We start from the raw sequence: 57,671 nt of genomic DNA on the forward strand, positions 1-57,671 counted from the left end.
GTTGCGAAACGGCTATTGTAAAGTCGTTATTCCTAAGCGAAAAAGCGTTGAGAACCACATCGGCACCGTACACGCGATTGCTGTATGTAATGGTATGGAGTTGGCCATGGGGGCGGTTTGTGAAGCCAGTATTCCGTCACATCTGCGCTGGATACCTAAGTCTATGACCGTTGATTACACGGCAAAAGCCGGCAGTGATGTCACTTGTATTGCAGACTTGGCTGGCAAAGAGTGGCAACCGGGTGATTTTGGTGTGCCCGTTGAAGCCTTCGACGAAAATGGCGTGACGGTGGCTAAAGGGGTGATCACTGTGTGGGTAAGTAACAAGAAAAAATAGTGGCTAGCAAGTAGTCACTTTGTCGTTAAAGATAAAAAGCCTGCGATTGCAGGCTTTTTATTGTTAATGCGATTAGCGCGTTTTGTGTTTCATGATTCGACCTTGGTCGACCTTCCATTCGCGGTCTTTGATATCGGCGCGCTTATCATGAGATTTTTTACCTTTACCTAAGCAAAACTCAAGTTTTACCCAATTGCGTTTCCAATACATAGCGGTGGCAATAAGCGAGTAACCCTGGCGATCAACTGCGCCTATCAAGCGGTCGATTTCTCGGCGGTTGAGTAGGAGTTTTCTATCTCGTCTAGGATCACAAACCACATGACTTGACGCACTAATTAACGGCTGTATTTCAGCACCGAGTAAATAGGCTTGACGGTCTTTGATAAACACATAGCAGTCGGAAATGTTTACTTTACCTTGGCGGATTGCTTTGATTTCCCAGCCCTGTAACTCCATACCCGCTTCAAATTTATCGGATAAGGTGTATTCGTGCCTCGCCTTTTTGTTTAAAGCGATGGTATTACTTGATTGTTTATTTGATTTTTTCTTAGCCATAACAGCGCCTATTATACGTATAACCACAAACAATGGTACTGATTAAAATAAATTTTAGTAAATTTTACAGATGTGATTTTAGATTTCCTTTGATATGATGTGGCGGCGAAAACAGGAGGGCAAATGCCAGCGATTAACCGTAGTGCACTGGTCATGCGAAGTGCTGCTGATATGTATCAATTAATTAACGATGTCGTTAAATACCCTGAATTTTTACCCGGTTGCAGTGATGCTAAAATTATCAGTCATAACAGCGACTCTATGGTTGCCTCATTGAAGATAGCCAAAGGCGGTGTGCAAAAGTGGTTTACCACTAAAAATACGCTTGTCGATGGACAAAAAGTGATTATGCAATTACACGATGGGCCGTTTAAAAAGTTGCAAGGTTACTGGCAGCTAACGCCATTAAGCAGTGATGCATGTAAAATTGAATTAACCTTAGACTATGAGTTTTCCAGTAAAATTATAGAGCTAGCATTTGGAAGAGTGTTTGATAGCGTGGCAAACTCGATGGTTAGTGCGTTCACCCAACGAGCAAAACAGGTGTAAATGTTATGCAACAAGTATCAATAGAAGTCGTCTACGCATTGCCGAATGAACAAACTTTAATGTCGTTGCTAGTCGATGAAGGCGCTACCGTTGAACAGGCAATTGCTGAGTCGGGAATTTGCCATCAATACCCTGAAATAGACTTGCAAGTAAATAAAGTTGGCATATGGAATAAAGCGGTAAAACTACAGCAAGTAGTGCAAGACGGCGATCGAATTGAAATATATCGTCCTCTGATTGCCGATCCAAAAGAAGTTCGCAAACGTCGAGCTGAAAAGGCTAAGCTTGAAGGTCGCGCCGATAAGGTCACTGGTGGCCGTGTAAATCCATTGCGAGGTAGCAATGATTCCGGCGAATAGTCATCTCGTTAAAAAATAAAGCGACTTAATTGTGACGTTGCACAGCCTTGTTCGCTAAAGTCGCTTTGATAACCTTGGTTATTGGGTTCAAATAACTGTTCTAGCTTGGTTAAGTAAAATTGTAGGCTATCTTGAATCTGCATTGCTAATGAAAACAAACTCAACGTTGATTTACCTGTTCGGTTGATACCTTGCGGGTCGATAACCGTTGATTGCGTTACGCCAACGTGATCTGGATTACTTACAACTAACGATACTGACGCCTCTATCGCCGGATATTCTGAGGAGGTGTACATTTCGAGCTTTTGAATTTGAACTTTTGTTGTTCCATCCCAAGCTTCTTCAGCTACGTCGGCCTTGGCTTGATGCGAAACGCTTAAAACAAGTGCACACATCAACACAGAACAAACAAACGCGATACGCAGTTTGAAATTTGATAACAACGCGGTCAATAAGTCTGTGTCCATAACAAGCTCCTTAATAAAGTTGGATCGTTGACGGTGCGAAAAACGCACGCTGTTAAGTGGTTCTGAGTTTGTGTCGCATTTTTCGTTCCCGTTCATATCTTTATAGCAACGGTCACTCATACTCACGTCTTACTCTATAGCTCGGCAAATAATTCGGTAAGATTTTTAACACCGTAAATATTACGTTAACTCTTTGTTAAGAGCGAGTTGTTATCGACAAATCGCCTTGTTTTCGGGATAAGTGGTGCTAAACCAGTCTTTTTTATATGTAAAAGCTCGCCTTCGATATCAATACGTGATTAGGAGCAACAAATAAACCCAACCAGTTACACCTGCAAACGAACCAATCGATACCTGATCTAAGCCGGTTATATTGTTAACTCATAGCGCCGGCGATTTTGATTTTTTAAATGTAACCGGTTTCTTTTTTGCCCTGTGTAATTAGTTGAAAAATCGCATTATTAATCTTCGTTAGCTTGTGTGTGTACCCACTATTGAGCGTCAGTTTTCTTTACAAAGTTTGTTCGCCTGTATACCGCATTTTCTTTGCAAACTTTTAACTAATTGTATAACTGCACCTTTTTCGAAAAGGCTTGAAATATGCATCATCTTTCTAGGCAACGTCAATACAATAAATCTTGTGAGGTGAACATGAAAAAATATTTAACAGCAATTTTAGCCAGTATTGGTTTAATGATGTCAGCGTCGGCATATTCAGAAGCTGTGGACTTTGTCGCGTTAGAAGAAACCGAAGGTGAAGGTGGCACAGATGTATTAGTCGTAACTACATCAGAATGGACGGTAACGATAACAGCCAGTGGCGGTTTTGCCTATTTAGACGGTCCTTCAGGAGGGGAAGTTGGTGGTCTTGGCGCTTGTCAAAACCTCGATGCTAACGATCAATGTGATCCGCGCAGTGATGATAACGTCACGCTTGGTGAGTCGTTAACATTTACCTTTAGTGGTATTGCAGATCGCTCAGCAGCCATACTTGCTCAACTTTGGTTTAACAACAACCACGATGGTGGTTTCGGTGAAGGCAACAATAATGTTGAAATTTCTTTTGATTCAGTTGTTGCTGATTACGAGACGCTTATTGTCGACATGAACTCAGGTGATCAAGAAGGTATTCCAGAAGCATACGGTGATACATTTGCGGTTAGTTTTCAAGGTATTGCATTAGTGAATGGCGATTCGTTTACCGTGTCACATATTAACGGTAATAGCGATTTCTATATGGCTGCGATGGCTACCTTTCAAGGACCTGATCCACGCATCGGCATTTTGGTTCCAGAGCCAACCAACATTATGCTATTAGCTCTTGGGTTAATGGGCATCGTTGTAAGTCGCCGCAAGCGCACGCTATAGGATATCTTCACTCTATGATACGATGCGGTCGAAAACGCATTGGTTAACTCACAAAACACGTGAGCAACTCGAACAAGCCTAGATAGTTATCTGGGTTTGTTTTTGTCTGTTATTATGTGATGCCAAATTTATTGTTCTGTTTACACCTTACTTATCAAGGTGATTTGTCATCTCGCGATGACAAGTCACCCACTAACAGCGTCGTAATAGATGTCATGTAGGGCCGCTTTAACGGTAGGTGGATTGGCCAACCAGTGTTTACCACTGTTCTATGGCAATCCCAATATTCTTACCGATTCATTCGCAGTAAAACCTGTATTAAACTAACGGTGATGCATAAGCGAATGTATAGAGGTAATTTATAGAAGTGGTGCGACGCATCCTTTGCGTTATCGTCTATGACGCTGAATCTAGGGGGCAGGTAATGCAGAGTTGTCCCCGATTAACCTCGCTGTTTTATCTACTTTTCGTATTTAAGTTTGTACAAGTACGTTCAACGACGCTGTTATTCGTCACATACCAGTTTGTAATAAATACGCCTAAAAACAAAGGCAATTTAGGCAACGTCTACATTGACTATACTGTCGTCTACAACACGAATCTATAACACGCAGCGACAATAAACAGTTGCAATTAGTTTGTGTGGTCATGGGAACGAATGACGTAATGACTGGAAATTTTCATTTTGTTGTATAAATTTACACAAATTTAACCATTAAGGGTATAAGCCAAAGTGAGCAGACGCCTTTTTCTATCGGGCTCTCAGTCTAAAAACACTCTGTATTTCAACGGTTAACAGTTCCATATTGGATGTCGGTATTTTTTACAATAAGGTAATCGCCGTTTAACTTAACCAAATTCATGTCGCTAAGCTTCTGTTTATATGTATTTTTTTTATTGTGGCTGATTATTTGCATGGTTTCGCTTGGTAAAAACAACAATTTGTTAATTAAAACGAGGAAACTTATGAAAAAATTACTTTGTTCATTAATTGGTGCGGCAGGGCTGATAATGGCCTCGTCAGCATCGGCCACTGTCATTAACTTTATGGAGCTTGCTAAAGATAACGAGCAAGGTCAGTTAGAGTGGGTTTTTGATATTGGTGGTGCAACGTTGACCATCACGGCAAACGACGGAACCCCTGCCTACGCTTATTTAGATGATGCCAATTCGGCCGGTCTCGAAGGTGGTTTAGGTGTCTGTTCAAACGTGAATGCTAACATGCAATGTGTACCAGGCAATGACGATAACATCACGGTAGGAGAGTCACTGACCTTTACCTTCACCGACATCGCAAACGGTGCCTATGTAAGCCTTGAGCAATTGTGGTTTAACAATAACCACGACGAGGGCTTTTTTGACGGTGACGCAATTGAGGTTAGTTTTTCTACTACTCGCAGTAAATTTGCCTTTGACGTGTTAGGGGATGGTGTTCTGGTTGATGAACCTACACGCACACGCAGTGGTTCAGGTGGTGCTTTTGGTAACTACGCGTGGATAAGTGATGGCGGAGAAGTTACGTTTACAGAAGGTCAGTCATTCACCGTGTCATATCTTAATCAAGAGTTTTATGTTGCAGCGTTAGAGGCGAGAGTGGTTCCAGAGCCTCACAACATTGCATTATTGGCATTGGGCCTAGCTGGTTTAGCGGTAAGTCGTCGCAGACGTCGCTAATACCACACCTACCGAATAAATAGGTTGATTGAAAAGCGTCGTTAAACGGCGCTTTTTTATGCTTGTTGCGTTTTGTGTTTGCTGCTTTTGATGATTGTTGCTTTAAACTGTGTTAATGGTACACAAGTAAGTCGTATTTTAATCGCATAAAACGGTCTTTGCAGTGAGACAGTATTTTTTAGGCTGTTATCCAGCCTGTTTGCGTATCGTTAGCTAGCGGCGAGAAAGGCGCGCTTTTTCGCCGGTTGAAGCTGGTTTAACAGAGCTGCGCAGCGCTTACCACTTGTTGGCGAAACCAAATGTGGCTGGGCTCATGGTGTAACAACGGAGACCAAATCATTTTTAGTTCGATATCGGGAATATCAAACGGCGGCGCTAATACCGCATACGCCGGATCGGCTTTATGCACCTCCGCCGCTTTACTGGGCAAGGTTGCAATTAATTGAGCATCATGGGCAAGCTGCATAGCAACGTGGTAATTACGAGTAAACACTTTTATGTCTCTGTGTTTTCCGATACGCGCTAATGCTTCATCTACCCAACCTAACTTTTGCACATCTTTAGGGTTCATACCCAAGCCAACACCAAATCCCGTTTTTGATACCCACACGTGTTTACTGGCCAAATAACTAGCCAAATTAAAATCGTTGAGTACGGGATTGTCTACACGCGTTAAACAACTAAAGCTATCTCGCCACAACACTTTTTGATGAAACGATTGCGGTAGTTCATTAAACAAGTTAATGGCCATATCTATCTTGCCATCCTCGACATCTCGAAAGGTGACGTCACTTGGGGTCATGATATCAATTGTCGTTTGACTGGCGATGGTGCTAAGTTGTTCCAGTAATTTGGGCAGTAGGGTTGAAGCAGCATAGTCGCTTGCCATGATGCGATAGACGCGTTTTGACTGCTCTGGAATAAAATCGGCGTCAACCTGTTGCAGGGCATCTTTGGTGGATAATAAAATTTGTCGTATTTTCGGGGCGAGAATTAATGCGCGTTCGGTGGGAACCATGCCATCAGATGTACGAACCAATACGGGATCGTTGAGCAAGGTGCGCAAACGCTTTAAGCTATTGCTCATTGCCGGTTGGGTGATACCGAGGTGACCAGCCGCTTTGGTGACGTTTTTCTCTCTTAGCAAAACATCAAAAGCAACCAGTAAATTAAGGTCAATATTGTATATATTCATAGCATTTATTTAACTATAGTTTTTATGAATATAAAAGAGGGGGCAATTGATTTGTTTCAATTTATCGGCAACGGCCTGCCAATATCAACAGGCCGAGTCACGATGCGTTTGTGTGATCTTAAATACTATAGACTAAGGTCAGCGAGGTTTCGGTGCGAGTTTTTTCTATATCGCCATCAACATTGGTATTGTGATCAATGGTAAAGGCGAATTTTAATGCTAGCGATTCAATAAGCTTGGTACTTATCGAACTCACCGATTTAAACTTACTATTTTGCCCTGATTCGGCGGCGAGTTCGGCACTTAGCGTTTGTTTGTAACTGACCTTCTTGTACAGTTGTCGCTCATACGTTGCCGCGGTACGAACAATAAATGCACTCTCGGTGCGATTGTTGTGCTGCTCTGACTGGGCGATTTCATCTATTTTAAAACCCGGACCAATCTCGGCATCGAAGTACGCGTCTTTGGTTTCGTACCAGCGGCGACCCCAACCGGCTGCAACCGAAGCTTGAAAGTCAAAACCGTTAAATCTATCGGCTTCGTATGAGCCGAAGCCAAATAGATAATTTTGCCCGCCTTCTTCTAAGGTGTAGTTACTTTGCAATGAGGTCAGCCATTTTTGGTCGGTTGTTTCAAAGCGTTTCTCACCGGACGTGGCATCGGTTACTTCCGATTTTCGCCCAAAAATATCGAAAATCCAGTTGGTGCGTAACTTGCCAATTTCGTGACTAAAATCCGAACGAGCTTTCGTGATGAAGTAATCATTGTCACTGGTGTTAAAAAATGTGCCCACTTCGACCGAGCCGGTCAGGGTGGGGGGCGTAAGATCGCATTCGGGAAGACCTATGAATTCTTCTGGTGGAATTTCATCGGTAAAGTGATAGCAATCAGGGGTATCTACTGGCGTTAGTGCGTCAACAATGTCTCCGACAGGATTAGTCGCAGAGTGTGATTGATTGGCAAAAATAGCAGTGGAATAAAAGCAAAGTAATACGAAACTAATTCTTTTCATCATCTAACGCTTACATTTTTATTATCGTTATTAGCTACACAGAGCGGGAGCACTGTGGGTATACACAGACTGCGTATACGCGCAGGGATTATATATAAATTAGCGGGTGAATAGAACCGAATCTGGCTAATTAAACCTTATTGAATAGCCGAGATAAAAAACAGGGCTTAACCGAGCCCTGTTTTTTTGTTTTACATTAATGATTTGGAAATTTGCGCGATGTGCTATTTTATCACCGCGTTTAATTCACCGTTGGCGTAACGAGCAAACATAGATTCAAGCGAAATCGGTTTGATCTTGCTTGCATTACCTGCGGTATTGAATGCTTCGTAACGCGCTTTACAAATTTCGTACATTGCTTGGGTACTCGTAGCTAGGTACTTACGCGGGTCGAATTCGCTTGGGTTTTGCGCCATAAAACGACGAATAGCGCCTGTCGATGCTAAACGTAAATCAGTATCAATATTTACCTTGCGAACGCCGTTTTTAATACCTTCGATGATTTGCTCTACCGGCACGCCATAAGTTTCTGGTATTTCGCCGCCATATTCATTAATAATTGCTAACCACTCTTGTGGCACCGATGATGAACCGTGCATAACCAAGTGGGTATTGGGAATGCGCTCGTGGATCGCTTTGATCCGGTCGATAGCCAAAATATCACCTGTTGGTGGACGAGTGAATTTGTATGCACCGTGTGAAGTACCACAGGCAATTGCCAACGCGTCAACGTTGGTTTGTTTAACAAAGTCTGCCGCTTCTTCGGGGTCGGTTAGCAGTTGTTCGCGGCTCAATACGCCTTCTGCGCCAACGCCGTCTTCCTCACCCGCCATACCCGTTTCAAGCGAGCCCAAACAGCCGAGTTCACCTTCTACCGATACACCACACGCGTGTGCCATAGCAACAGCTTGTTTGGTAACCTCTAGGTTGTACTCATAGCTCGATGGGGTTTTGCCGTCTTCCATCAGAGAGCCATCCATCATAACTGATGAAAAGCCCAATTGAATTGAACGTTGGCATACCGCTGGAGAGGTGCCGTGATCTTGGTGCATGGCAACAGGGATATGCGGAAATTCTTCAACTGCGGCTAAGATCAGGTGACGCAAAAATGGTGCGCCAGCGTATTTGCGAGCACCCGCCGATGCTTGCAATATCACCGGACTATCTGTTTCGTCGGCGGCCTGCATAATGGCGCGGACTTGCTCTAGGTTATTAACGTTAAAAGCGGGAATACCGTAGTCATGCTCTGCGGCATGATCAAGCATTTGGCGCATCGAAATTAAAGCCATTTGTAACACTCCTTAAGTGCAATAGCAGCATAACCTATGGTTTAGGCATGCATCATTCAAGTTGTAATAGTTATATTGTGTTTTTTATTGTTGTTATATTTATGTATCGCTAGAGCTTTACAGCCCTAGCGCTTTTGCTTAACCAACGCAGTTGGTTAAGCGTTTGCTGCGCGCGCTTCAAGCATCGCTACAGCGGGTAATTTTTTGCCCTCTAAAAACTCTAAAAACGCGCCACCACCGGTGGAAATATACGAGATTTTATCGGCGATGTTGTATTTGTCGACCGCGGCTAAGGTGTCACCACCACCGGCTATCGAAAATGCATCAGAGTTGGCAATTGCTTTGGCAATCGCTTCTGTACCGGAACCAAATTGATCAAATTCAAATACGCCAACAGGACCATTCCAAACGATGGTTCCCGCGTTTGCTAAAATGTTTGCTAGTGCTTGTGCCGACTGTGGACCAATATCGAAAATCATTTCATCATCAGCGACGTCATTGACGCTCTTTAACGTAGCCGTTGCGTCGGCGGAAAACTCTTTGCCAACGACTACATCACTAGGTACAGGAATATCACCGTTGTTGGCTTGCGCATCTTGGGTTAGGCGAATTGCCTCATCGATTAAGTCAGCTTCATACAGAGACTTACCAACATTGTGGCCTTGTGCGGCGATGAAGGTGTTAGCGATACCACCGCCAACAACGAGTTGATCAACCACTTTTGCCAGTGACTCTAGTACAGTTAATTTGGTCGATACCTTAGAGCCACCAACGATAGCTACCAATGGGCGTTTAGGATTGTCTAACGCCTTGCCTAAGGCATCGAGCTCACCAGCGAGTAACGGGCCCGCACAGGCGATGGGGGCGAATTGACCAACGCCGTGGGTGCTTGCTTGAGCGCGATGAGCCGTGCCAAACGCATCCATGACATAAACATCACACAACGAGGCAAGTTGCTTTGCTAGCTGATCATCGTTTTTCTTCTCACCGACGTTAAAGCGCACATTTTCAAAAACAACAAGCTCACCGTCTTTGACATCAACACCATTTAAATAGTCTTTCTCAAGACGCACAGGTATGTTTAATGCGTTACTTAGGTAATCAGCTACCACTTGCAGTGAAAACTCCTCGTTGTACTCACCTTCCACAGGACGACCTAAGTGTGACATAACCATCACTTTCGCATTTTGTGATAATGCGTGTTGAATGGTGGGTATGGCGGCTCTAAGGCGAGCGTCTGAGGTGATGATGCCATTGTTAACAGGCACATTCAGATCTTCGCGAATAAGAACGCGCTTGCCAGTTAAATCTAAATCAGTCATTTTAATTACTGACATGGTTCGACTCCGTATTTTTGATAATATTTCGTGTTATCTAGCTTGTTGCATGCTAAGGGCGGTATCTAACATGCGATTTGCAAACCCCCACTCATTGTCACACCACACCAACAGCTTAACCAAGCGTTTGTGACTGACTCGAGTTGAGTTGCCATCAACAATCGATGAATGAGGGTCGTGGTTAAAATCACTCGACACCAACGGCTCTGTAGTGAACCCTAAAATGCCTTGTAATGGCCCGTCGAGAGCGTCGATAATTGCTTGATTTACCGTATCAATGTTGACATCGGTGTTTAAGGTAACGCTCAAATCCATGGCTGTAACATTAATTGTAGGTACTCGTACGGCAATTGCCTCAAAGCGACCTGATAATTTTGGTAAAATGCGCTCGATCCCGGCAGCTAACTTAGTGTCTACAGGAATAATGGACTGGCTTGCTGCACGCGATAGACGCAAATCATCGTGGTATGCATCAATGACCTGTTGATCGTGCATCGACGAGTGTATGGTGGTAATGGTACCGCTTTCAACACCAAAAGCTTGGTCGAGAACCTGAATTACCGGCACAATACAATTTGTTGTACACGAGCCGTTAGAAACAATGTTATCCAATGCCGTTAACAGCTGGTGATTGATACCGTAAATAATGGTCTTATCAACATCATTTTGCGCAGGATGAGAGAACAGTACTTTTTTAGCACCGCAGTCAATATGGGCCTGTGCGCTCGCCCTGTCTTTAAATACGCCGGTGCACTCTAAGACAATATCGACGTCGTATTGTTGCCAAGGCAATTTAGTGATGTCTGATTGGTGAAGCAAGGCAATGTCATCACCGGCAACCGATAGTTTTTGGTCGCGATAGCGCACGTCAAAAGCGAAACGGCCGTGATTGGTATCGTACTTGAGCAGATGCGCGATGCCTTCAGGCTTTGCCAGTTCATTAATCGCGACCACCCGAAATTGGTCGGTTCGACCGGTTTCGTAGAGAGAGCGCAAGATACTTCGACCGATGCGGCCAAAGCCATTAATAGCAATATTTATGGTCATTTAGTTTCAGGCCGAGTGTTGGCTCGGCCAGTGTTAGTTAGTCTATTAATCGAGTAATTCACGAGCCACTTTTACCGCATTTTCAACGGTAAAGCCGAACAGTTTAAACAGTTGGTCAGCTGGTGCTGACTCACCAAAGGTGGTCATGCCAATAACGCGCCCTTCGAGGCCTACATATTTATACCAAAAATCAGCGATGCCCGCTTCGATGGCGACTCGAGCGGTCACGTCTTTTGGCAATACACTGTTGCGGTATTCTTCGCTTTGAGCATCAAACGCATCAGTACATGGCATAGAAATAACGCGCACGTTTTTGTCGCTGAGTTGCTCTGCCGCCGCCATAGCCAATTCAACTTCCGAACCGGTGGCGATGAAAATGATATCTGGGTGCTGTTCACAGTCTTTTAATATGTATCCGCCGCGTGCGATATTACGCAACTGCTGAGCGTCGCGAGGCTGCTGGGCTAATCCCTGGCGGGTAAAGGTAAGTGTTGTCGGCCCTTCAGTGCGCTCAATGGCCATTTTCCAAGCAACGGCAGATTCTACTGCATCACACGGACGCCAGTTATACAGATTTGGTGTCGCGCGCAATGATGCCAGTTGTTCGACAGGCTGATGTGTAGGTCCGTCTTCACCCAAACCGATAGAATCATGGGTATAGACAAAAATATTGCGTTGTTTCATTAGCGCTGCCATGCGCACCGCATTGCGAGCATATTCCATAAACATCAGGAAGGTTGCGCCATAAGGTACAAACCCACCGTGTAGGGCAATACCGTTCATAATTGCCGACATGCCAAACTCGCGCACACCGTAATACAAGTAGTTACCTGATGCGTCATCAGCGCTAATGCCTTTGGCACCTGACCACAAGGTTAAATTTGAGCCGGCTAAGTCAGCAGAGCCACCCAAAAATTCTGGCAAGATAGGGCCGTATGCTTCTAAACAGTTTTGACTCGCCTTGCGCGTGGCAATGTTTTCTGGATTCGCTTGCAGCTGTTCAATGTATTGCTGAGTATGCTGTTGCCAGTTTTCGGGCAGTTTACCATTGTTGCGGCGTTCAAACTCTTTTGCCAATTCGGGGTGCTGCTGTGCGTATTCATTGAATAGGGCGAGCCACTGTGATTCCTGTTGTTTGCCTTGTTCGTTTGCATTCCAGCTTTGACGGATATCTTCAGGGATGTCAAATGGGGCATGCGGCCAGTTTAAAAATTGACGCGCGGCGCTAATTTCATCATCGCCTAACGGTGCTCCGTGACAGTCGTGACTACCACTCTTGTTCGGTGAGCCATAACCGATAACTGTTTTGGTGCAAATCAGAGTTGGTTTTGAGGTCTGAGCTTTTGCTTCGTTGATAGCGGCTTCAATTTGTTCAGGGTTGTGACCATCAACGTCACGTACTACGTGCCAGCCATAGGCTTCAAAGCGCGCCGGTGTATCATCAGAAAACCAACCTTCAACATGACCGTCGATGGAAATGCCATTGTCGTCCCAAAATGCGATAAGTTTGCCTAATCCCAACGTACCAGCAAGCGAACACGCTTCGTGTGAAATACCTTCCATTAAGCAACCGTCACCCATAAACACCCAAGTGTAATGGTCAACAATATCAAACTGTTCGCGGTTAAATTGAGCTGCTAAGGTCTTTTCAGCGATGGCAAAGCCAACCGCATTAGCAATCCCTTGACCAAGTGGTCCGGTAGTCGTTTCAACACCATCTGTATAACCGTACTCTGGATGACCAGGCGTTTTTGAGTGAAGCTGACGAAAGTTTTTTAAATCATCGATACTGACGTCGTAGCCAGTTAAGTGCAGCAACGAGTATATAAGCATAGAGCCGTGACCATTCGATAATACGAAGCGGTCGCGGTTGGCCCATTGTGGGTTGCTAGGGTTGTGCTTTAAATGGTCACACCATAACACTTGGGCAATATCGGCCATACCCATTGGCGCGCCTGGGTGTCCTGACTTGGCTTTTTGCACTGCATCCATACTGAGTGCGCGAATGGCGTTTGCTTGTTGCTGACGAGTCGGCATGTTTGGCTCCACTGAAATCATTGTTATTTTTAAAGCGCACATTTTCGCTTACTCAGCGGGTAGGATCAATGATAAATCAGTGGATTTTGTAAATTGTTTTTGTTTACCCCAACAATTACAACGACTCATTTATATAAGCATGGGAAGATGAAACGTCAACTAAGCTCAGGTTTTCAATTGTTTAGTCACCAAAAATCAAGGTGAAAATCTCACTACTGTAGCGTTGTAGCAAATTCACAAAACGGTGTTTCTGCGGCTGAAAGTTTTTAAAATTACTTTTTTAATGACGTTGAGATGTGGCTTTTATGGCGCTATTTCACGTGTGTGAGAGTTTTTTATCTAGGTTTAGTCTATTAAATAGCTCGATTTTAGTAGGTTTTGTTTTTTATTTTGAAAGTTTTTAGCTTGCTTTTACCGGCTGCTTTGAACCGTCAAACAGGCAACGAGTGGCGTCCCTGAGACGATTTGAACGTCCGACCTAGTGCTTAGGAGGCGGATGTCAAGAATTTGCCGTTAAAAAAAAATGGTTATTTATCAGGAACTGAATTTTTTAAATTTAAATTCATAGCATGAATATAGCTTATAATACAAAGAGTTATATAAGCATTGATAAATACTGTGTGATATTTGTGGCGTCCCGAGCAGGATTCGAACCTGCGGCTTTCAGCTTAGGAGGCTGACACTCTATCCACCTGAGTTACCGGGACATATCAATGTGTGAATTAGACTACAAAGTTCTCTTAATTTTTTCAATGAGTAAAGCTTGCTTCTAGCTCAGTCTTGTCTCAACTCAACTTTTTGCAAAAACTTGAGCATATGGTGTTCGGCTAATAACTCGACTAGAGAATTTTGCATATGTTGATAGACATCTTCGATATCTAAACAATGAATCTTATGTAAATAATCTTTACCAGCATAAGCTTCAATTCTATCTCGATGCATTGGCTCCATCGTAAAAACAACGTCAGCCCAATTTAGAAGTTCTATAGTACATAGCTGAGTTCCATGTTTTTCACAGTACTTAGCACTTAAACCAGCAGACTTGAATTTATGTTCAGTCTTTAAACTCTTAAAAAAGTCTTCGGCCGTTTTAGAACGGTGCAAATTTGAAGTACATAAAAAAAGGTGTTAATTTGCATCGAAAATTGATCCACTTCAACCCCTAATTTGCATCCAAAACTGATCCACTTCTTTAATTAACTCTCGCACTCCTTCGCGGGAGAAAATTTGGAGTGATAGATGTGTCATTATTAAGCGTTTTAAGACGTTGGCATTTCAAAGATGGAAAGTCACAACGGCAAATAGCCAGAGAAACGGGTTTATCTCGAAATACCGTTAAGAAATACCTTGAACAAGACTGTGTTGAGCCAAACTACCCGAAACGAGAGACGGTAAGTAAGCTGGATGAATACAAGGATATTCTTAGCAAATGGTTAGACAAAGATTCTAAGCGCCGAAGAAAAGAGCGCCGAACCGCTAAGCGATTACACAAAGAACTTGTTGAACTGGGCTTTACTGGCTCATACGACCGAGTTTGTGCCTTTGTAAGGCAATGGCGTGAAGAGAAAAAGATAGCCGCGCATGGCTTGAATAAGAAGGTCTTTGTGCCTCTCGAATTTGCACCAGGTGAAGCGTTTCAATTTGATTGGGGCGAGAACTATGCTTATGTTGGCCACCGCAAAATCAAACTGCAAGTTGCTCATTTCAAGCTAAGCCATGCCAAGGCTTTCTTCTTGAGAGCTTACCTTACTCAAACCCATGAAATGCTATTTGATGCGCACCAACAAGCCTTTCGGGTGTTTGGTGGTGTTGCTGAGCGTGGTATATACGACAACATGAAAACCGCTGTCGATAAAGTTGGCAAAGGCAAAAAACGAGATGTTAATCGCCGCTTTCAAGCCATGGCAGGCCATTATTTGTTTGAAGCTGAGTTCTGTAACCCAGCCGCAGGCTGGGAGAAAGGACAAGTTGAAAAGAACGTTCGTGATGCCAGAGGCAGTATTTGGCCTGATGCACCAAGGTGCAAAACTCTAGATGAGTTAAACCTATGGCTAGAGCAAAAATGCCAAGCCCAATGGCAAGAAATTATGCACCCTAGTTATGATGATCGGACTGTTGAACAAGTGTGGTTAGAAGAGAAGAAACACTTGATGAAAGTGATTTCTCCATTCGATGGTTTCATCGAACACACGAAAAAGGTTTCTTCAACATGCCTCGTTAACTTCGAACGTAACAGGTACAGCGTACCTGCTAGCTTTGCAAACCGTTTCGTGAGTGTTCGAACCTACCCTGACCGCCTTGAATTCATTGCTGAAGAGCACAAGGTTGCGGCGCATAAGCGCCAGTTTAACCGTGACCACGGCCAACATGGCGTAGTTGTTTATGACTGGCACCACTATCTGTTAGTGGCTCAGCGAAAGCCTGGTGCATTGCGTAACGGTGCACCATTCAAAGAGCAACCTGAATGCTTCAAACACTTACAAAGCATCTTGCTTAAACGTGAAGGCGGAGACCGTGAAATGGTTGATATCTTGTCGCTTGTACTGCATCACGATGAAAAGCTTGTGGAGAAAGCCGTCGAGCTAAGTTTGAACGTGGGGCTTACCTCAAAGCAGCATGTTATCAATTGTTTAAATCGTTTGATGGATAAACCAGAGCCTAAACCATTGCCTGTTAAAACAGCCCTCAAGCTTAGAGAAGAACCAACAACCGATACCAGTGTTTATGAACAACTAAGAGGGCGAAAGCATGCACATTGAAGCTCTGTTAAACACGTTAAAAACCTTAAAGTTGCATGGAATCAAAAGCAGCGTAAATGATTTGGCCGTACAAAACTCTCCTGCGTTTACCCAAGCCATTCCGATACTGGAAACCCTGCTTAAAGCAGAAGTTGCCGACCGTGAAGTACGCTCTATTGCGTATCAAATGAAGGTTGCCAAGTTTCCTGCCTATCGAGACTTATATGGCTTTGACTTCAATGAAAGCAGTGTTGATGAAGATCTAATTAAAGGGCTTCATCGCTGTGAATTCATTGAAGATAGCCAAAACATTGTCTTCGTTGGTGGTCCAGGTACAGGTAAAACACACTTAGCCACAGCCATTGCTGTTCAAGCTATCCAACATCATCACTTAAGAGTTCGTTTCTTTTCAACCGTTGAGTTAATAAACGAACTTGAGAAAGAAAAGCTTGATGGCAAATCCGGTCGACTTGCTAACCGATTAATGAGTGTAGATCTTGTTATCCTTGATGAGCTTGGCTATGTGCCATTCAGCCAAAATGGTGGTGCGTTACTATTTCATTTGCTCAGCAAGCTCTATGAAAAAACAAGCATAGCAATAACAACTAACCTCAATTTCACAGAATGGTCAAAGGTATTTGGTGATGCAAAAATGACAACCGCATTACTAGATAGGCTCACTCACCATTGTCATATCATTGAAACCGGTAATGAAAGCTACCGCTTCAAAGAATCATCTGCGGCAAAAAAACTGAAGGAGAAATAACTGGTAATAAATTGTTAAAAATGGTCATAATAGACCTAATTAGGCGGATCATTTTTCAATGCAAATAGTGGATCAGTTTTAAATGCAAATTAACAAACATAATTGCTATGCAACAGAACTTTGTATAATCTGGCTGCATCCCGCAATAGCCAAATATCGGGTTAGGTGCTTACATATTGTGATAGGGTCAATTTACTAATAAGTAGGAGTTGGAATCAACATGAACAATTCAGTAGTTGGTGGAGTAATCGTTGTAATTATCGTTGTGGTCATTGCTGTCTTAGCTTCAAAGCGCAAAAAATAAAAGACTACAATTAGGTGGAGCAGTTATCATATTCCGCTTGAAATTTAGTCCTATTGTACGTATTTTTTTTTGCCCCTTATTTTTTTATGGGAAATGGTTTCTCTTGGGTGATATGATACTCAATTGATAGACGATAGGTATCCCTTTTTAAAGGCGTATAGATAAGACTTTTAAGTTTTTAATGCTATTGAAATCCCCACTGATAACATAACTAAGCTAGCAATTTTGTTTATCGTAATAACGTGACTAGAGTTATTTAGTTTTGAACCTGCAACGCTAGCAAAATAGGAAAATCCAAGATTTACGGTACCAAAAGCTATCGTCGAACAGAGCATTATTTTTAACATATCTATCAGATTAGTATCTTTTAGCTCCACGAAAGCTGGGAATAATGCAACATAAAACAATATGGCTTTGGGGTTACTAATAGTTAACATAAATCCTGACATGATATCGGACAATTGATTTTTGTCGTTTATTTTGTAAAGTGTTACTTGAAAACCAAAGAGATATGCCGAACCAAATCAAATATATTGAACACAAATATTGTATATAAATAAATGTAGTGCCCATAGTCTCAGCAACGATTGCCAAGCCTGAGATAGCAAATAAAATAAAAATATAATCGGCAATTATTACGCCAATAGTCAGATACAACCCACGTTTAAAACCTCCAGTTAGGGATGCTGAAGTTATAGTTATAACTGCTGGACCCGGTACTAAAGCGACTACTATCATAGCTAGAAATAGTCCTAGAAAGCTTTCAAGAGACAATGTTTAACACCCTTTTACTTTTAGCTGTTACTTAAAGTGCCAGACAAACATCTAATATACGAGATATCTAACATTACTTTCACTCCATAGATCAGCCACAGATACTTACTAATTAACTAATACATTGCAAGAAATTAAATCTACATAGGAAATTTATTGAATTGGTGAATAAATTTGAATCCCAGCGCCCTGGTTATCTAAGACATAGAAAAATAATATATTGACACCGTTTTTGTACAGCGTTAGTATTAAATCTATCGGCTTATAGAGACGCCGTTACCGCTACAAGATGAATTCACTCTATTAGAAACTTCTGTAAGAATGATTGTAACTTTTTAGTTTGGCTTTTGCGGTGCCATTATGCTTTAAGGTTCAATTATGTCTCAAAAACAGCTGCCTAGCGCTAGCAATCTCGAACAACTCAGCAATACACCTCTAAATAAATTAATTATTAAGTTTACAATTCCGTTAGCACTAGGAATGATGCTAAATGGACTTTATAACGTTGTAGACGCTTTTTTCGTTTCGAGATTCATTGGTACAGAAGCATTATCGTCAGTTTCTTTGGCTTTCCCCGTTCAAATGTTCTTGATCGCTACTGCTGCCGCGATTAGCAACGGAACGAGCGTAATCTTTAGCCGTAGTTTGGGAGCAGATAGATTGGCCGAGGCATTAAAGATTGAAAGAGTTGGTTTGCTTTTAGCTATTGCGGTGTCATTGATAATAACTTTGTTAAGCATCTCATTTATTAATCAAATCACCTCCGCACTTAACGTTCCAACCAATCTCATTAATTCAACCTGGGAATATTTACTTCCCATCATATGCTGTTGCTTGTTTACTTTTTTACTCTCTTTCTACTCGGATTTACTCAGGGCTGAGGGGGCCATGGGTCAATTGTTTATAGTTATTCTTTGGGGAGCGCTTCTAAATATTGTATTAGATGTAATTTTTATAGTCATATTTGATGGCGGACTAAAAGGAGCAGCAGCAGCAACATTACTAAGTCAGTTTAGCGCAATTATCATTGCAATAAAGCTTAGGAAGCAATCCAAAGTAAAATCGAAACTAAACTTAAGCCTAAATGACCTGTTTTTTATGACAGCAAAAATTATCTCAACTGGAACTCCGATATTTTTTCAATTCTTTGGTTCCGTAATGGTTATTGGCTTTATTAACTCTATTTTGGGTTTATGTGGTGATCCCCCTTTGCTTGCTGCGTATGGAATTGTAAATAGAATAAACATCTTTCTGATATTCCCTCTAATTGCATTAGCTCATGCAACTCAAACGATCGTAAGCTTTAATTACGGAGCAGGCTCGGCACAGAGAGTTAAAAGTGCTTTTTTATGGGCTTCAAAAGCTAGCTTTGTTTATTTACTTCTGCTTCAGGTGATTCTCATAGGATTTACTCGTAATGTAGTAGAAATATTTACCAATCACGAAGCGGTCATTCTTCATGCAATATCTATCATAGAAGTTATGTATATAACTTTACCGTTAGCCGGAGTTACAGTTATCACTGTCGCATATTTACAAGGCGTTGGGCGACCACTAAAAGCTTTAATTCTATCCTTGAGTAAAGTTTATTTGCTTTTAATGCCTTTACTAATGCTCACTTGGTGGTTACTAGACTTTAAGTTCATTTGGTATTCATTCCCAATTGCAGAGATGATGAGTTTACTATTATGCATAACGTTATTTTTTAAAACTAATAAAAGCTTAAGAAGATATGATGAACAAAGCGCTGTCAGAGCTTAAAATTAAAGCTAAACGTCTACTCAAAATGATCAAGGCTGGTGATGAGCATGCTAATCAGAGAGTTAAAAAAACAAATCCCAATCTAAGTAAAGACACTACTGAAATAAAGCTAAATCATTGTCAACATACAATTGCTAGAGAGCTGGGATTTCCAGATTGGTATAGCTTACAAAGTTTGTTGACAGGCCGCTCAGATAAAGTTGGTTATGGAAGCTTATTTTATACAAGAAATCAGACGGCCAGTTTAAATAAGTGGTTCACAAACTATGACGAGGCAAAAGAGTTTCTAGATTCAAATCAATTACTTTATCCGTACAAAAACCAATTTGTTGTTGTTGAAAAAAGTACTTTTGAATCCGTATTAGGACTACCCAAGGGATTGATATCCAAGGTTGAAGGGAACTTGGTAGCTTCCTATCCCAGTAAAGAGTGGGACGAGATAGCTTACTTTTGTGTCTTCGGCCACTTCCCTATATAGAGCTCTAATGCATAGTTTATTAACTAAGTTTTTTATCTCTTAATATTTGATCTAAATATGAGAGAGTTACAAATACACCAAACAACAAAAGAGAGTAAAATGTCGTCAAATCAGGTTTTCAAACATAAATCCATCTTTAAAAAAGAACTTTTTATTATTTGCCTGTTGGCCTTTTTTTCCAAAAATTTATTAAGTTCCGAATTAGGCTCTACTACAAAGGAAAACGACGAAAGTTGTTATGAGGATACTTCTATATCTGCATTTGAAGGGCAAAGGTCAGTTCTGGACAACTTGATACCTAAAGTTGTTTTCCTAAATTCACCAGACGAAGGGCGTTCAATAACGCAACGAATGCAAGAATTGAAAGTAAGTGGAATTTCTATTGCCTTAATCAAAAATCATAAAATTGATTGGAGTTCAGCTCTTGGAAAGATAAGCTACGACTCGGAAGACAAAGTAACCTGCACTACATTATTTCAAGCCGCTTCATTGTCAAAGCCTATTACAATGATGGGTGTCCTAAACATGAAAGAGAAAGGCGTAGTATCCCTAGATCAGAATATTAGTGAATACTTAAAAAGTTATAGCTTGCCTGAAGGAAAGCAATCGGCAGAGAAGCCTGTTACATTTCGGAATTTGTTAAATCATACCTCAGGAATCACTTCTGGGGGATATGTAGGTTATTCACAAGGTGAGCCTGTTCCTTCGGATATTGAAATATTAAAAGGTGTGAGCCCGTCTAACACTCCAAAAATAAGCGTAGAATCGACTCCTGGAAGCAAACTTTCTTATTCGGGAGGTGCCTACACTCTTGTGGAGGTCGCTCTTCAAGACATTTTTGGTAAATCTTTTAATAGCGTTATGTCAGATTGGAGCCTTTCACCTTTAAAAATGAACTTATCTAGTTTTTCTCAACCGCTTTTAAAATCAGAATATAAGCATGTTGCACTAGGTCATGATGTTGATGGGAATGTACTCAAGGGTGGTTGGAATAATTACCCAACACAAGCTGCGGCAGGGTTATGGTCAACAGCTTCAGATTTAGCAAAATTCCTTATAGAAATAAGTAGAGGTTATAATGGAGTTGGCGGAGTTTATTCTAAAGGCGTAATTAAAGAGCTACTAAAAGACAAGATCGATGGTCATTATTTTGGTTTTGTTGCTTTGGGTGATAATGAGGAATTGGCTCTTGCACACTACGGAGGAAACGCTGGCTATAGAACGGCTATGGTCATTCATTTAGCAACGGGAAATGGGGCCGTTATATTAACGAATTCAGATAATGGTTCGGTAATACTTGGAGAGACGCTTAGGGCGATTTCTAAACATTACAATTGGCCATATTATAAATCCAAAACATTCACTAAGGCGGAAACAAATATTGCAGAGCTTAAGTTGCTTGCCGGTACGTATGCATTTTCAGAACAAGGTTGGCAGGTCGATGTTGAATATGACAAGAGTAAAAGCGATATTGCCATTGTTTTTCCCAATAATGAGCGCTACCGTTTAATCCCCACAAAAAAGGCCCCTGGGCACTATGTTCACAGGGAAACTGGTGTAGAAGCACATTTTAGTTATGGTGATAGTGGCACTACAAAAATAACCCTTTACGGTGAAGAGGGTTCAAAAATCTAATGGTAATTAGGGGTGATGTCATAAGAATTAGAGCGGACTACTCCAAACAAGTTAGCACGATGAAATGTATGGCAGAAAAACTGTATATAGCTGCTGTGACAGTTTGAGATATGAAGAGAAGCGATGTGAGACACATTATTTTTATAGCCCTTTTTATTCCACTTTTGGTTTACTCTAGTAGCGAACGTACTGAAGAACTTAAAATAATTAAATTAAGAGATAACACCTATCAACATATTTCATTTAAGACTGTTGAACCTTGGGGGTTAATTGGGGCTTCAGGTCTAGTTGTTATTAATGGCAATGATGCGCATATAATTGATACTCCATGGACGACCTCTGGGACTCGGCAATTGTTACAATGGATTACATCGAAGGGTATGGTTGTAAGAAGTGCAGTAGTTACGCATTTTCATGATGACGCAAGCGGAGGGATAGCACTTCTAAATGATTTGAACATACCAACTTACGCGACATCATTAACTAATGAGTTGCTTCAATTGAACGGCAACGAAATGTCCACTGATGTAATATTAGGTAACCCTTATGAACTTATAAATGGGGGCGCTAGTATTTTTTATCCTGGGCCAGGCCATACTGAGGACAATATTGTTGTCTGGTTATCCAATGAAAAAATACTATTTGGAGGTTGTTTTGTGAAAAGTCTAAATAATAAAAGCATAGGCTTCACGGGAGATGCAAATATTAATGCATGGCCTGAGTCGCTGCAAAATGTAATTAATCGTTATCCTGATGTTCAAATAGTTGTTCCAGGTCACGGGAAAATTGGAGATATTACTTTGTTAACACATACACAATCATTAGCCGTGTTGGCAAAGACTGGCAACAGTATAAATAATAATAGCAATACACATTAGAGTGTGACTCCTGATATTGGTTAGTTCATTGTTTTAGTTAGATATTTATTCGTTATGAACTAATTTGGTATATAGAATTAGAGTTTTGGTAATGTATGTGTTTTTACTCATCTCGCAAAGGTTTTGTTGACGGTTAGCGAGTCTCTAAAATGGAAGTATTAGTAATTAATGAAAAACGAATGTGCAACAAATTCTTTTTTTCTTTATATCTTGAACACAATAACAAGGATATTATGCGTATATTAATTGTTTTTATGTCGTTACTGTGTCTTTCAGGGTGTGTTGGCTTAGCAATTGGTACATTTGGAACTTATGAATTGCAAAAGGATTCTTTTGGTTTTATCGAAGGGCGACTCAATCTAAGTCAAGGTGAACAAATACCCTACTCAAAAGAGGAGGTGGTATCTCTTTGGGGGCAACCTGACAAAACTGATACTATCGGAAACTGTGAGGTTTTCACATATCATGACGGGTATTCTTGGTCTGGTGTAGGAGCTTTTGTTATAATTGTCCCCATCCCTTTGCTTGTACCAAGTGGTAATAGCGAGACTAAGGTTTACTTTAAAAATAACCAAAGTGTTAAACTGATTTCAGAATATGGCGAAGTTACCGGACTTTTGGGGTATATGTGTGGTAGCAATGAATGTCAGTTCAACGCAGGCCCCGTAAATTTGGAGGTTCCTCGAACGATACCTATAACTTGGTGTGAATAGAAATATGGCGTGTCTTGTAAGTTGAATGGCCGTTTTCTGCTGCGAGTTCAACCGATTGACGCAACACACTGGTTAAATCGTTCTGCAGGTGTTTCATACTCAAGCGTTTTTCGTGGTCTTTCGTTTAGTTGTCTAGCAACTTGATTTAATCTTAGTTGAGAGTGTACTCCCAAGTCAGTACCTTTCGGGAAATATTGTCGCAATAATCTGTTTGTATTTTCATTCGAGCCTCTTTGCCAGGGTGATTTAGGATCACAGAAATACACTTTAATGTCGGTCGCTAACGTGAATTCCTTATGATTTGAAAGCTCTGAACCCAGGTCCCAGGTTAGTGATTTATACAGCTCCATTGGAAGCTTTTGAGCTTGCTTTATTAAGGCTTTTATTACCGTACTGGTTTTGTTATTGGGTATTTTAGCTAGCATGACATAACGAGAGTGACGTTCGACTAGAGTCACTATATAGCTGTTATGGGAGCCTTGAATTAGGTCACCTTCCCAATGGCCTGGAACGGCTCTGTCTTCTACTGACGCAGGTCTTTCACTAATCGGTATAGCATCTTTAATTTTGCCTAGCCCTTTACCTTTAAGCGTGGCGGATTTAGATCTCCTGACAGCGCGTTGGGTACGTAAATGCTTTTGTAACTCTTTCTTCAAAGCCCCTCGGGTTTGAATATATAGCGTTTTATAAATCGTCTCATGCGACACATGAAACTCCTCATTATCGGGGTACTTTCTTTTAAGCCAGCCAGATATTTGCTGCGGTGACCATGCCGCTTTCATCTTTCTAGCAATTATTGAACATAATGCTTTGTTACCTGATAGCTTGCAAGGTTTAGGACGCTTTGCGTTTTCCCAAGCTGCTGCATCTGCTTTATTTGCTCGATATTGTTTAAGCCCACCATGCCGTCTAACTTCACGAGAAATAGTTGAAGGTGCTCGACCTAGCTTTCTAGCTATGGCTCTAAACGATAAATTAGAAGCTAAACCACGGGATATTTCTTCACGTTCAGCTAATGATAATATGCTTGATGAACGAGTTCGTTCTGGGGGCCGATACCCACCGGTTTTATGGATAATGCCCAGTATTGATGAATGGAATCGGTCAAAAAGCCTAGCGATATCGTGAACCGAATCATCTTGCTTGTAGCGATCCCAAATTAATGCTCTTTGCTGAGCATTGTAGTAGATGCGTTTTCTCTGTTTCATGTCAACGTTCCTTAAGCTAGTATAAGGATAGCGTTGCATTCACCAGTTGAACTCACAGCTAGTTTGAGACATAACATGCAATTAAATGGGGCTCACCTATGCAACTTCGTGGGGCTAAGGTATGCAATTCTCCACGACTCGCTTTAGTTTATAACTTGTGAACCCGAATGGATCAAACTAGCAACTGTATGCAATTGTCAGGTTTGATTAAGTTCTTATAATCTGACAGTTTAAGTTCAATCTTATTGTCCTAACATAAAAAAGAGTACATGCATGTACTCTTTTATATAACGCCCCTAAATAATTTGCATCATCATCCAAAGTTTTGACTCTTCATTTTCAAGTGGTTTAGGTATTTTCTGCAAGTTGCCAATAAATTTAGTAAAGCAACTTGATCGTATTTTTCCTTCCTTTACCCGCCCTGTTTTAAACATATTGAAGTACTTTCTGATTTCATGCGGCATCAATTCTTCATGGGTTTCAACCCAATTATCATCCTCAGTTAATTCAAAAGAGTTAACCTTCTCTTTTGGGGCTCCTTAATACCGCGGTTATGAATATTCCTGATTGCATCACGAGCTAATTCACTATCTTTACGGAAGTAATACTTTGCCACTGTACTAGGATCGTCTCCTAAATAATATGCAACGGTAGCTACATCATGCCCAAGTTTTCTCAAGTTATTTGCAAATGTATGTCTAAAGTCATATAAACGCTTTTTTTGTGGTATGCCAAAAATACTTTTGAATTTCGGCCAATGGTCATTTGTACAATTAGGAGTTGCATGTCCATCTGCACTATTAGCGTTTGGCAACATAAAACCTTCTTTAGTTTTATAAAAAAATTGCCCTCCCATTGATAAATAATCATTCATCATTTTCCAGTAACCTTCATGCTCGATTGGGATCTCTCTCGTATCATTAGTTTTCAATATGATTTGACCCGGAACAGTGAAAGTTTTCTTTGTAAAGTTCCAACTACTTTCGAAGTTACGATAAACTTCACAATTTCGACACCCAGTTAGCATCATGGTTGTTAAAACGATCTTTCCATGCATTAATTTGGGTGTAGATTGCTCGAAATGCTCAATTACATAATCGACCGCATCTTTAACTGAAATCTCATCAATTACGTTTATTAACCGCTTCTCACTTTTTTTTGAATCGTCAACAAAGCTTGTAATTAAATCACCAATTACATTTTTACGGATATAGCCAGCTTTTTCCCAAACATTAAACATTGCATTGATCATCGTATAGTAACGCCTCTGTGTATCTAGAGATTTAACAGTGGTTGTTCCATTGCCCTTGTGATGGTAATTTGTTCTCCAATCGTTACGTAATGTATCAAGCCACTCAGCATTAAGATCTTTTATCTTTTGATCTAGGATACTTCTAGCACCATGAGCAATTGCTTTAATCGTCCGATGATGTACTTTTTTGACCTTATTACTTTTTAATTTTACTTTTTCTCGATCTTTTTCATACTGACCGCTTTCTAAATATTCACGTATTGTCATTCTTGCAATACCAGAGCTATCAAGGGACTTAGCACGATCGAGATCGATTAGCTCCGAAACCATTTCTCTCACTTTGGGAAGGCTGATGGTACCTTTGGGATAATAACGACTATTCGTTCTCTTTTTCCAAGTGCCAAGTTTTTGCATACCTGAATTTGGGCTTCTAAAATAGAATGTCTTTTGTGTTTTTGTCAGTCTCAGAATTAAGCTGTATCCACGGTCTGCAACATGAGCATCTTGCAGATCAATGACGCCACCTTCTATTAGTGGAAGTTTATCAATTCGATCTTCCTTAAACATAAACTTACGAGACCCTGCGATATAAGTTTTAGTCACATAATTACTAAGTTCAAAATGTGACTTTTTGATTATTTTTTCTACCATTTGTTCTACCTCAATCATTAATTGTGGCGAACCCTAATAGTAAAAATTGATAAGATCTAATATGAAACTGCTTATATTTCGGTAACTTATTGATTTAGAAATTAATTAAACCTTAAAAAAATAAACCTAACCTATTGATCTTTATAAAAATATTTAAAATTACTAATATTCTTATAATTTACCACCCAAAATGAACATTTATACTCGCCATAGTAGACTCTATAGCAACTCTAAAGATGTATTTGCTGGTTAGGGTGTTTTTTTAGCTAATAGCTACTGCTAATAACTGGCTAATTAGCAAGCAGTTTTGAGATGGAGATCACTGTTTATACTAGGTTCAGCCTCATTCTACCTCTATCGACAAAAATCGATATTTACAACTATTTATATAGTTAGAAGAAGAATAGGCCCTTAGGAGGCACTTGCTCTATCCAGCTGAGCTACAGGGACATACTCATGAGCATAGTTATGAGTTCATTGAGGTTCTCTGTGTTACGCGTTAGGGCAGGTAGACGACAGACTTGAACCTGATAATAAACACCAATAAACATTACTTAGGTAATCTATTGTACAGAATAGCGATTAATGACAGCCGTGGTCAATAGCTAATCTTGGTCACATCAGTCGCTTTAGATTAACTGTGTCGTACCTTAACTTTGCCGTTCTATGGCTACCAATTGGTTAGCTGTTGATTTGTTAGGTGTTGGTTGCAACGTAGCGAGTTGCGTTAAAATACGGCTCTTTAACCGCAAATATCGGAAAAATGTATTTTCTTTGTTCAATTGGGATGGGTATTTATTGAACAGTTTGATAGGGTTAAGGGTGGCAGAGCTCAGTTGTAAAAGAGTTGATGAAGCCTCATTATATCTAGATATAATCACAACGCGGCTGAAGTGCTTTAGTCCAACAAAGGCGCACTAACGGGCAACCGACTAACGGCATGCTTTGAATACGGTAAACATTAACGCATGGCTATTATCACAAACAAAGAATAGACGAATAGTATGAGCAGTAATTTGGTTTTGATAGTCAGCGATAATAACATTGATCGCCATACTGGCGTTTTCGCGAATGTTGAGTGTGAGCTATCGTCGCGAGTCCAGTTTGAATACAGTCAGTCAATCGAAACCGCATTAGTGAAAATTAAACGGCAGTCGGTGGTTATGGTGGTTAGTCAATTTACCCACCGGCAAGCTCATCTTGACTATATCAGCCAAGTGCGCTTGGTAAATCCAACTATCCCAGTGTTTGCCTTGGCTGAAAATGCAAATGTTGATGACGCGGTATCGTTAATTAAAGCGGGCGCAACCGACTACCTTACATCGCCTGTTTCATCGTCGCGAATGGCCGCAATTATCAAGCAACACATCGTGCAAGAAAATTCTCAGCCAGCCTGGCCTATTGCCTGTGATGCCAATAGCAAGCACTTATTGGCACTTGCTCGCAAAGTGGCACTTAGCGATGTGTCGGTTATGATTCTGGGGCCAAGTGGCTCGGGAAAAGAAGTGTTGGCGCGTTACATTCATCAGCATTCAGCACGCAGTGATAAACCGTTTATCGCCATTAATTGTGCGGCGATCCCTGAAAGCATGTTAGAGGCAACCTTATTTGGTTATCAAAAAGGCGCCTTCACCGGGGCGGTAACAGCCTCTGCGGGTAAGTTTGAACAAGCTCAAGGCGGAACGATTCTACTGGACGAAATAACCGAAATGGACTTGAGTTTGCAAGCAAAAATGTTGCGCGTTATTCAAGAGCGGGAAGTTGAGCGACTGGGTTCGAGCAAAACTATCCAACTTAACGTACGTATTTTAGCGACGTCGAATCGACAATTAAAACAAGCGGTAGTAGCGGGGGAATTTCGAGAAGATCTCTATTACCGACTGAATGTCTTCCCGTTAACCTGGCTACCGTTAAAACAACGCAAAGGCGACATTATTCCCATGGCCGAGGCGTTTTTACACAAACACGCTGGCAACCACTCACTTTACTTAAGTGAGCAAAGTCAGCAAAAGCTATTGTTTCACGACTGGCCAGGTAATGTTCGCGAGCTCGATAACGTGATGCAACGGGCATTGATATTGAAGCAGTCGAACCGCATTGAAGCATCTCAAATCATTATTGACGACAACGAGTTTTGTCAGCTTAGCGATGATACCCAAACAGTGGATACCGACAATTTACAGCGCGAGTTGCGACAGCAAGAGTTTCAAATGATCCAGCAGGCGCTAAAATCAGAGCAAGGTTCGCGCAAAGAAGTTGCCAAGCGGCTGGGCATTAGCGAACGCACATTGCGCTATAAATTAGCAAAAATGCGTGAAAGTGGGGTCGAGTTATTGTTATAGTTAACCTTTTTCAGCAAAGCCTGCGTACAAGCAAGCGCTAAAACCTTGTCTGGCTGGCAAATTACATTGACGATGTATCGTGATAACAATATCTATGTGCTGTAGGTATATAGGATAATATTTAATGAAATCAAACAGTAGTATAGTGTTCTTGGTGTTTCTAGGGTTGTTGTTAACAGCCTGTGCATCACCGACAACCGAGCGTGTCGAGCCGCTGCAAACGGATGCCGAAAATAAAGACTCTCGCGATCCGTTAGAGCCGATTAACCGTGCTTTTTGGGTATTCAATTGGGATTATGCCGATAAATATGTGGTTAAGCCTGTAGCTCAAGCCTATAGCAATTATGTTCCAAGCCCAATACGAAGTGGCTTGCTCAATACGGCATATAATTTAAATGAGCCATATACTGCTTTGAATAACGCATTACAATTTAAATTTCAGCGCGCAGGGGTCGCCACGGGGCGTTTTGTCCTTAATTCAACCGTTGGCTTGTTTGGTTGGTTCGATGTGGCAAAGCACGCCGGCTTGTATCGCGACAAAGAAGAGTTTGGTGAAGTGCTCGGTTACTACGGAGTGCCCGACGGTCCATTTTTAATGCTGCCAGGCCTTGGCCCGAGCTCGGTACGAGATGAAGTAGGCGATGCGGTTGACCGATACTACTGGCCTTTAGCGATCATCGATTTCTGGCCAAATATGGCGCGTTGGATAGTGATTTCCCTCGAAGCGCGCAGTCAACTTGCCGATCAAGAGGCATTGCTGAACGAATCCTTGGATCCTTATGAATTTGTCAAGGAAGCGTATTTTCAGAATATGCAGTACAAGCTTTACGACGGCAATCCGCCCGTGGTTATCGATGAAGAAAAAGAAGATGAGTTAGACGACTTACTCGAAGAGCTATAAGCTGACTGTTAACGCAGCTACACTGGCTTAAACGTCTCATTCGTTACTCAATAGCTACCTGACATGCATCTGCGTTAGCGGATTGACCGCTAACGCAGTCAGGCACTAGTACCCATTTCGCTTCTCTTCCCGCTGTCAATCCAGTCAATAGCACATCGCGTCAATTTTTAGCGCTATTAACCCAATACACAACAGCGTTGTGATAACGATTTAAACATCTGTGTTCTTGCCACTTAGAATTTGAGCCAGAATGAGAATGTTGCGCGATGTTGATTTTAGTCGTTGTCAGTTGTTGAACGACGGCGTTTAAATTGCGCGACGGCTTCGTCAATGTGCTGACTTAGGAACATCAAAGACAGCGGTCGTAAAATCACAAAGTAACACACTAACAACAGAATTAACGGCAGCACAAAAAGCCAAGAGTCAACGCGTGCTAACAACATAAATGGCGGGATCAAAATTAACAACTTTAAAATATTTAACAATAACTTTGTCGGCGCGGTCATTTTGTGATTGGCAAGCTCGATTATTTGTTGCTTTTCGGCGAAATTAAAGTCTTTTAATTGTTCAAACTGATTACTGGAAAAATAGAATTTCATAATGTTTCGACTAAACTAACGTAGGCAGTATTGTAGCAAAGGGCGATGCTAAGGCAAAGTCATCAAACGCCGATTAATATGTTGTAAGGATGCGCAATTTAATCATTTTTTACCAATTTTTGAGTACCTAAATCGGTTGCGTTTTGCTACAATTGCGACAATTTTTTTCATAGGTTAATAAAAATGAACGTAATTGAAGGAACTTTTGTCGCTGAAGGTAAAAAATTTGCCATCGTTGTTTCTCGCTTTAATAGCTTTGTTGTTGAAAGTTTACTTGACGGCGCTGTCGATGCTTTGAAGCGTCACGGTAGCGTAAATGACCAAGACATCACCGTTGTGCGTGTACCTGGTGCCTATGAGCTACCAGTGGCGGCAAAAAAATTGGCTAAAAAAGGCGAGTATGATGCCGTTATTGCCATCGGTGCTGTAATTCGTGGCGGTACGCCACATTTTGACTTTGTTGCGGGCGAATGCAACAAAGGATTAGCGCAAGTTGCCATGGAATTTGATATTCCAGTTGCTTTTGGTGTTATTACCGTTGACTCAATCGAGCAAGCAATCGAGCGTTCAGGTACCAAAGCAGGAAACAAAGGTGCGGAAGCCGCTCTTAGTGCTCTTGAAATGGTAAATGTTTTAGAACAAATATAGGTGACCACGTTGGCTAAACCATCTCCTAGACGAAAGGCGCGTGAAATTGCCGTTCAAGCAATTTATTCGTGGCAATTAACAGGCAACGATATCAGTGATATTGAAGCAAATTTCATTGCCGATAATGCAAAACGTCGCTTTGAAATTGATTTTTTCTCAAAATTGGTTCGCGGTGTTGCCGCAAATGTTGGTGAGCTTGACGATGCAATTAGACCGCACGTTGCTCGCCCGTTAGAAGAAGTCGATCAAGTTGAGAAAGCCATTCTGCGCGTCGGTATTTATGAACTGCGCGATTGCAAAGACATTCCTTACCGCGTTGTTATTAATGAGGCTATTGAGTTGGCCAAAGCGTTTGCCGCCGATGACAGTCACAAATTTGTCAACGGTGTGTTAGACAAAGTGGTCGCATCGCTTCGTCCAAACGAATAAGGTTTTGGCAGTCGTATGAAAGAGTTTGAGCTGATAAGGCGTTATTTCACTGATCAGCCTGTGACTCGCAAAGACGTTGTCATGGGGATTGGTGACGATTGCGCACTTATTGATAACGGTGGTGATAGCTATGTTGCTATTACTACCGATACACTTGTTGCCGGCGTTCACTTTCCCAAAGAAACGTCGCCGAGGGCAATTGGCCACAAGGCTGTTGCGGTGAATCTGAGTGATTTAGCTGCCATGGGTGCTGTTCCCAGTTGGATCTCAATCGCCATTACGTTACCTGCCATCAACGAACATTGGCTACAAGAGTTTACGCAAGGTATTTTTGAATTGACTGAATATTACAACGTTCAGTTAATTGGCGGAGATACAACGCAAGGACCTCTTAGTATCACCATTACCGCCCAGGGGATGGTTGCCAAAGACAAAGTACTTTATCGCAGTGGTGCCAAAAATGGCGATTATGTGTTTGTTACCAATACAATAGGTGATGCCGGCTTGGCTTTGGCAGCCATCAATGGTGATATTCACTTGTCAGAGAAGGATTTTGAGTCGGTAAAACGCAAATTGGATTTCCCTAAGCCTCAGGTACTGGTTGCGCAAATGGTACGCGAGTTTGCCACAGCAGCAATCGACGTATCAGACGGTCTATTGGCTGACTTACATCACTTGTGTGAAGCATCGGCATTGGGTATCAACCTTGATTTAGACAATGTGCCGTTGTCTGACGTATTAGTCAATAACGTCAGTAAAGAGCAAGCATTGCGCCTAGCACTTACCAGCGGCGATGACTATCAACTCATCTTTACCGTGTCGGCCACCAATAAAGTTGCCGTTGAAACAGCAATGACCCATGCTGCTGTTGACTATACCTGCCTGGGACAACTCAACCCGTCAAAACAGATTAATTTGTTTTTTGAAGGTGAAGCGTTTGAAGTCGCGAGCAATGGTTTTCAACATTTTTCTTAACCAAGTAGGTGCTCATGAGTCAAAATAACCCGCGTCAGCTATTCAACCTTCGTCATCCTGTGCATTTTTTGGCTCTGGGGTTTGGCACTGGACTCGCGCCAAAAGCGCCTGGCACGGTAGGTACCCTAGCAGCCTTACCATTTATTCTACTGCTGTCTCAGTTGTCAGTTAATGTTTATGTTATCGCTACGGTGGTCATGGCCATTGTCGGTGTCTGGATATGTGCGAAAGCTTCCGCCGATGCCAAAGTTCACGATCACGGTGCCATAGTATGGGACGAAGTAGTTGGATACACTATAACCATGGCGGCGATACCAGTCAGTTGGCAGTCGCTGTTAGTCGGCTTTGTAATTTTTCGAATTTTTGACATTGTAAAGCCGTGGCCAATATCGGTTATCGACAAAAAAATAGACGGTGGCTTTGGTATTATGCTCGATGATATCGTCGCAGGCATCTTAGCACTAGCTCTTATGCATCTGATTTTTTAGACGACCGTTAAGGCGATGAGAAGATAACTGTATCTGGTTGAACATCTGTGAACAAAGTGGCGCGTTAAGCGCCTTTTTTTTGCCCGTTAGCTGAACGTAAACGGCTTAGCAAAGACATATTGATAAGCCAAGGTTATGTTAATCAAGCTCTAACAATGTTGTCGTCAATTAAGTTAAAACAATGATTAAGGCTATTCATATACTGCCTGTAACACGCGCACACACGCTTAGCGTTGTTTTTATTACCCACGCAAGCCAAAGGGCGATTTGAAACCCTGAAAGCGCCAATATGCAGACGTGGAGTGGCATCGCAATATTATGAATGTCTTTTTACTGGCTCAGCGTTAACACCATTTGCCAGGTAACTCGCAGACACAGTGCGGTCTGAGCTTTAATGACTACCGATTGCCAAACTCAACGTATAGGCTAGGGCGTATTGCCTTAGAAGGAATATTGCATTAGAGGGGATCTGGAGCGAGTCTGATAGCAAACATACAGCCGCAGAATTCGCATAAGCTTGATTGTTCTGATGTGTTCAATAAAAAACGGAAGCAAGAGCTTCCGTTTTGTTTATCTATCGATTAAGAACCGGATTTTTTAGTGTTGTTCTTTAATGCCGTCACGAGTTGCCGTAACAGACAGTTCTTCTTCGATTTTTTCAGTCAAGTCGTGCGCAGATGAGTCTTCTGCACCGTGCATCCAATCGACTAGCTTATCACTGATCAACCACAAGATGATACCAGCAACAAAGGCCATAATAGCAACGCCAGCAAACGCTTGAAGAGGTCCAGTTTCACCAACCATCTGACCAACCCAAGCTGCTAAGTAGTTACCAACACCCGAGAAGAAGAACCACATACCCATAAGTAATGAGGTGTACTTCAGTGGTGCTAACTTGGTCACCATTGATAAACCAATTGGCGACAAGCACAGCTCACCCATAGTGTGGAAAAGGTAAGCGAGAACTAACCAAATGACACTGGCTTTGGCGGTTTCTGAATCACCAATTTGCAATGCTGCCATAACCATTGAAACAAAGCCAAGGCCAAGGAAGAACATACCCAAAGCAAATTTTCTCGGCGAGTTAGGCTCGGCATCACCCATTTTTAACCACATCGCGGCGAAGATTGGCGCTAGGATGATTACGAAGATCGGGTTAACAGTTTGCAACCATGATGCAGGCATTTCCCAACCAAAGAACACTAAGTCGGTTTTGTACTTGGCAAACAAGTTCATCGAACCCGCTGCTTGTTCAAAACCCAACCAGAAAATAATGGTAAAGAACGACATGATAAGTACAACTTTAACACGGTCACGCTCTTCAGAGGTAAGCGGTGCATTTGTGTTTACGTTACTTAGGTTGGCTTTCTTTGCCGCCGGCTCAACACCAACATTACCGAGGTATTTATTTGATAGTGCAAGTTGTAGCAAGACACCTAATAACATACCCACACCAGCAGTTAAGAAACCGTATTGGTAGTGAATTTTTTCACCGATGGTGCCGACTACAAGGTAACCCAAAATAGAGCCTAAGTTGATACCCATGTAGAAAATGGTAAATGCCGCATCACGGCGCTTATCACCTTCTTCGTACAAGTCACCAACCATGGTCGAAATGTTTGGCTTGAAGAAACCGTTACCGATGATCAGTAAGACAAGACCGATCCACAAAAACGTCAACTCCATGCCTTCAATCATGGCGTGCGGTGTACCTAGGGCAAACTGACCTAGCATCATAAAGATACCACCGACGATAATGGATTTTCGCTGACCCCATACGTTATCAGCCATCCAGCCACCAAGAACTGGTGTTACGTAAACCCAAAACGCGTAAATACCTAAAATACCTAGCGCTTTAGATTGTACCGCGGTGTTTAATTGATTTTCAGCATCGGCCGCAGTAGGGTCGATACCAAAGTAGGCCATATCCCAACCAAAACTTGACGCGAAGGCGACAAGGTAAAGAACAAAGATACCACGCATACCGTAGTAACTCATACGCTCCCACATTTCGGTACCGAAAAGCAAAAACAGCCCTTTCGGATGACCAAATGCAGTGCCTGTATTCGTGTTAGACATTTAAACTTCCTTAACTAACAATCTTGTTAAATTTAAAATCCCGCCATGTTATACCCCAGTGCAAACCTTAATTGCAAGAAAAGATCGGTAACTGATAACAATTGTTCGCAATGTTTGTTTATTGTTCGTACGCACTTGAGGGTTATTTAACCACTTTGCTTCTTCGGACTGAGTGCTACAGCATTTTGAGGTGACTGTCTCGCGGTTAATGCAAGCCTGTTACTGCGTTGCGCGAAAACGTTTTGCCGCCGATCACGGATTTGATCTCGGTGCGGTTAGTTTTTCGTCACTGGTGTTTGATCAAAAAAATTTTTTTCTACTACACTGAAATAAAAGCGGTTGATAAATACAAACTCGATTGCGCCGCCGTAGATAAACTAAAAACTCAAGACAACAATAACGACACAATATGATAGATGTTTTTCGCTATATCAGCGACCAAATTGTTCCGGGTAAAACAACGCGTCACCATGCCATCCTTATTGCAATAGCGCAGCCTAGGGTTCGCCTCGTTGTCAGCCGTGTAAGCCAGATACTTGCTCTTGTCACCTGTCTATATCGAGATAGCGTTGAATTGCGCTTGTCATCGACAATCGCGTTAAACCGTCTGTATCCAAGCAACATCGACAACCATTTGAGTAACCCCCATCCGTTTTCGATAGTGTTCTATATTGCTATGTTGAGTCGTCTCACGTTGTCGTTTGATAACCGTCAACAAACCGTGAGCACAATAAATGGCAATGATCGGCTGCTAACAAAGTTCGCCACCATCGAAGCTCTTAGCTCATTGCAACCTGTCATAAGAAGATACCCTATATGAAAGTATTGACCGTATTTGGCACTCGACCAGAAGCAATAAAAATGGCCCCGTTGGCGCTGGCATTAAACGATGACTCGCGTTTTGACCACAAGCTTTGTATTACCGCCCAGCATCGTGAAATGCTCGATCAAGTACTCGAGGCTTTTGAGTTAACGGCTGATTTTGATCTCAATGTGATGAAGCCAGGGCAAAGTTTAACCGATGTGACCAGCGCAATACTTTGTGGTATGGAGCAGGTGTTTTCAAAGTTTAAACCCGATATTGTTTTGGTACACGGCGACACAGCGACCACACTGGCTGCTAGCTTAGCCGCGTATTATCAACAAATCAGTGTTGCCCATATAGAGGCGGGATTGCGTACCGGAAATGTATACTCGCCGTGGCCTGAAGAGGGCAACCGCAAGCTCACCGCTGCTCTGGCTTCGCTGCACTTTGCGCCGACACAAACATCAGCTACCAATTTACGCAAGGAAAATATTGCCGATCAACGCATTCACATTACCGGTAATACGGTGATTGATGCATTGTATTACGTATTGGACAAAATTAACGATGATCAGCACCGTAGCCTTGGTTTGAGTGAGCAATTTGCGTTTCTCAATGCGGATCGAAAAATGATTTTAGTGACCGGGCACCGAAGAGAGAGTTTTGGTGGTGGTTTTGAGCGAATTTGCCAGGCACTGGCGCACATTGCACGAGATTTTCCTCAACTCGATATTGTCTATCCTGTGCATTTAAACCCCAATGTCAGAGCACCTGTTAATCGGTTATTGTCCAATTCTCCCAATATTTACCTGATAGAGCCCGTCGACTATGTGCCGTTTGTTTATTTGATGAGTAAGTCTTATCTCATTTTAACCGACTCTGGTGGTATTCAAGAAGAAGCGCCATCGCTCGGCAAGCCGGTATTAGTGATGCGTGACACCAGTGAAAGGCCCGAAGCGATAGAAGCGGGAACGGTGCGCTTGGTGGGCACCGATGCGAGTGAAATATATAAACAAATAAGTGAGTTGTTAAGTAGTTCTGATGCCTATCAAGCGATGAGTTACAGCCACAATCCATATGGCGATGGCAAGGCATGTGAACGCATTATTGAGGTGTTAGCTAACCTGACATCCACTGCAGATTTAAATAAGTAATAGGGGATTGCATTATGTTTAACACCGTTTCGATGATAGGTCTTGGCTATATTGGTCTTCCAACAGCGGCTGTATTTGCATCCAAAGGCATAAACGTTATCGGCGTTGACGTAAACGAGCGCACGGTAAACACGGTAAACCGAGGTGAGATTCACATAGTCGAGCCTGACCTCGAGGTAATGGTGCGTGACACCGTCGCCAGTGGCACGTTGCGAGCCACCACCGTACCCGAGCCTGCTGATGCGTTCATTATTGCCGTACCCACCCCATTTGCCCAAGGCTACAAGCCGGATTTGTCGTATATTGAATCGGCGGCGAAGATGATTTCAGCCGTATTAAAACCAGGTGATTTGGTTATTCTAGAATCGACATCACCGGTTGGTGCGACCGAACAATTGACCCAGTGGTTAGCCGATCTTCGACCAGATTTGGCGCTGCCCGATACCAATGGTACTCGCAGTGACATTCACATTGCCTATTGTCCCGAACGGGTGTTACCTGGCCATGTGATCAGCGAGCTGGTGTCAAATGATCGCTTAATTGGCGGTATGAGTGAGGCGTGTTCGCAATTGGCGGTTCAATTGTATAAAACCTTTGTTGAAGGGGAGTGTGTTATTACCAATGCTCGTACGGCCGAAATGGCCAAGCTGACGGAAAATAGCTTTCGCGACGTGAACATTGCCTTTGCCAATGAATTATCGGTGATCTGCGATCAACTCGATATTAATGTGTGGCAACTGATTGAGCTTGCCAACCGTCATCCTCGAGTCAATATTTTACAACCGGGACCGGGGGTAGGAGGCCATTGTATTGCCGTTGACCCGTGGTTTATAGTTAGTAAAACACCGGAGCTTGCACGCCTTATTGAAACCGCGCGCAACGTTAACGATGACAAACCGTTTTGGATATTGAGTAAAGTTGAACAGGCGATTTCAGACATTGTACATCACACCGCGAAAACGGTGGGCGAAATTAAAATCGCCTGTTTTGGTGTCGCCTTTAAAGCCAATATTGATGACTTACGCGAAAGTCCTGCTCTAGAAATCAGTCAGATGTTGGCATCGAAGTATCCAAGCCAAGTACACATTGTCGAGCCTAATATTGACGCCTTGCCTGAACAGCTTGTCGCCCATGGCGCTGCGCTCGATACACTTGAACAGGCAATTGAACGCTGTGACGTTCTGGTGATGCTGGTTGATCACCAACAATTTAAAACACTACAGCCAACTTTGCGCGACGATCAAAGCCTTATTGACAGTAAAGGCATTTGGTGCGGTGGAAAACTGTGATAAATCGCCCATTAACAGTAGATATTTTTGCTCAGGGAGGAGACAATAGCAGACCGAGCAACAACGGCGTTACGCAATTGCGCTAAATCAGCGAATATTGCTGTTGTCGCCCCTCCAGCTAAACATAGCGGTCTAAAAATTTTTATAAAGATGTAAAGGTCATTGCTTATCTATGACTAATAAGGGTGTTTTATGAGTTTATTAATAACGGGTGGTACCGGATACATCGGTAGCCATACTGTGGTTGAGTTACTAAATGCGGGAGATGATGTGGTGGTGGTAGACAACCTATCAAATTCATCGACCAAGTCACTTGACCGAGTGGAGCAAATTACTGGCAAGCGCCCAGTGTTTATCAAAGCCGATATCTGCGATAAACAGGCGATGCAAGACGTTTTCTCAACATACGATATTGATACTGTGATTCACTTTGCTGGTTTGAAGGCCGTAGGTGAATCAACTCAAATGCCACTCGAGTATTATCACAACAATGTCACCGGTACGCTGGTATTGCTCGATGTGATGAAACAGTTTGACGTTAAAAAGCTTGTTTTTAGCTCGTCGGCCACGGTATACGGTGAACACAATGTGTCTCCACTGGTTGAGAGCATGCCCACCTCGGCAACCAATCCATATGGTCAAACCAAGCTGATGATTGAACACATTTTATTTGATCTTGCTAATAGCGACGCCGATTGGTCGATTATTTCCTTGCGCTATTTCAACCCTATCGGTGCGCATGTATCAGGTTTGATTGGCGAAAATCCAAACGGTATTCCCAATAACTTATTGCCCTTTGTTGCACAAGTCGCGGTAGGGCGTTTACCACAGTTGAGCGTATTTGGCGATGATTACGACACCATCGACGGAACGGGTGTACGTGATTACATCCACGTTGTCGACTTAGCAACAGCTCACTTAAAAGCGGTTGCGGCATTATCTAAAGTCAATGGCTGTATGGCCATTAATGTTGGCACGGGTAACGGTACCTCGGTATTGCAAATCGTCAACAAATTTAAAGAAGTGAGTGGTGTGGATATCGCTTATCAGATCAGCCCTCGCCGCCCTGGAGATATTGCCACCGTATTTGCAAATGCCGATTTGGCCAATGAGTTCTTACATTGGCATGCAGAGCGCGATCTTGACGACATGATCCGAGACACGTGGCGTTGGCAGTCACAAAACCCCAACGGTTTTGAATAACCGTTACGAAAACTCGAGTTGCAGACCGGCCACCTCAAGGTGGTTCGGTTTCGATTCAATCACTTCTGGCTCAGAAAAAAAGTAGCCTTGAAATAAGTCAAATCCCAAGTGTTTAGCTTGTTGGTATTGGCTATCACTTTCAATCTTTTCCGCCAACAATTGAATGTGCTGATAATCGGTTAATTGCTCTAGTAGGTGCTGAATATCTTGCGTAGACGATTGCTTTACATCGACTTTGATTATTTGAATGTAGGGGAAAAACTGAGACCAGTCGTTTTGGTGAATAAAGTCGTCAAGGGCGATGACGTAACCTTTGCTGTGCAACATTTTACACAGTGCGAGCAGTTCGGTTGTCGGTGCTTCAGTTTCTAATATTTCAACCACAATGTGCTTTGGTTGAAACTGTAATACGATGTCGCTTTTTAATAGCTCGGTAGTAAAGTTAATAAACGCAGGCTTTTGTTGGGTAAAGGTTTTGCTTTGCCGGCTTTGCAAAGCTGTCTGCAACAGCGCTTGCGTTGCTTCTAACGCATTGACCTCGGGAAAGGCGTTGACCAAACTATCTCGGAATAAGAGTTCATAGGCGATGATCTGTTGATCTTTGTTGACAATTGCTTGTCGAGCAGCAAAGCGTGACATACGTATTGTTATTATCCCATTTTAATAGTTATTTTTTAACGCGCTTGTTATCTAAGCTAACACAGCTGTGATCTGCTGTTAACCTTTATTTGGCTCAACACTGCCATCTTGCTTATGCGCTAGATGTTAACGCTCAAAACGACCCCTATAGGCCGAGCGACCTATAGGGGAGTATGATTATTTATTAGCGATGTGATTTTGCATTAGTTGGTTAAACACCACTTCACTTTGCTTGTCTTTGTGTTGAGTTACACGGCTAACCAATATGCCCATAACCGCGGCCGTTAAAAAGCCCGGGATCATTTCGTAAATAGCAAAAATACCGGCAAACGCCTCATTTAACATCGGCCAGATAAACACCACAACGGCGCCCGAGATGATCGACGCCATAGCGCCGAAACGGTTGTATTTTTGCCAGTACAGAGCCAACAGAACCGTAGGGCCAAAGGCACTGCCAAACCCTGCCCACGCATAACTGACTAAGCCTAGAATACTGCTTTGTGGATCAAGCGCCAGTGTCATGGCAACCACCGCAATGAATAATAGCGCAAAGCGCGATATCCAAACTAACTGTTTCTCTGAGGCTTTTTGTTTGGCGATATGCTTGTAAAAATCTTCAACAATAACGCTTGAACAAACGAGCAATTGCGAGTCAATGGTACTCATTATCGCCGATAAAATGGCGGCAATGATAACTCCGGCAACCCACGGGTTTAACAACGCCTTAGACAAGAAAATAAATACCGTTTCGGGGTTGGCTAATGGCGCGTTTGCGTAATAGGCAATACCGACAAGCCCTAAAGCCAAAGCGCCAAGTAGCGATAAAATCATCCAAATCATGGCGATATTTCGCGACATTGGAATGTCGTTAACACTGCGAATGGCCATAAACCGAGACAGAATGTGCGGCTGGCCAAAGTACCCTAAGCCCCACGCCATTAATGACAAAAAGCCAAGCCAACTAAAATCACTAAATAATTGCGCGTAATCGGGGTTGGTATTGAGTAATATTTGATTAGTTTGTTCTAGGCCACCCAACTCATTGATGGTGACGATAGGCAAAATGATCAACGCCAATAACATCAGACAACCTTGGAAAAAGTCAGTCCAGCTAACGGCTAAAAAGCCACCTAAAAAGGTATAAGACACAATAACTACGGCACCTATTATCAGTGCGGTTAAATAATCTAAGGCAAATACTTTCTCAAATAAAATAGCACCGCCTACTAAGCCTGACGACACGTAAAAGGTAAAAAACACCAAAATAGTTAATGCCGATACAAAGCGCAGGGTATGCGCATTGTCGGCAAATCTGTTCTCGAAAAACTCAGGTATGGTATGGGAGTTATTAGCAAATTCAGTGAACGTGCGAAGACGCGGAGCCACCAACAGCCAGTTTAAAATAGCGCCAATAACCAAACCAACCCCAATCCACACTTCGGATACACCCGACAAGTAGATGGCACCTGGAAGGCCAAGCAGTAACCAGCCACTCATATCCGATGCGCCAACACTGAGTGCGGTAACAGCGGGGCCGAGTTGGCGACCACCTAAAATGTAATCACTCAGTGTTGTGGTTGCTTTGTAGGCTATATAACCAATAAATAACGTGGTTAGAAGGTAACCAATAAAGGTTATCATCATTGGGGTTTCAAGAGACATAAAATTATCATTTCAAGCCGGCATTGCGGCATTTTATTAGCGTGTGCAGATAGTAGCAACTTTGTGCTTTTCATACTAGGGCGTGTTGACCTTTGTTTGTATTTTCTACATTGCCCTTTGGGCTGAGGCTAACATCGTTTTACTCGCGTTAAAACTGATGAATTTAGATGACTAAACAACATAATTTTTGCCTTGATTAAAACGATTTTTTTATCTCTCAGTAGAATGATTAAACAAAGATAAACACGCCCTAAAGCCAATTAGTATGTACTTACCGAGTCAGTACAAATGGCAATATCAGTTTACATTGTCACTTCCATTCGGTGCTTGATGTGAGTTGCTCTGTTTGGGTTAAATCAGCCACTCTATATGCTTATCAATAACCTGTTGCCATTTGTCGAGAGGCTCATTTTGATGAGCAAAAATAATTACTCTGCCATTGTCGTATTGGCGCGATACACCCTTGCTGTGTCGATAGTTAAATTGTGCTGTTTGCTTTAAGTGATCACTCGGGCCAATAATCAATACGGTTACGTCAGCGTAAATGCCAGAAAAGACTAAGTGAATCGAGTTCATACCATCAAAAAAACACTCCTCAGCGGCAACCAACTCTAGCTTGGCATCGACCAAGGCGTTAGTGTGAAACGATACGCCAACCGCTTTACTCAAACGGTTTATGTCTGCAAGCGGATAAGCTTTACCGTGCTGTTTAGCATGGTCAATCAAGTCTTGGCCGTCGTGTAACACGTGGGCAATGGCATAATCGGCGACCGTGCGGTATTGGTGATGCAACAACACATAGCTGGTACTGAGGCCTATGATAGCCACCACTGAAGCGGCCAAGGCGAGATACCAGCGAGATTGACGTTGCTTGCGGTGATTGGTCAAGCGCTGCTGCAAAATGATTCGCTGGGCGAGATTGTCGGGCGTGTCGATGTGCAGTGCTTTGGTTATGTCGCCATTAAGCGCGTTGAGCTCGCGAGCGAGTTGACCGATATTCGGCTTAGCCTCAATCGCCTGTTGTACCTCGTTATCAACGCCAACAGGATCTGCGTACAAGCGCTTGCGTATGCTAATTTCATCCATGTTGATGCCCCTTAACTTGTTGGTTTTGTTCAATCGCGTCTTTGAGTTGTTTACGCGCCCGAAACAGACGCGTCATCACCGTGTTCTTGTTGAGCTCGAGAATGTCAGATATCTCGGTGGTACTATAGCCCCACAACACCTGCAGTATCAGTGGTTCTCGGTATTCTATGGCAAGGCTCGCAATGCGCTGTTGGAGCCAATGTTGTTCTTGGTTTCGTTCGTTATTGGTACCGAGTTGATCAATAATCTGAGTTTCATCATACTCGCCCATCGGCAGCTGTTTGCGCTCAAAGCGGCGTGCATTTTCGCGTCGCAAAATGGTGATTAACCACGACTTTGCAGCGCGCTCATCAGCTAGAGAATCGAGGCTGCGCCACGCCCGAAGAAAGGTTTCTTGAACTAAGTCTTCGGCTACTGATTTATCGTGCACCAACCAAAATGCATAGCGAAATAAATCGCTGTGCAGGGCGTAGACGAGTGCTTCAAAGCGTTGTTGTTTATTGGCCATTAAGCGTTCTTGCTCGGGTATTTAGGTTACAGACCTGATGTAGAGAGAATTGCATTCATCAACGGCCTAAATTTTTAGCGGGCACGGCGTTAATATTAGCGTTGCCCGCAGCAAGCCCTGAAAATTGATGTTCAACAATTCAATGCCTGTGTGGCTATAGCGCAGGCATTGGATATATTCACTGCCATATACTATCCACTGTGGTTTTATTCGCGATCGCAGCAGAGATGATAATCAGTGCTGCGACAGCATTCTCCCTTTGATCAAAGACACCCCGCAGATTTAATTGGGATTTAATGCAAAGGCGGTGCGTTGTGTTTTTTCTTGCTGTTTATTGATGACAGATATCAATTTGATTAATTCATCGCCTTGCCATGGTTGTTTGCTCGAACCGTAGTAACAGCGTTGTAGCAACATAATTTGTTGCTCGAATTGTTCGTTTTGTAAAAACTGACTAAGCTGCTCAACATTGCTAAAGTGTTGATCGGCAAATAGCTCATTACCCCAATTTGGCAACAGTTTTAACACTTCAATACCGTTATTTTGCCGACAAGCTGCGAGCAATTTTAAATAGTACTGCGTCCCTGGTGATGTAAATGGGGCTTTGCCAGAACGCCATTTACCTTTTAATTTTGCTGAGTAAAGCCAAGCAAAACTGGTTATTAACCAGAGGCTTAAAAATACCCATTGCCAAATGCTCGACGCTGCAGTGACTGGCTCTTTGGCGCTGGTCGATACAGCGACATTGGTCACAGGTGTTGTCGCAACCGGTTGACCGACAACGACAATGCGCTTGGCCGGCAGCGAGGCGATTTCTTGACGATTGAGTTTGGTATTCCACCACGGCAAGTCAATCGCAGGTAATTCAAACTCTCCAGCTTGGGTAGGTACTAAGGCAAAGTCTTGAATTTTTTGACTCACCAATAGACCGCTGTTAATACCACTTTTTGTCTGCGCTTGATCAGGGTAGACCTTGATCCCATCTGGCGTATTAAACTCAAGCTCAGGGATCTGCTCGGCACTTAACGCGGCGGCGGTAATTTTTATTGTGCGGGTGATAGGCTCACCAACTTTGTAGCTTTGCTCTTGCTCAGGCCATTGTTCTTCAATCAACAATAATTCACTGGGTAACCACTCTCCTTGAAAATCGCTTGGCGCCGGTTTTACCGTGATGTTGATCTCTTCGCCTTTGACGCGCACCGGCTTACCTAAAGCTGCGCTTGAAAACAATGCCCGTCGCTGAGGACTGTTAACACTTACTTCGCCTGAAAACACCGTTGAGTGTAAAACATGCTCACCTGACTTTTGTGGCTTTATGGCGTAGGTTTTTTCGATAATCCGATAGCGCTTGCCGTTGATAATATCGATGTCTTCTTTGTTGTCGCCAATTTGTATCACCTCTGCACCAGTCATTTGCGGATCGGCTAAGTTACCGCGCAACAGTTCAGTGGCAAGGTGTAAACGCAACGTAAGGGTAAATTGTTGTTGAACGTAGACCTCTGATTTAGACACTTCCGCGGTAATGAAAATGTCTTGTTGGCTCGAGTCATCGCGCTCACTTACCGGTAATACTTGTAAGGCGATAGCTTGCGTTTTTGCCCCATTGACGTTTAATTCAGGAATAGTAACCATACCGGCGCGACGAGGAACCAATAACGTAGACCACTGCGTTGTGCGCGTGGTTTTAAAGTTCACCATGCGCGTTTGGCTACTCACCGATGTACCGCCGAGGATAAAATCCTTAGCCAATACCGATGCATCAAAGGCATCAGCACTGAGTGAATCATCAGCAATAACACTCAATACGATCGCTTCATCAACAATCGCTGGATTTTTATCGACACTGGCCGTAACGGTCAGCGCATTGACTAGGGGACTTGAGAAATATACCAAAAGCGCAATAAACGGCAGGGCTCGTTTTACCATTGTTCTTTTACTCCAATACTGCTGCGATGTTGGCGACGTTGTTGATATTCGAGTCGCATCTTGTTGCGTAATAATTGCTGAGGATCATCCGTTACGCGTCTGAGTAACTGTTCATATTTTTGTTGTTGCTCTAAATTTGTTTGACGCTGTTGAGCTGATAAGGCGGCGTCCTGCTGCTGACCGTCCTGTTGTTGACCGTCTTGCTGCTGACCGTCTTGCTGCTGACCGTCCTGTTGTTGACCGTCCTGTTGTTGACCGTCTTGCTTCTGACCGTCTTGCTGCTGACCATCTTGCTGCTGACCGTCTTGCTGCTGACCGTCTTGCTGCTGACCGTCTTGCTGCTGACCATCTTGCTGCTGACCACCTTGCTGCTGACCGTCTTGCTGCTGACCATCTTGCTGCTGACCGTTTTGCTGCTGACCATCTTGCTGCTGACCATCTTGCTGTTGACCATCTTGCTGTTGACCGTCTTGTTGCTGACCGTCTTGTTGCTGACCGTCTTGCTGCTGACCGTCTTGCCGCTGACCGTCTTGCTGCTGACCGTCTTGCTGCTGACCGTCTTGCTGTTGACCGTCTTGTTGTTGCTCGTTTTGTTGTTTTAACAGTGACTCGACTAACGCTTTATTGGCTTTTGCATCTCGGTGCTCGGCATCGATATCAAGCGCTTGATTATAGGCGTCAATAGCTTGTTGTAATTGACCCAACTTGGCTAACGCATTACCTTGATTATACTTCGCGTCAGCACTTGAACCTTGGCTAAAAGCCTTGGCTGCCTGTTCGTACTGTTCAGCGCGATAATAGCTGCTGCCTTGCCACAACGGGTCGTTAAATGTTGTCGCTGCTTGTTGGTATTGCTGTTGGTTGAACTTCTGTTGTCCTTGTTGGTCTTTGGTTTGCCATAAATCATCCCACAACGAGGCTGACGCTGGTGGACTCAACAATAGTGCGCTAACCATCAGAGCGCTGAATACCGGCGTCAATAATACCCCTTTTTGAAAATAGCGAAGTAACAAGGGCATCGCCAATAACAATAAGTAGGGGCCAAACTCTTGCCATTGATCGCCTTGATTTTGTTGTTGTGTTTGCAATGACTTTTGTGCCTCTAGTTTGCGCAGTGAACTCAGCTTTTCCAGATCGCTATCGTCTTTGGCAAAAGCGGTGTAAACACCACCTGAGTTGCGAGCAAGTGACGCCAGTCGGCTTTGGGTTAGTTTAGGGATAACGATATCGCCTTGTCTGTCTTTCATTAACTCGCCATTGGCTAAGGTAATGGGCGCACCTTGTAAGGTACCAACGCCGAGAATGTTGAGTCGATGCTCAGTGTCAGCGATAAACTCATTGATATCATCCACTTCGCCATGGCTAATACCGTCGGTAAACCAAAATATATCGCCTTCGCTGTGACCGGCATTGTTGAGCATTTCATCGGCCAACAGTAACGCCGGAAGCGGGTTAGAGCCGAGCTCAGGCATGATCTCTGGGCTTAGTGACGGCAGTAACAAGTTGATGTTATTGATATCCGCTGTTAGCGGACTGATGGTAAAGGCGTCGCCAGCATAGGCGATTAAACCGATCTCACCTTCATTAATTTTTCCGACTAAATCCATCGCCTTAAAACGAGCCATGGTCAATCGATTGGGGGTGATATCGGTGGCGAGCATCGATAAACTCATATCCATTATCAACACCGAACCACGCTCAACTTGGTACACTGGTTGAGGTAACTTTTGCCAAGTGGGACCGGCTAAGGCGAAAATAATTAAACTTCCGGCAACCGCAGCTCCGACTAGCGATACCGACTTTTGTTGCTCGGCACTGAGTAAATACTTGGCTAAGTGCGGTGGCAATATTTTATGCCAGGTACTACTCGACACCACCAACTTTCGCGCTTGCCACAAAAGCCATGCCAAGGCGATAAAGGCGAGTAGCCAAAATGGCCTGAGAAAATGAAAATCAGCCATCGATATTCCCCTCTTTGCGATCAGCTGTCACCGTGAGACTTACCGGTGAAAATTGCACTTTGATAAATGCAACAAGCACTAATAAACAAGCCAGTGCCAACGGGTAGAAATACAGCGCGGTTAACGGGCGCATTTGTTGTGCTTCTTGGCTTATGGGCTCAAGCTGGTCGAGCTGTTGGTAAATGCTCGCCATTGAGGCGCCGTCTTTGGCGCGAAAATAACTGCCCGAGGTTTGCTCAGCGATCTGTTTTAATAATTGTTCGTCTAGGTCGCGAGACGGGTTAACTGTTCTCGAACCAAATAGTGAACGCTCAATCATTACCTCAGCACCGATGCCAATGGTATATACGGTAACATCAAAACCTTTTGCCAAATCTAGTGCTTGCTCTGGGCTGATTTTTCCCGACGTATTTTGCCCATCGGTGAGCAACACCAATACTCTATTTGATTCGCCTTTGCCAACAAAGCGCTTAACCGCTAAGGCAATGGCATCACCAATGGCGGTGCGCTGACCGACTAAGCCGATAACAGCTTCGTCGAGCATTTGCTTTACCGTGTTAGTATCAAATGTCATCGGTGTTTGCATGTAGGCATCATCGGCAAATAAAATTAAACCTAAGCGATCGCCTTGGCGACGTTCGATAAAATCGCCTAACAGTTGTTTTAACATGGCCAAGCGATTGACTTGCTGATTGTTAACTTGCATGTCTTCAATTTTCATACTGCCTGATAAGTCAACGGCGATGATCATTTCACGACTTTCATTTGGCATGGTGATCGGATCACCAAGCCATTGCGGTCGCATGCAGGCGACAACCAGCAAGGTCCAGATAATGGCGAGCCAAATGGGCGATAGCCTACCCGTTGTAGTGAAGTGCGTTGATGAGCGCTCCATCGCCGCTAGCGATACTGGTACCTTAAGAGCGGCAGCTGCGTGTGTCTTTGCCGGTACAAGCCAATAAACCACAAGTGGAGCAACTAGCAAAACCGCTAAGTAAGGCCAAGCAAACTCAATCACAATGTTGTCTCCCTAGTCGCGGTTGAACGGCGCTTGTTTACCCATGCCCCGGTGATATTGACATGCTCTAACCAAAATAGTGCGGCTTGTTGCATGGCGTGCCCGTATTTTTGGTCGGCTTTCGGATGGTACTGATGGGTAAGGGCGTTTTGTGCTTTATGCAAAAACGTCTGTTGATGTTTTTGCGGCAGTTTATCGGTTAATGCGGTGAGTAATTGCTCAGCGTAGTAGGGCGCAAAATCTCGGCGATCAAAGTAGTGCATAGCCACCCACTTTAAGATGCGCATTGAGTCAATAATGGCAGGTTTTTCGAGCTGCTCTAATTCGATCACCGCTTGCTGATAGGGACGCAAATAACGGTGCTTGGTGAGTAGGCGAAAAGCAAGCCAACACAACGCGGCGACAACAACAAACAGTAACAACCACCAACCGGGGGCGATGGGAAAGGAAGATATTTGTTCAGGTAAGTGAATGTCGTTTAAATTTGCTAGCGGATCCATGTTTCTAGCCCCTGTTTTAATTGCTGTTCAAGCAGTTCATTGGCACTGATATGGGTGACACGGGCACCCGCGCGTTGGTAATAAGCGCGCTTTTGCTTGTGTATATCAGTGGCGCGTTGCTTGTACTGTTGAGCGATTGTTTTGTCGCCGAGTAACAGCGGTTGACTGTGTTCGCCGTCGGTGATCATCACCGAACTCTTTTGGCCGACAGCCGGAAGTCGATGCTCAAGCGGATCGTCGACGTGGCAAACAACCAGCTCACAGTGTTGATTTATGTTGCGCAAGGCAAGCATCACATCGTCATTGACGTGGTAGCCGTCGGTGATGACATACACTAGGGCACCGGGTTTGGCCAATTGACACAAGCGATTGATGTTATCGATAAAGTATTGCTGTTGATAGGCTGGTTTGTGATGCCATAAATCAAGCCCTTGCTGATGCAATTCGTCAAGGGCATGTAGGTAATGTAAGACCCCATGTTGTCGGCTTTGCGGTTTTAATTCGACATGGTTTTGCTCGTGAAACACCAGTCCGCCAACGCGATCGCCACGGCTGTTGGCGTGCCATGCGATCAACGCACCAAGGTGACAGGCTTGTACCGATTTAAACATCAGCTCAGAGCCAAAATACATGGTCTGTCCCAAATCGACGGCAATCAGAACAGGACGTTCAACTTCTTCTTTGAATAATTTGGTATGGGTTTTTCCGGTACGAGCGGTAACGCGCCAGTCGATCGCTCGAATGTCGTCACCCGCTTGGTAGTGACGCACTTCATCAAACTCCATACCACGCCCCTTACTGCGCGCCAGATAGTTACCACTTAAATGACTTTGCACATTTTTACGCGGTGCTAAGTTGATCAGGGAAACCTTACTTCGATAGGCCAGTAATTGGTCAATACTCAGATGGATGCCATCGCCGCCTAATAGTTCAAGGCGATGTTTGGCATCTTGTTCAAACGATGTTGTATCGGATTTTTTCCACCACATGTTAGATTCACTTCATCTAATCGCTTTTGTCGACACAAGCGCTTATGCTAATGCCACACACTCCAGAATTTTATCTAATACTTGATCGGTAGTAATACCGTCGGCTTCGGCCTGATAAGTCAGTAATAAACGGTGTCTCAGGGTGTTGTGAAATACCGCTTGAATGTCTTCTGGGCTGACAAAATCTCGACCGTTCAGCCAAGCGCGAGCACGAGCACAACGCTCGAGAGCTATGGTTGCTCTCGGGCTGGCACCATAGGCTAACCACTTCGCTAAATTGTCATCGTATTTCTCGCCTTGGCGGGTCGCCATAATTAAATCGACAATGTATTGTTCTAAGCTATCGGCAAGGTATATGTCGAGTACTTGTTTGCGCGCCTTAAAAATGTCCCGCTGGGTTAAATTAATACGGGCAAGCGCTTCATCGTCTCGGGCCTCTTGGCGATTGAGGCGCAAAATGGCCAACTCGGCCTGAGCATCTGGATAATCAATGTTGAGGTGCATTAAAAATCTGTCCAGTTGAGCTTCTGGCAACGGGTATGTTCCTTCTTGCTCTAGCGGGTTTTGGGTTGCCATAACCAAAAATAGCTCAGGTAACTTATAGGTGGTTTTTCCCACGGTTACTTGTCTTTCTGCCATCGCTTCGAGTAGCGCAGATTGAACTTTCGCCGGCGCGCGGTTGATTTCATCGGCGAGAATTAAATTTTCAAATAACGGCCCTTGCTGAAATACAAAACTGCCATCTTCTGGACGATAAATATCGGTACCGGTTAAATCGGCGGGCAGTAAATCTGGGGTAAATTGAATGCGGTGAAAACTGGCATCAACGCCATTGGCTAATGCATTAATAGCGCGTGTTTTTGCTAAACCCGGTGGACCCTCTACAATTAAGTGACCATCAGCTAATAACGCAATGAGCAGGCTTTCAACCAATTCGTGTTGGCCAACAATTTGCTGGCTTAGGTGTTGCTTTAATTTAGAAAATTGTTCGATTGCCATAGTAATTATAATGTTCCTTCAAAGGCGTAGCCGCAATACCCAGATACCTCAACTTGTACATGGCATTGGCTACATCGATTGTATAGCTAATGCGTATATTGGACTAATGTTATTAAAAATCAACTCTTTTAAAAGTGATGATTTGTCGTTAGAATCAAATGATTATCAGGTCAGACCACTGTGAAGAGTTAACGGGTTCTGGGTTTGACTGCAAAATTATTAAATAATTCACCTTAACATATTTGCGACAGTTAAAAGGAACAAGCATGGCAAAAATGCAAAACTTGAAGACGGCATCTGGCGAACGCATTGCCGTGGTCACCGGTCTTAGAACGCCATTTGTAAAACAAGCAACGGACTTTCACGGCGTGCCGGCGCTTGATTTAGGAGCGATGGTGGTCAATGAAATGATAGCCCGCACAGATATCGATCCCGCCCTTATTGAGCAATTGGTGTTTGGTCAAGTTGTGCAGATGCCAAAAGCGCCCAATATAGCGCGTGAAATCGTCTTGGCAACGCAAATGAACGTCAACACCGATGCCTACAGCGTCTCGCGTGCCTGTGCGACGAGCTTTCAATCTACGGTTAACGTTGCCGAGTCGATTTTGCTCGGCAATATCGATATTGGTATTGCCGGTGGCGCTGATTCGATGTCTGTACCGCCCATTGGTGTGTCGCAAAAAATGGCTCGCACGCTACTTGATTTATCGAAAGCCAAAACCATGGCCCAGCGCGCCAAATTGTTAACCAGTTTGCGCTTTAAAGACTTGTTGCCCGTACCACCAGCGGTTGCTGAATACTCCACCGGTTTATCTATGGGGCAAACCGCAGAGCAAATGGCTAAAACTCACGGTATCACTCGTCAGCAACAAGATGAATTAGCGCATCGCTCTCACTCACTAGCCGCGAAAACGTGGGCCGATGGTTTGATGTCCGAGCAAGTGATGGTCGCTCATCCTGAGCCGTATAAAAAAGCAGTTGAGCAAGATAACTGCTTTAGAGCTGACTCTGAACTGGCCAGTTACGCCAGGTTACGCCCAGTGTTTGACCGCAAACACGGTACGGTAACCGCGGCCAACTCAACCGCCTTAACCGATGGTGCGTCGGCGGTAATTTTGATGCGAGAAGGGCGAGCCAAAGAACTGGGGTTAGATGTACTGGGTTATATTCGCAGTTACGCCTTTAGCGCTATTGACGTGTGGGAAGATATGCTCATGGGCCCGTCGTACGCAACGCCAATCGCCCTAGACCGCGCCGGTTTAACCTTAGCTGATATGGATTTAGTGGAAATGCATGAAGCATTTGCGGCGCAAACCTTAGCAAATGTGAAGATGTTTGCCAGCGACCGATTTGCCAAGCAAAAGCTGGGACGTGACAAAGCCATTGGCGAGATTGATATGGATAAGTTTAACGTACTCGGCGGTTCGCTTGCCTATGGCCACCCGTTTGCGGCGACCGGAACTCGGTTAATCACCCAAACCTTACACGAATTAAAACGCCGCGGTGGTGGCTTGGGATTAACCACGGCCTGTGCTGCCGGAGGTCTTGGTGCGGCAATGGTTTTAGAAGCAGAATAATTGAGGTAATCGACATGGAAAACAATACAACACAACAATCAGCATTTACCTTAATTGAGCAAGACAATGGCATTGCCCATTTAAAAATTGACGTCGTCGACGAAAGCATGAATGTGCTCAAAGCCGAGTTTATTGAACAAATTGAAGCGGTACTAGAGCAGATCAGAGGGTCGGCGATTAAAGGCTTAGTGGTTTACAGTGGTAAAGATAATTCCTTTGTCGCGGGTGCCGATATCAGCATGCTTGATGCGTGTCAAAGTGCTGAAGAAGCGAGTGCCATTGCAACCAGCGGACAGCTGATTTTCAACCAATTAGAGCAGTTGTCGATTCCCGTTGTCGCCGCGATTAACGGTCCCTGCTTAGGCGGTGGTCTTGAGCTGGCGATGGCTTGTCATTGGCGCGTTGCCAGTGATTCTGCGAAAACGGTATTGGGCTTGCCTGAGGTGCAACTGGGTTTGTTACCTGGCAGTGGTGGCACTCAGCGCTTGCCTAAATTGGTTGGCTTGCAAAAAGCGTTAGATATGATGCTAACGGGCAAACAATTGCGAGCCAAACAAGCGTTAAAAGCTGGTTTAGTTGACGATGTAGTACCACAGACCATATTGATTGAAGTTGCAGAGCAATTGGCTTTATCGGCTAAATCACGGCCGCAACGCAAGACCTCAATAACCGATAAAGCATTGGAGTCGAATGCGTTGGGGCGCCGCTTGGTGTTTGAGCAAGCCAGCAAAACTGTATTGGCTAAAACTCAAGGTAACTATCCGGCGCCATTGAAAATCATCGAGTGTATTCGCACCGGTATTGAACAAGGAACTGATAAAGGACTTGCCATTGAAGCTAAGTATTTTGGCGAGCTAACACAAACGCCTGAGTCAAAACAGTTGCGAAATATTTTCTTTGCCACAACACAGATGAAAAAAGAGCAGGGCGTTGAAGGCGTCGCAGCCGGCGAGGTGCATAAGGTTGGGATATTAGGTGGCGGACTCATGGGGGGCGGTATCGCCTATGTGAGTGTCAATAACGCCAAAACGCCAGTGCGTATTAAAGACATTAATCATCAGGGGATCGGTCATGCGCTTAAATACAGCTTTGACATTTTAAATAAAAAAGTCAAACGTCGCTTCCTCTCCAAAGCGTTGATGCAACAACAAATGAACCGGATAACAGGTACCCTTGACTACAGCGGTTTTAACAAGGTTGACATGGTTATCGAAGCGGTATTTGAAGACCTTGAGTTAAAGCAAAAAATGGTTGCCGATGTCGAAGCACATGGTAAGCAAGGCGTCATTTTTGCAAGTAATACGTCGTCACTGCCAATAAATCAAATTGCCGCCAAGGCAAAAAATCCTGAAAACGTGATTGGTCTGCACTATTTTTCTCCGGTGGACAAAATGCCGTTGGCAGAAATCATTGCTCATGAAAAGACGTCAGATGAAACCATATCAACCACTGTCGCTTATGCCAAACGACAAGGTAAGACACCGATAGTGGTGAAAGACAAAGCCGGTTTCTATGTCAATCGCATCCTCGCCCCTTATGTCAATGAAGCGGCCAATATGCTGTTGCAAGGTGAGCCCATTGATAAGATTGATAAAGCCTTGGTTAAATTCGGCTTTCCGGTCGGTCCGATAAAATTACTGGATGAAGTTGGTATTGATATTGGCGCAAAAATTAGCCCAATTTTAGAAGCTGAATTAGGTGAGCGCTTTAAGGCACCTGACGCGTTTAACAAGCTGATCGATGACAACCGCAAAGGCAAGAAAACCAACAAAGGCTTTTACGATTACCAAAGTAAGAAAGCATCGGGCAAGAATGTTGACGAAAGCGTTTACAGCCTGCTCGGCGTAACGCCAAGCAGTCGGTTGTCATCACAGGACATCTGTCAACGCAGTGTATTATTGATGGTTAATGAAGCGGTGCGATGTTTGGATGAAGGCATTATTCGCAACCCTCGCGATGGTGATATTGGCGCTATCTTTGGCATAGGTTTCCCACCCTTTGTCGGCGGGCCATTTAGATACCTTGATAGCTTGGGTGCACAAACCGTAGTCGATAAGCTCAATCAGTACAAAGCCAGCTACGGCGAACATTTTGAACCATGTGAGGCGTTGGTTGAAATGGCGAAAAGCAATCGTACATGCTATTGATGTAGGTTTTGTATCGCCAATACTGAAAATGCTTTAACAAAAAAGTGATATGTTAATGAGATGTGTAAATCGGCTATCTCGTTAAGCGCAAAGCCCCTAGGCGATTATCGCACAGGGGCTTTTTAATGAGCGGGGAGTTTACTAAACGCACATGGAGGTTGTTAGCACCGCGTTAACAATATGTGACGAAAAATCACTCAATATCACTTTAGTGTAATTATTCTATTTGCTACAATTAACGCAACAGTCTTGTCACAGTTGTGTGTATTTGTGGTAGCAGAGTATGATGTTGTTAGTTATTTTATCGTTAGTGTGTGCAGTGTTTTTTTATTGCCAAGCGTTTAGTTGTGGTATGGGGCGTAAACGCTGGGCAACCGCTGGATTATTGTTTGGTCCGTTTATCTGGCCGATGTTTTGCATTGAACGACGCATGCAACTGCGCAAGCAACGAGCACGTCATCACGTCGTCTTTGGTGCGTAACTCGACAATTTTTTTGCGTCAAGCGTTGGTGATGGGGTATGTATCTCGCTTTGAGCGCGTTACTTGCTTTGCCTAGCTCAGTCTTCAGCCCAAAGCTTTTCTGCTGACTTAAACGGTGTTTGAGTGTGAAAGTGATCAATATCCACAATGACTTTATTGTCATTGTGGAGCGCCTTCAGTTCATCTTCGTGCTTCACTGACGCTAGACAAATTCGATCTGGCGATGCTTGGCTTGCGAGACGTTGCTGAATAAACGCACTGATGTCGTCAAGTTGCAAAGACTCAATGCTTTCAATCAGGCGCTGTTTTTGGTCAAAGTTGATATCGCCATTGCATATGCTCATCCAATAGCGCTGGCTTTTAATACGGCCGTTAGTATCTTTTTCTTGTAGTTGGCCGACAATACCTTGTTTGAGCATGGTCCATTCTTGTGCGGTAATGTTGTTGTCAAACCCATCAATAAACTCATCTATTGCGCTAAATAGCTGTTCGGTTGGAGTATCTGGCGATTGAATATAAAAGGCGATACCGGGAAAGCGATTCATTGGCATATAACCGACTCCAACGAGGTAACCGTATTGCTTTTCGGTGCGCATGCGCTGAAAAAAGTGCGGTGATAACAAATGACTGGTGAGCATGGTCATCGCCATAGTGTGATTGTCAACATCGGCCATCGGGTAATAAACAACGCTTGCGTAATCGTGATCAGCCAATATTTGGGGCATCAGTAGGCTACCTTGACCATGACAGTCGACGACGTTACAAATCACCTTAGCGTTGGCATCGACGTATTCACCGAGTTTGTTATCGATCAATGAGGTTATTGATTGAGCATGCGATACATTCCAGTTGCCGTAAATAAACGATTCAATGGTCAGCTTGTTAAAATACAAAGCGCAAAATTCAGTAAAATCGCGAAAACTAGTTTGCTCTAGTGCATCCGCTAGGTCATTACCAGAGGGGCTCGACGGTTTCATCAACGCATTGAGCTTGGAGAACAGTTGAGAAATCGATTTGCTTTTTTCTGCATTGCGCCAATGTGTCACCAGCTGATGTTTAAACAATTCAAAGCGCGGTTTTGCCAGCGAGTGATCCTTTAGTGCCAAGAGTAGTTTTTCCAACAGCAGCGGTTGTTTTTCATTGATGCCAGACAATTGCAATGTCATGCCACCTTGATGAGGGTATAAATGGTAGTGAATACCTGCAAGCTCAGCATCGTAATTTTGTTCCAATACCGAGTCGCTAAACAGTTCGACGAATAAACGCGTCATAGCAATGTGTTGCTTGTTTTTTATCGCTTCCTTGGAGTCGATACCGATAATGATTTGCCCCTTGGGTACATGAAAAGATTTATCCTGCTTGAACCACACCTTGAAGCCGGGTCTTTGGCTGATCAGTCGAGGGATGTTCATGTCATCCTCAATGCGGATCACCGTTGGAGAATCTACGATATAAGGATTGGCATCCGGTAAGCTGAGCGACTCAGGTATGCTTGCTGATTGCCATGTTTGTTGTTGCTTAGGGGTGATTGGTGTGATGCTATACGGCACTTGATACCAATGACTTATGGTATCGGTTACCACATCCGGATTAATGTGAATAACGCGCATGTTACAGTGCGTTAACGCGTTTAAGTACTCTTGTGTCAGCGGTAGGTTAAAGCGCTTCATGACGTAGTCGCCGTACATGTAATCGTCACTGGGGTAGTGATGCATGGCGATGACTAACTGATTGACCGAATCCAGTGGTTTGAGCTTTTCTTGGTACTGAAAGGCAAACTCTAAGATGGCCTTTTTTTCGTTGAAGTATTGCTCGATTAACCCGTCTTGCTTTATTAACTTAATGTAAGCAAAGATAAGTTCGATGATGTCATCTGTGTGCTCTTGTCCCGCTTCGGTTAAGCGAACGCTGATATTAAAATCTTTAAAATTGGAGCCGTTTATCCCACCACCGGCGCTCAAACCAAGCGCCCACTGTTTGTCTTTGAGTATCGACAAAATACTTCCTGGTCCTTCGTGGCCGAGCAAATAGGCTAAGTAACTGGCCGGTTTAAATCGATAGTCTTTGTCGATACCCGGTAAAGCAAAACTTAAAATCAGTTTGCGTTCTTGTTTGAGTGGGCGAATGGCAATATGAATACCTAAGTGTTCGGGTAAGTAAAGTGGCTCGGTAATCGGGGGTTTTTCACCGTTACCTGCGGCAATATCAGAAAATTTTTCAACCACAAGAGCGCTGAGCTCGTCTAGCGATTGTGGTCCCTCTAACACTAAGGTCATTCGGTTGGCGCGGTAGTGTTGCGTAAAAAAATCGCTGACTTCATCTTTTAAATCACTGTCGATGCGATCGGCGAGGGTGTCACAGTTGCCAACGCTAAATTTGCTAAATGGATGCGCTGGATTGATGGTTTCTTTGTGTACGTCGTAGATGCGACGCATTTCATCTTTGAGTTTTAATTTAAACTCAGAGTCAATATTGAGTCGCTCCTTGTCGATATACTCTTGTGCTAGCAGTGGTTCGCTAAAAAAGCGACTAAATCGGTCAAGCGCTTGTTCGAAATATTGAGCATTGATATCGAAGAAAAATGCGGTGTGCTCAGTACCTGTCCACGCATTGTTAGAGCCACTGTGTTGCGCTAGAAATTGTTGGTATTCACCACTGTCGGGATATTTTTTGGTGCCTAAAAACAGCATGTGTTCGAGAAAATGAGCCATCCCTTGACGATCGTCTGGGTCGTCAAAATGGCCAACGTTGACCGCAAGCGCCGCAGCACAGCGATTAGACTCGCTATTGTGTATCACCATCACTCTCAGTCCATTGGCAAGCGTGAATGGATGATATTGTTTGCTATCGTTCGGGCTTGTTTTCAAATGCTGCTCCATCAA

50 protein-coding genes, 1 tRNA gene and 2 pseudogenes (1 of these 53 cut by a window edge) are annotated in these 57,671 nt (G+C 43.4%); 25 read left to right on the forward strand and 28 right to left on the reverse strand.

Going from position 1 to position 57,671, the window contains the following annotated elements; all coding sequences use genetic code 11:
- On the forward strand, positions 1-337 hold the 3' portion of the coding sequence (locus ACAY30_RS04985) for a hotdog fold domain-containing protein (RefSeq protein WP_290250542.1). 128 nt of this gene lie to the left of the window's left edge; the window shows 337 of its 465 coding nt (coding positions 129-465); its start codon lies off the left edge, out of view; the stop codon is at positions 335-337.
- Positions 338-409: 72 nt separating this feature from the next.
- Here the strand turns inward: ACAY30_RS04985 and smpB are convergent, their stop codons facing one another.
- Positions 410-892, reverse strand: a complete 483-nt coding sequence (gene smpB / locus ACAY30_RS04990) for an SsrA-binding protein SmpB (RefSeq protein WP_290250541.1) — start codon at positions 890-892, stop codon at positions 410-412.
- Positions 893-1,015: 123 nt separating this feature from the next.
- Between smpB and ACAY30_RS04995 the strand changes: the two genes are divergently transcribed.
- A complete protein-coding gene (locus ACAY30_RS04995; RefSeq protein WP_290250540.1) occupies positions 1,016-1,441 on the forward strand; it encodes a type II toxin-antitoxin system RatA family toxin in 426 nt (141 codons plus the stop codon).
- Positions 1,442-1,446: 5 nt separating this feature from the next.
- On the forward strand, positions 1,447-1,800 hold the full coding sequence (locus ACAY30_RS05000) for an RnfH family protein (protein ID WP_290250539.1): 354 nt from the start codon (positions 1,447-1,449) through the stop codon (positions 1,798-1,800).
- 8 nt (positions 1,801-1,808) lie between these two features.
- Here the strand turns inward: ACAY30_RS05000 and ACAY30_RS05005 are convergent, their stop codons facing one another.
- The gene (locus ACAY30_RS05005; protein WP_290250538.1) at positions 1,809-2,267 is read right to left on the reverse strand and encodes a hypothetical protein; all 459 of its coding nucleotides are present in this window, start codon (positions 2,265-2,267) and stop codon (positions 1,809-1,811) included.
- A 651-nt stretch (positions 2,268-2,918) separates the two neighbouring features.
- On the opposite strand from ACAY30_RS05005, the gene ACAY30_RS05010 reads away from it, so the two are divergent.
- Entirely contained in the window at positions 2,919-3,635 is a 717-nt protein-coding gene (locus tag ACAY30_RS05010; protein ID WP_290250537.1) for a PEP-CTERM sorting domain-containing protein, read from the forward strand.
- Between the two features lie 966 nt (positions 3,636-4,601).
- A complete protein-coding gene (locus tag ACAY30_RS05015) occupies positions 4,602-5,309 on the forward strand; it encodes a PEP-CTERM sorting domain-containing protein (protein WP_290250536.1) in 708 nt (235 codons plus the stop codon).
- A gap of 256 nt (positions 5,310-5,565) precedes the next feature.
- Here the strand turns inward: ACAY30_RS05015 and ACAY30_RS05020 are convergent, their stop codons facing one another.
- The 8 genes from ACAY30_RS05020 to ACAY30_RS05055 form a co-directional block, all read right to left on the reverse strand.
- Positions 5,566-6,504, reverse strand: coding sequence for a LysR family transcriptional regulator (locus ACAY30_RS05020; RefSeq protein ID WP_290250535.1), 939 nt, complete (start codon positions 6,502-6,504; stop codon positions 5,566-5,568).
- A gap of 118 nt (positions 6,505-6,622) precedes the next feature.
- Positions 6,623-7,519 carry a YdiY family protein gene (locus ACAY30_RS05025; RefSeq protein WP_290250534.1) on the reverse strand — a complete coding sequence of 299 codons (897 nt, stop codon included), beginning with the start codon at positions 7,517-7,519 and terminating at the stop codon, positions 6,623-6,625.
- Positions 7,520-7,740: 221 nt separating this feature from the next.
- Positions 7,741-8,805, reverse strand: a complete 1,065-nt coding sequence (gene fba / locus ACAY30_RS05030) for a class II fructose-bisphosphate aldolase (protein ID WP_290250533.1) — start codon at positions 8,803-8,805, stop codon at positions 7,741-7,743.
- Positions 8,806-8,960: 155 nt separating this feature from the next.
- Positions 8,961-10,142: a phosphoglycerate kinase gene (locus tag ACAY30_RS05035; RefSeq protein WP_290250532.1), complete on the reverse strand. Its 1,182-nt coding sequence runs from the start codon at positions 10,140-10,142 to the stop codon at positions 8,961-8,963.
- Between the two features lie 33 nt (positions 10,143-10,175).
- Positions 10,176-11,189: an erythrose-4-phosphate dehydrogenase gene (gene epd / locus ACAY30_RS05040; RefSeq protein WP_290250531.1), complete on the reverse strand. Its 1,014-nt coding sequence runs from the start codon at positions 11,187-11,189 to the stop codon at positions 10,176-10,178.
- Positions 11,190-11,234: 45 nt separating this feature from the next.
- A complete protein-coding gene (tkt, locus tag ACAY30_RS05045) occupies positions 11,235-13,226 on the reverse strand; it encodes a transketolase (protein WP_290250530.1) in 1,992 nt (663 codons plus the stop codon).
- 630 nt (positions 13,227-13,856) lie between these two features.
- Positions 13,857-13,933: transfer RNA gene (locus ACAY30_RS05050), tRNA-Arg, on the reverse strand.
- A gap of 67 nt (positions 13,934-14,000) precedes the next feature.
- Positions 14,001-14,168 carry a hypothetical protein gene (locus ACAY30_RS05055; RefSeq protein ID WP_290250529.1) on the reverse strand — a complete coding sequence of 56 codons (168 nt, stop codon included), beginning with the start codon at positions 14,166-14,168 and terminating at the stop codon, positions 14,001-14,003.
- Positions 14,169-14,467: 299 nt separating this feature from the next.
- Between ACAY30_RS05055 and istA the strand changes: the two genes are divergently transcribed.
- The gene (gene istA / locus ACAY30_RS05060; RefSeq protein WP_290250528.1) at positions 14,468-15,985 is read left to right on the forward strand and encodes an IS21 family transposase; all 1,518 of its coding nucleotides are present in this window, start codon (positions 14,468-14,470) and stop codon (positions 15,983-15,985) included.
- The gene (istB, locus tag ACAY30_RS05065; RefSeq protein ID WP_290250527.1) at positions 15,975-16,730 is read left to right on the forward strand and encodes an IS21-like element helper ATPase IstB; all 756 of its coding nucleotides are present in this window, start codon (positions 15,975-15,977) and stop codon (positions 16,728-16,730) included. The genes istA and istB overlap by 11 nt, the downstream gene beginning before the upstream one ends.
- Positions 16,731-17,204: 474 nt before the next feature.
- On the opposite strand, the gene ACAY30_RS05070 is transcribed toward istB, so the two are convergent.
- Together ACAY30_RS05070 and ACAY30_RS05075 are read right to left on the reverse strand one after the other, a co-directional pair.
- Positions 17,205-17,483, reverse strand: a complete 279-nt coding sequence (locus tag ACAY30_RS05070; protein WP_353958574.1) for a LysE family transporter — start codon at positions 17,481-17,483, stop codon at positions 17,205-17,207.
- Positions 17,458-17,772 carry a LysE family transporter gene (locus ACAY30_RS05075; protein WP_353958579.1) on the reverse strand — a complete coding sequence of 105 codons (315 nt, stop codon included), beginning with the start codon at positions 17,770-17,772 and terminating at the stop codon, positions 17,458-17,460. Before ACAY30_RS05075 ends, ACAY30_RS05070 begins: the two co-directional genes overlap by 26 nt.
- Positions 17,773-18,186: 414 nt before the next feature.
- Here ACAY30_RS05075 and ACAY30_RS05080 point away from each other — a divergent pair, with 414 nt between their 5' ends.
- The 5 genes from ACAY30_RS05080 to ACAY30_RS05100 all read left to right on the forward strand — a co-directional run bounded on the left by ACAY30_RS05080 (position 18,187) and on the right by ACAY30_RS05100 (position 23,273).
- Complete coding sequence (locus ACAY30_RS05080) at positions 18,187-19,569, forward strand: MATE family efflux transporter (protein WP_290250526.1); 1,383 nt, start codon at positions 18,187-18,189, stop codon at positions 19,567-19,569.
- Positions 19,541-20,047, forward strand: coding sequence for a hypothetical protein (locus ACAY30_RS05085; RefSeq protein ID WP_290250525.1), 507 nt, complete (start codon positions 19,541-19,543; stop codon positions 20,045-20,047). The genes ACAY30_RS05080 and ACAY30_RS05085 overlap by 29 nt, the downstream gene beginning before the upstream one ends.
- 99 nt (positions 20,048-20,146) lie before the next feature.
- The gene (locus ACAY30_RS05090; protein WP_290250524.1) at positions 20,147-21,682 is read left to right on the forward strand and encodes a serine hydrolase; all 1,536 of its coding nucleotides are present in this window, start codon (positions 20,147-20,149) and stop codon (positions 21,680-21,682) included.
- A gap of 125 nt (positions 21,683-21,807) precedes the next feature.
- Entirely contained in the window at positions 21,808-22,560 is a 753-nt protein-coding gene (gene bla / locus ACAY30_RS05095) for a subclass B1 metallo-beta-lactamase (protein ID WP_290250523.1), read from the forward strand.
- A 149-nt stretch (positions 22,561-22,709) separates the two neighbouring features.
- Entirely contained in the window at positions 22,710-23,273 is a 564-nt protein-coding gene (locus ACAY30_RS05100; protein WP_290250522.1) for a hypothetical protein, read from the forward strand.
- 47 nt (positions 23,274-23,320) lie between these two features.
- Here the strand turns inward: ACAY30_RS05100 and ACAY30_RS05105 are convergent, their stop codons facing one another.
- Complete coding sequence (locus ACAY30_RS05105) at positions 23,321-24,481, reverse strand: IS30 family transposase (RefSeq protein WP_290250521.1); 1,161 nt, start codon at positions 24,479-24,481, stop codon at positions 23,321-23,323.
- Between the two features lie 502 nt (positions 24,482-24,983).
- On the reverse strand, positions 24,984-26,384 hold the full coding sequence (locus tag ACAY30_RS05110) for a site-specific integrase (RefSeq protein ID WP_290250520.1): 1,401 nt from the start codon (positions 26,382-26,384) through the stop codon (positions 24,984-24,986).
- 1,004 nt (positions 26,385-27,388) lie between these two features.
- Between ACAY30_RS05110 and ACAY30_RS05115 the strand changes: the two genes are divergently transcribed.
- Both ACAY30_RS05115 and ACAY30_RS05120 read left to right on the forward strand, forming a co-directional pair.
- Positions 27,389-28,726, forward strand: coding sequence for a sigma-54 dependent transcriptional regulator (locus ACAY30_RS05115; protein ID WP_290250519.1), 1,338 nt, complete (start codon positions 27,389-27,391; stop codon positions 28,724-28,726).
- 124 nt (positions 28,727-28,850) lie between these two features.
- Complete coding sequence (locus ACAY30_RS05120; protein WP_290250518.1) at positions 28,851-29,627, forward strand: VacJ family lipoprotein; 777 nt, start codon at positions 28,851-28,853, stop codon at positions 29,625-29,627.
- A gap of 275 nt (positions 29,628-29,902) precedes the next feature.
- On the opposite strand, the gene ACAY30_RS05125 is transcribed toward ACAY30_RS05120, so the two are convergent.
- Positions 29,903-30,226: a DUF6170 family protein gene (locus ACAY30_RS05125; RefSeq protein ID WP_290250517.1), complete on the reverse strand. Its 324-nt coding sequence runs from the start codon at positions 30,224-30,226 to the stop codon at positions 29,903-29,905.
- A gap of 183 nt (positions 30,227-30,409) precedes the next feature.
- On the opposite strand from ACAY30_RS05125, the gene ribE reads away from it, so the two are divergent.
- The 4 genes from ribE to ACAY30_RS05145 are packed head-to-tail and all read left to right on the forward strand — an operon-like array spanning position 30,410 to position 32,766.
- A complete protein-coding gene (gene ribE / locus ACAY30_RS05130) occupies positions 30,410-30,874 on the forward strand; it encodes a 6,7-dimethyl-8-ribityllumazine synthase (RefSeq protein WP_290250516.1) in 465 nt (154 codons plus the stop codon).
- Positions 30,875-30,883: 9 nt separating this feature from the next.
- Positions 30,884-31,303: a transcription antitermination factor NusB gene (nusB, locus tag ACAY30_RS05135; protein WP_290250515.1), complete on the forward strand. Its 420-nt coding sequence runs from the start codon at positions 30,884-30,886 to the stop codon at positions 31,301-31,303.
- A 15-nt stretch (positions 31,304-31,318) separates the two neighbouring features.
- Positions 31,319-32,278, forward strand: coding sequence for a thiamine-phosphate kinase (gene thiL / locus ACAY30_RS05140; protein WP_290250514.1), 960 nt, complete (start codon positions 31,319-31,321; stop codon positions 32,276-32,278).
- A gap of 14 nt (positions 32,279-32,292) precedes the next feature.
- The gene (locus tag ACAY30_RS05145) at positions 32,293-32,766 is read left to right on the forward strand and encodes a phosphatidylglycerophosphatase A (RefSeq protein ID WP_290250513.1); all 474 of its coding nucleotides are present in this window, start codon (positions 32,293-32,295) and stop codon (positions 32,764-32,766) included.
- Between the two features lie 597 nt (positions 32,767-33,363).
- On the opposite strand, the gene ACAY30_RS05150 is transcribed toward ACAY30_RS05145, so the two are convergent.
- On the reverse strand, positions 33,364-34,845 hold the full coding sequence (locus tag ACAY30_RS05150) for a peptide MFS transporter (protein ID WP_290250512.1): 1,482 nt from the start codon (positions 34,843-34,845) through the stop codon (positions 33,364-33,366).
- A 409-nt stretch (positions 34,846-35,254) separates the two neighbouring features.
- On the opposite strand from ACAY30_RS05150, the gene ACAY30_RS05155 reads away from it, so the two are divergent.
- The 4 genes from ACAY30_RS05155 (at position 35,255) to galE (ending at position 39,296) form a co-directional block, all read left to right on the forward strand.
- Positions 35,255-35,665, forward strand: a complete 411-nt coding sequence (locus ACAY30_RS05155; RefSeq protein WP_290250511.1) for a hypothetical protein — start codon at positions 35,255-35,257, stop codon at positions 35,663-35,665.
- Positions 35,662-36,804, forward strand: coding sequence for a non-hydrolyzing UDP-N-acetylglucosamine 2-epimerase (wecB, locus tag ACAY30_RS05160; RefSeq protein ID WP_290250510.1), 1,143 nt, complete (start codon positions 35,662-35,664; stop codon positions 36,802-36,804). The genes ACAY30_RS05155 and wecB overlap by 4 nt, the downstream gene beginning before the upstream one ends.
- A gap of 11 nt (positions 36,805-36,815) precedes the next feature.
- A complete protein-coding gene (gene wecC, locus ACAY30_RS05165) occupies positions 36,816-38,093 on the forward strand; it encodes a UDP-N-acetyl-D-mannosamine dehydrogenase (protein ID WP_290250910.1) in 1,278 nt (425 codons plus the stop codon).
- Positions 38,094-38,285: 192 nt separating this feature from the next.
- On the forward strand, positions 38,286-39,296 hold the full coding sequence (gene galE / locus ACAY30_RS05170) for a UDP-glucose 4-epimerase GalE (protein WP_290250509.1): 1,011 nt from the start codon (positions 38,286-38,288) through the stop codon (positions 39,294-39,296).
- A gap of 3 nt (positions 39,297-39,299) precedes the next feature.
- On the opposite strand, the gene ACAY30_RS05175 is transcribed toward galE, so the two are convergent.
- From ACAY30_RS05175 to ACAY30_RS05225, 11 genes and pseudogenes are all read right to left on the reverse strand, one after another.
- A complete protein-coding gene (locus ACAY30_RS05175; protein WP_290250508.1) occupies positions 39,300-39,935 on the reverse strand; it encodes an EAL and HDOD domain-containing protein in 636 nt (211 codons plus the stop codon).
- 177 nt (positions 39,936-40,112) lie between these two features.
- Positions 40,113-41,597 carry a sodium/proline symporter PutP gene (putP, locus tag ACAY30_RS05180; protein WP_290250507.1) on the reverse strand — a complete coding sequence of 495 codons (1,485 nt, stop codon included), beginning with the start codon at positions 41,595-41,597 and terminating at the stop codon, positions 40,113-40,115.
- 351 nt (positions 41,598-41,948) lie between these two features.
- Positions 41,949-42,683, reverse strand: coding sequence for a DUF3379 family protein (locus ACAY30_RS05185; protein ID WP_290250506.1), 735 nt, complete (start codon positions 42,681-42,683; stop codon positions 41,949-41,951).
- Positions 42,676-43,191, reverse strand: coding sequence for a sigma-70 family RNA polymerase sigma factor (locus ACAY30_RS05190; protein ID WP_290250505.1), 516 nt, complete (start codon positions 43,189-43,191; stop codon positions 42,676-42,678). The genes ACAY30_RS05185 and ACAY30_RS05190 overlap by 8 nt, the downstream gene beginning before the upstream one ends.
- A 282-nt stretch (positions 43,192-43,473) precedes the next feature.
- Positions 43,474-45,117 (reverse strand): BatD family protein, encoded by a 1,644-nt coding sequence (locus tag ACAY30_RS05195; protein ID WP_290250504.1) that lies wholly within the window; start codon positions 45,115-45,117, stop codon positions 43,474-43,476.
- Positions 45,118-45,228: 111 nt separating this feature from the next.
- Positions 45,229-45,651, reverse strand: a pseudogene (locus tag ACAY30_RS05200) (hypothetical protein); the annotation flags it as partial.
- 158 nt (positions 45,652-45,809) lie between these two features.
- Positions 45,810-47,078: pseudogene (locus tag ACAY30_RS05205) on the reverse strand (VWA domain-containing protein); the annotation flags it as partial.
- Positions 47,071-48,096, reverse strand: a complete 1,026-nt coding sequence (locus tag ACAY30_RS05210) for a VWA domain-containing protein (RefSeq protein ID WP_290250502.1) — start codon at positions 48,094-48,096, stop codon at positions 47,071-47,073. The gene ACAY30_RS05210 and the pseudogene ACAY30_RS05205, both read right to left, overlap by 8 nt.
- A complete protein-coding gene (locus ACAY30_RS05215; protein ID WP_290250501.1) occupies positions 48,093-48,596 on the reverse strand; it encodes a DUF4381 domain-containing protein in 504 nt (167 codons plus the stop codon). The genes ACAY30_RS05210 and ACAY30_RS05215 overlap by 4 nt, the downstream gene beginning before the upstream one ends.
- Positions 48,584-49,585, reverse strand: coding sequence for a DUF58 domain-containing protein (locus tag ACAY30_RS05220; RefSeq protein WP_290250500.1), 1,002 nt, complete (start codon positions 49,583-49,585; stop codon positions 48,584-48,586). The genes ACAY30_RS05215 and ACAY30_RS05220 overlap by 13 nt, the downstream gene beginning before the upstream one ends.
- A gap of 42 nt (positions 49,586-49,627) precedes the next feature.
- Positions 49,628-50,584, reverse strand: coding sequence for a MoxR family ATPase (locus tag ACAY30_RS05225; protein WP_290250499.1), 957 nt, complete (start codon positions 50,582-50,584; stop codon positions 49,628-49,630).
- Positions 50,585-50,850: 266 nt separating this feature from the next.
- On the opposite strand from ACAY30_RS05225, the gene fadI reads away from it, so the two are divergent.
- From fadI to ACAY30_RS05240, 3 genes are all read left to right on the forward strand, one after another.
- Positions 50,851-52,161, forward strand: coding sequence for an acetyl-CoA C-acyltransferase FadI (gene fadI, locus ACAY30_RS05230; protein ID WP_290250498.1), 1,311 nt, complete (start codon positions 50,851-50,853; stop codon positions 52,159-52,161).
- Positions 52,162-52,175: 14 nt separating this feature from the next.
- Positions 52,176-54,308 carry a fatty acid oxidation complex subunit alpha FadJ gene (gene fadJ / locus ACAY30_RS05235; protein WP_290250497.1) on the forward strand — a complete coding sequence of 711 codons (2,133 nt, stop codon included), beginning with the start codon at positions 52,176-52,178 and terminating at the stop codon, positions 54,306-54,308.
- Between the two features lie 283 nt (positions 54,309-54,591).
- Complete coding sequence (locus ACAY30_RS05240; RefSeq protein ID WP_290250496.1) at positions 54,592-54,789, forward strand: hypothetical protein; 198 nt, start codon at positions 54,592-54,594, stop codon at positions 54,787-54,789.
- Positions 54,790-54,866: 77 nt separating this feature from the next.
- Here ACAY30_RS05240 and ACAY30_RS05245 read toward each other — a convergent pair whose 3' ends face one another.
- Positions 54,867-57,656: an insulinase family protein gene (locus ACAY30_RS05245; protein ID WP_290250495.1), complete on the reverse strand. Its 2,790-nt coding sequence runs from the start codon at positions 57,654-57,656 to the stop codon at positions 54,867-54,869.
- Positions 57,657-57,671: the final 15 nt, after the last annotated feature.

Source organism: Thalassotalea ponticola (genome assembly GCF_041379045.1).
GTDB lineage: Bacteria > Pseudomonadota > Gammaproteobacteria > Enterobacterales > Alteromonadaceae > Thalassotalea_A > Thalassotalea_A ponticola.

Excerpts from the sequence above, each read along its gene's own strand:
- wecB (WP_290250510.1), top strand. The coding sequence starts at position 35,662 with ATGAAAGTATTGACCGTATTTGGCACTCGACCAGAAGCAATAAAAATG.
- ACAY30_RS05015 (WP_290250536.1), top strand. The coding sequence starts at position 4,602 with ATGAAAAAATTACTTTGTTCATTAATTGGTGCGGCAGGGCTGATAATG.
- ACAY30_RS05115 (WP_290250519.1), top strand. The coding sequence starts at position 27,389 with ATGAGCAGTAATTTGGTTTTGATAGTCAGCGATAATAACATTGATCGC.
- ACAY30_RS05020 (WP_290250535.1), bottom strand. The coding sequence starts at position 6,504 with ATGAATATATACAATATTGACCTTAATTTACTGGTTGCTTTTGATGTT.
- ACAY30_RS05100 (WP_290250522.1), top strand. The coding sequence starts at position 22,710 with ATGGAAGTATTAGTAATTAATGAAAAACGAATGTGCAACAAATTCTTT.
- ACAY30_RS05215 (WP_290250501.1), bottom strand. The coding sequence starts at position 48,596 with ATGGATCCGCTAGCAAATTTAAACGACATTCACTTACCTGAACAAATA.
- ACAY30_RS05125 (WP_290250517.1), bottom strand. The coding sequence starts at position 30,226 with ATGAAATTCTATTTTTCCAGTAATCAGTTTGAACAATTAAAAGACTTT.
- smpB (WP_290250541.1), bottom strand. The coding sequence starts at position 892 with ATGGCTAAGAAAAAATCAAATAAACAATCAAGTAATACCATCGCTTTA.
- ACAY30_RS05175 (WP_290250508.1), bottom strand. The coding sequence starts at position 39,935 with ATGTCACGCTTTGCTGCTCGACAAGCAATTGTCAACAAAGATCAACAG.
- fba (WP_290250533.1), bottom strand. The coding sequence starts at position 8,805 with ATGGCTTTAATTTCGATGCGCCAAATGCTTGATCATGCCGCAGAGCAT.
- ACAY30_RS05075 (WP_353958579.1), bottom strand. The coding sequence starts at position 17,772 with ATGATAGTAGTCGCTTTAGTACCGGGTCCAGCAGTTATAACTATAACT.
- ACAY30_RS05005 (WP_290250538.1), bottom strand. The coding sequence starts at position 2,267 with ATGGACACAGACTTATTGACCGCGTTGTTATCAAATTTCAAACTGCGT.
- ACAY30_RS05035 (WP_290250532.1), bottom strand. The coding sequence starts at position 10,142 with ATGTCAGTAATTAAAATGACTGATTTAGATTTAACTGGCAAGCGCGTT.
- istB (WP_290250527.1), top strand. The coding sequence starts at position 15,975 with ATGCACATTGAAGCTCTGTTAAACACGTTAAAAACCTTAAAGTTGCAT.
- galE (WP_290250509.1), top strand. The coding sequence starts at position 38,286 with ATGAGTTTATTAATAACGGGTGGTACCGGATACATCGGTAGCCATACT.
- tkt (WP_290250530.1), bottom strand. The coding sequence starts at position 13,226 with ATGCCGACTCGTCAGCAACAAGCAAACGCCATTCGCGCACTCAGTATG.
- ACAY30_RS05110 (WP_290250520.1), bottom strand. The coding sequence starts at position 26,384 with ATGGTAGAAAAAATAATCAAAAAGTCACATTTTGAACTTAGTAATTAT.
- ACAY30_RS05185 (WP_290250506.1), bottom strand. The coding sequence starts at position 42,683 with ATGGATGAAATTAGCATACGCAAGCGCTTGTACGCAGATCCTGTTGGC.
- epd (WP_290250531.1), bottom strand. The coding sequence starts at position 11,189 with ATGACCATAAATATTGCTATTAATGGCTTTGGCCGCATCGGTCGAAGT.
- ACAY30_RS05025 (WP_290250534.1), bottom strand. The coding sequence starts at position 7,519 with ATGATGAAAAGAATTAGTTTCGTATTACTTTGCTTTTATTCCACTGCT.
- ACAY30_RS05190 (WP_290250505.1), bottom strand. The coding sequence starts at position 43,191 with ATGGCCAATAAACAACAACGCTTTGAAGCACTCGTCTACGCCCTGCAC.
- ACAY30_RS05090 (WP_290250524.1), top strand. The coding sequence starts at position 20,147 with ATGTCGTCAAATCAGGTTTTCAAACATAAATCCATCTTTAAAAAAGAA.
- ACAY30_RS05085 (WP_290250525.1), top strand. The coding sequence starts at position 19,541 with ATGATGAACAAAGCGCTGTCAGAGCTTAAAATTAAAGCTAAACGTCTA.
- thiL (WP_290250514.1), top strand. The coding sequence starts at position 31,319 with ATGAAAGAGTTTGAGCTGATAAGGCGTTATTTCACTGATCAGCCTGTG.
- ACAY30_RS05000 (WP_290250539.1), top strand. The coding sequence starts at position 1,447 with ATGCAACAAGTATCAATAGAAGTCGTCTACGCATTGCCGAATGAACAA.
- ACAY30_RS05220 (WP_290250500.1), bottom strand. The coding sequence starts at position 49,585 with ATGTGGTGGAAAAAATCCGATACAACATCGTTTGAACAAGATGCCAAA.
- ACAY30_RS05055 (WP_290250529.1), bottom strand. The coding sequence starts at position 14,168 with ATGCATCGAGATAGAATTGAAGCTTATGCTGGTAAAGATTATTTACAT.
- putP (WP_290250507.1), bottom strand. The coding sequence starts at position 41,597 with ATGTCTCTTGAAACCCCAATGATGATAACCTTTATTGGTTACCTTCTA.
- ACAY30_RS05195 (WP_290250504.1), bottom strand. The coding sequence starts at position 45,117 with ATGGTAAAACGAGCCCTGCCGTTTATTGCGCTTTTGGTATATTTCTCA.
- ACAY30_RS05150 (WP_290250512.1), bottom strand. The coding sequence starts at position 34,845 with ATGTCTAACACGAATACAGGCACTGCATTTGGTCATCCGAAAGGGCTG.
- ACAY30_RS05080 (WP_290250526.1), top strand. The coding sequence starts at position 18,187 with ATGTCTCAAAAACAGCTGCCTAGCGCTAGCAATCTCGAACAACTCAGC.
- ACAY30_RS04995 (WP_290250540.1), top strand. The coding sequence starts at position 1,016 with ATGCCAGCGATTAACCGTAGTGCACTGGTCATGCGAAGTGCTGCTGAT.
- ACAY30_RS05155 (WP_290250511.1), top strand. The coding sequence starts at position 35,255 with ATGATAGATGTTTTTCGCTATATCAGCGACCAAATTGTTCCGGGTAAA.
- ACAY30_RS05105 (WP_290250521.1), bottom strand. The coding sequence starts at position 24,481 with ATGAAACAGAGAAAACGCATCTACTACAATGCTCAGCAAAGAGCATTA.
- ACAY30_RS05120 (WP_290250518.1), top strand. The coding sequence starts at position 28,851 with ATGAAATCAAACAGTAGTATAGTGTTCTTGGTGTTTCTAGGGTTGTTG.
- fadI (WP_290250498.1), top strand. The coding sequence starts at position 50,851 with ATGGCAAAAATGCAAAACTTGAAGACGGCATCTGGCGAACGCATTGCC.
- ACAY30_RS05070 (WP_353958574.1), bottom strand. The coding sequence starts at position 17,483 with ATGTCAGGATTTATGTTAACTATTAGTAACCCCAAAGCCATATTGTTT.
- ribE (WP_290250516.1), top strand. The coding sequence starts at position 30,410 with ATGAACGTAATTGAAGGAACTTTTGTCGCTGAAGGTAAAAAATTTGCC.
- fadJ (WP_290250497.1), top strand. The coding sequence starts at position 52,176 with ATGGAAAACAATACAACACAACAATCAGCATTTACCTTAATTGAGCAA.
- ACAY30_RS05225 (WP_290250499.1), bottom strand. The coding sequence starts at position 50,584 with ATGGCAATCGAACAATTTTCTAAATTAAAGCAACACCTAAGCCAGCAA.
- ACAY30_RS05010 (WP_290250537.1), top strand. The coding sequence starts at position 2,919 with ATGAAAAAATATTTAACAGCAATTTTAGCCAGTATTGGTTTAATGATG.
- ACAY30_RS05240 (WP_290250496.1), top strand. The coding sequence starts at position 54,592 with ATGATGTTGTTAGTTATTTTATCGTTAGTGTGTGCAGTGTTTTTTTAT.
- ACAY30_RS05145 (WP_290250513.1), top strand. The coding sequence starts at position 32,293 with ATGAGTCAAAATAACCCGCGTCAGCTATTCAACCTTCGTCATCCTGTG.